Raw genomic sequence first — 57,671 nt, 5'->3', positions numbered from 1 at the left:
ATGAATCGGAATTTGAAATAAGGTCTTGCGCCATTATTTCAACGTATTTTTGCGACCGATGAAATTTGAGTTACATCATACAGATTCCAAATCACGAGCACGAGCAGGTAAGATAACCACCGATCATGGTCAAATTGAGACACCTATATTCATGCCCGTTGGCACTGCTGGCACAGTAAAGGCTGTTCACCAAAGGGAATTGACTGAGGACATTAAAGCTCAAATTATCTTGGGAAATACCTACCACCTTTACATGAGGCCTGGTTTAGATATTATTGAGCAGGCCGGTGGTCTCCATAAATTTAATGGATGGGATAAACCTATTCTTACAGATAGTGGCGGTTACCAGGTGTATTCTTTAGCGGACAATAGAAAAATCGTAGAAGAGGGCGTTCATTTTCAATCTCATAAGGATGGCAGCAGGCACTTCTTCACTCCTGAATCCATTATGGATATTCAGCGAACGATTGGTGCTGATATAATCATGGCTTTTGATGAATGTACGCCTTATCCATGTGAATATGATTATGCTGAGAAATCGATGCAAATGACCCATCGATGGTTGGATCGATGTGTTAATCGTTTTGATGAAACTGACGGAAAATTTGGATATAGCCAAACACTATTTCCTATAGTACAAGGGAGCGTTTATAAAGACCTCAGAACACAATCTGCAGAGTATATCGCCAGCAAAGAGCGAGAAGGAAATGCAATCGGTGGATTATCTGTTGGTGAGCCGGCAGAAGATATGTATGCCATGACTGATCATGTTTGTGGAATTCTTCCATCTGATAAACCTCGATACCTAATGGGGGTGGGTACACCTGCCAATATTTTGGAGTGCATCGCTTTAGGTGTTGATATGTTTGATTGTGTAATGCCCACTAGAAATGCCCGTAATGGGATGCTTTTCACAACGCAGGGGATCATTAACATTAGGAATGAAAAGTGGAAGGATGATTTTAGCGCAATAGATCCTGAGTTAGGTGGATATGCAAGCACTTTTTATACAAAGGGATATTTGAGGCATTTAATCACAAGCAGTGAAATTCTTGGCGCACAAATTGCAAGCATCCAGAACCTGACATTTTACTTGTGGCTAGTAGGAGAAGCACGTAAGCAAATCTTAAATGACAACTTTGCAAGTTGGAAGGATACAATGGTTAAAAAAGTAAGCCAGCGTCTTTAATACATGAAAAAGCTCGATTGGTACATACTAAAGAAGATCTTAGTCACATTCGTGTTTGTAGTGGGCATGTTTGAAGTGATTATTTGCGTGTTAGATTATGCAGATAAGAACGATGACTTCATCAAGAATGAACTGGGATGGGATATGATATGGCAGTATTATATCACTTTTATTCCGTTTATTGCCGGTCTACTCACACCAATTACTGTATTTATTGCAACGGTATTTGTGACAGCTAATATGGCAGCAAAAACCGAAATCGTAGCGATTTTAGCAAGTGGTGTTAGTTTTAGAAGGATGATGTATCCATACCTGATGGCGGCTGTAATGATAGGGGTTGCCAGTTTTTACCTGAACAGCTATGTAATTCCTGATGCCAATAAATTCAGGCTGGAATTTGAATTGCAATACCTAAAAGATCCATTTTACAATACGGATAAGCACATTCATTTAAAAATTGCAGAGAAGGATAGTCTTGAGGATTATATCTACATGTACAGATATGATGTGAGAAGGGATGTAGGTCAATCAGTAACACTTGAGAAGATCAAAGGCACAGAACTAATAGCAAAAATCACCGCGAGACAGATAGAGTGGAATGAAGATGCGAAGAATTGGTCTTTGAAGCGCTGGCAAAAACGTGAAATCCAGGAACAAGGTGAAGTAATAACTGAAGGAGCTTCTTTGGATACGCTGCTGAATTTATCTCCTGAAGATTTTGGCAATAAGGAGCGTATGTGGGAGACCATGACCATGACAGAGCTTAATAATTACATTAGATTACAGCGATCCAGAGGCGCAGATGATGTCCATATTTTCCAGATTGAGGAATACATAAGGTACATGTCACCATTCACTGTGATCATTCTAATGGCCATTGGTGTGATTGTGGCAGCTCGGAAATCTCGTCAGGGAACGGGGTTTCAGATTGCACTAGGTTTTGTAATTTCCTTTGCATTTATCATCACATTTATTTTGGCAAGAGCAATTGCTGAGGCAGGAAGTATGAATGAAGTACTGGCTATCTGGATACCTAATATTATATTCGGTGGTGTAGCAGCATTGCTCTACCGAACAGTTCCAAGATGATCCAGGAAAGAAAAGACTTTTTAACGCTCCATTTCATCGTGCTGATATGGGGATTTACAGCCATTTTAGGTCTGCTAATTGAAATTCCATCTGTTGAGGTGGTTTTCTTTAGAACTCTGATTTCCTCTATTGGATTGTTCATTTTATTGAAATTCTGGAAAAGGTCATTAAGAATCAATTCTCAAAAGCAATTATTGATCATTCTTGGAACTGGCGTTTTAATTGCTGCTCATTGGATTTTGTTTTTTTTATCGGCTCGAATTTCAAATGCTTCGGTATGTCTTGCCGGTATGGCTACATGTTCACTTTGGACCAGTTTGATTGAGCCAATTTCTCAAGGAAGAAGGATAAAGGGTTTTGAGGTGCTACTAAGTATTATCGCATTTATTGGAATAGGTATCATCTTCAATGTGGAATTTGATTACTTGTCCGGATTGCTGACTGCCGTTCTCTCTGCCTTTATTGCTTCCGTTTTTACTGTGATCAATGGAAGGTTGACGAAAACCTATGATCCTTACGTAATAACTTTTTATGAAATGATGGGAGCATGTGTTGCTACTGCTCTCTTTTTTCCAATATACGTGGGCTTTTTTGTTGACGAGCTTTCGCTTAGCCCATCATCATTAGATTGGTTTTATCTTGGGTCATTGGCGATATTTTGTACCGTGTATGCATACTCAGTTTCAGTGGAACTGATGAAGCGACTTTCTGCCTTCTCTATCAATTTGGTAGTTAATCTCGAGCCAGTCTACGGAATTATTCTTGCATTAATTATTTTCGGGGATAGCGAAGAAATGAGTCCGGGATTTTACTTGGGAACACTCCTAATATTAACCTCGGTGTTACTCTATCCGTTATTGAACAAACGTTATAAGAAAAAAGCACTTTCAACAGATATAATTAGATAAAATGCTATTAACTACTACAAATAATATTGAAGGAAAATCAATATCAACTTACTATGGATTAGTAACTGGAGAAGCCATTATTGGAGCCAATATTTTCAAAGATATTTTCGCATCTATTACAGATATCGTTGGAGGAAGATCGGGTGCCTATGAAAAATCCTTAAAAGATGCTAAAAACATTGCTGTACAGGAAATGATGGAAGCAGCCCATGCTCTTGGAGCTAATGCAATTATTGCAATCGATCTGGATTATGAGACTTTGGGCAAAGATTCAGGCATGATGATGGTAAGCGCCAGTGGCACTGCCATAAAGCTTGACTAGAAAAAAGTACATTTTGTAACTTGCCATATGGCAAGAAAAATATCATTCCTTTTGGCGCTGAGTTTTCCAATATTACTCAGCGCTCAATATTATCCGAGTAAAACAGATTGGGAACGAAAAGCTCCAGGAGAGTTAAACATATCAGAAGATGCTGTTAATGATGCCATTCAGTTTGCTCTAGATAATGAATACTCAGGCCCCAAAGATCTCAGATTAGCAATTCTGGAAGGATTTAGCAGGGAGCCTTATCACAAATTACAAGGCCCCACTAAGAAGAGAGGAGGTCCAGCAGGAATGATTCTAAAGAATGGATATGTAATCGCAGAGTGGGGAGATATCAAGCGTGTAGACATGACTTTTAGTGTGACAAAAAGCTATTTGTCTACTACTGCGGGCCTTGCACTAGACGATGGACTCATTGGTTCTGTGAAGGATAAGGTGGATCAATATGTGTGGGATGGCACGTTCGAAGGGAATCATAACTCAAAAATTACCTGGGAGCATCTTCTTCAGCAAACTTCAGATTGGTCAGGCGCACTCTTTGGATTGTATGATTGGGCCGATAGACCATCACGAGAGGGAGACTTTGATAAGTGGAGGTATAGAGAGCTTAAAGAGCCTGGCACTAGTTATAAATACAATGACGTAAGGGTGAATGTGCTTTCGTATTCACTTTTGAATGTATGGAGAAGACCTCTTCCGCAAGTTTTAAAAGAACGTATTATGGATCCAATTGGAGCGAGCACAACATGGAGGTGGTACGGTTATGAAGACACATGGATGAACATAGACGGACAAAAGATGCAGGTTGTAAGTGGAGGAGGACACCATGGAGGAGGCGTATTCATCAGCACAGAAGATCATGCACGTTTTGGGCTTCTCTTTTCCAGGAAAGGGAAATGGAATGAGAGGCAATTGATCTCAGAAAAGTGGACCGATATGATTCAAACACCTGCCTCTGCTTATGAAAGCTATGGCTATATGTGGTGGCTGAATAAAGGCCCTCGATCCTGGGATGAATTACCCGATCATTTATTTTATGCAGCAGGATTTGGTGGCAACTTTATCGTAATAGATCAAGAAAAAGATTTGGTGATTGTGACCAGATGGCTGGAGCCTTCAAAAATTGGAGAACTTGTAAGTAAAGTATACGAAGGTCTTTAAAGGATTAAATTGAGATAACAATCTTACCAGTGTGCTTACCTTCTCCAAAATGCTGAATGGCCCACGGCGTTTTTTCAAGAGGATAGGGACCATCAACCACAGGTTTAATTTTGCCAGATTTATATAAATCGTGGATCTTTTCCAGGTCTTTATTAGCATCAAGACCAACCATGAAAACGGGCTTTTTAAAGAGTTTCCGTGCGGGAAGAATTTGAATAAGTCTGCCTATATTTCCACCAACAGTCACATATCTTCCTTTGGGATTTAGGACTTTTATGTAAGCCTTTGGAGCCCGTGTGGTCTTGGCATCCAGGATTAAATCATATGTTTTATTGCTTTTAGTAAAGTCCTCCTTTTTGTAGTCAATGATATGATCAAACCCCATTTCCAGCATGTTTTTTAACTTTTCACCGGTATCTACACCGGTTACATGGCAGTTATAGGTTTTTGCGATTTGAAGTCCGATTGAACCAACTCCACCTCCGGCACCATTGATCAAGACATCCATGTTATTTTCAATCTTGCCAAGATCTACCAGTCCTTGCCAGGCCAGGTTTCCTGCATGAGAAAGTGCAGCGGCATCTTCAAAAGAAAGAAATTCAGGCTTTTTCACAACTGCTTTTTCGTTAATTGCGATGTATTCTGCAAAGGTCCCAAATCCGTAATAAGAAATATCTCCGTAAACTTCATCTCCGGCTTTCAGTAATGTCACTGCTTCACCACAAGATGTAACCACTCCTGATAGTTCCATTCCTGGAATTGGTCGCTTTGGTTTAAATAAACCAAAAAGAAGACGATAGAGACCAGGAATTCCCGTTACCATACTCCAGTCGTAATCATTGATAGCACTGAAGTGCACCTTGATTAAAACTTCATTCGGTTTTGGGCTAGGCATTTCTACCTCTTTTATCTGCAGTTGAGAAGTTGGGCCGTAAGAATTACAAACGATTGCTTTCAATAAAATAGTAGTTAGATGACCTCAGTAGGACGACACAAACGACTATATAGTTACACTATTTATACCTCTTTATCCATTAAATCTGTCACCACATGATAGCGAGGATCATCGATAGAGGAGACAATCATGTGTTCAAACTCAGGACTGGCTTTGTGAAGCAACGTTTTACACTCCGGGCTTAGGTGAACGAGCTTAACTTGCTTGCCATACTCCTTATATTTCTGCTCTAAGGCATAAATGGCTTCAATACCTGAGTGATCGCTCACTCTGGATTCCATGAAGTCCAATTCTATTTGTTTAGGATCATTAGCCGCATCAAATTTATTGTTGAATGCCTGGACTGAACCAAAAAATAGCGGACCCCAAATCTCATAAACTTTTGTGCCATCTTCTTTGATGAATTTTCTGGCTCTAATTCGAGTCGCATTTTCCCATGCAAAAACCAGAGCTGACATAATCACTCCAACAATCACGGCAATTGCTAAATCCTGCCAAACGGTGATCGCTGATACCGTAATGAGTACAATAGCATCTGCCAATGGAATCTTGTTAATAATGCGAAAACTACTCCATGCGAATGTTCCAATTACTACCATAAACATTACACCCACCAAAGCAGCAATGGGAATTTGCTCAATAAGGGGTGCAGCGAATAAAATGAAGCATAATAATGCAATAGCTGCAGTGATGCCTGACAGTCTCCCTCTTCCTCCTGAGCTTACATTGATGATGGATTGACCTATCATGGCACATCCCCCCATTCCACCAAATAGGCCATTTAGAATGTTGGCACCTCCCTGAGCAACGCACTCTCTGTTACCACTTCCGCGAGTCTCGGTCATGTCATCAATTAGATTCAAGGTCATCAGCGATTCTATTAAACCAACAGCAGCAAGTAGAACAGCGGTAGAAATGATAAGGCCCCAGTTACCATTAAGAGTATCTATAAGACTGAAAATCTGAATTTGGAATGAAGGAAGACTTCCTTCTAATCCGTTACCGCCTCCTTCTCTAATAAATGAACCGACGGTGCTTACATCAAGCCCACCAAATATTGTAATACAGGCTACTACCAGAATGCCAACGAGAGCAGATGGAATTTTTTTAGTGAGCTTAGGAAGAAAATACATGATGGCCATAGTCAACCCCACCAACCCTAGCATTATGAATAAATCCGACCCCTCTTTCCATTGATACGTATCATTCACTTTTTCTTTAAAGAGCCCTAGCTGAGAGAGAAATATGACGATTGCCAAACCATTCACGAATCCCATCATAACGGAATGAGGAATCAGCCGCACAAATTTTCCTAATCTAAAAATCCCTGCCAGAATCTGGATGCCACCAACTAAGAGAAGCGTGATAAAAAGCCATTGTAGTCCTAAGTTTTCAACAGGATTTGATAGCGACATCCCGACTTCATTTCCTTTTTGGATCATGTGCACCATGACAACAGCCATTGCGCCGGTAGCACCAGAGATCATACCCGGTCTACCACCAAACATTGACGTAACGATCCCCATCATGAAGGCTCCATAGAGCCCGACCATGGGATCAATACCAGCGACAAATGCAAAAGCAACAGCCTCCGGTACCAATGCCAATGCAACAGTAAGTCCAGATAGGATGTCATTCTTAGGATTAAAAGTGAAGTTTCGGAATAATCTCTGCATACCAAATTTCAAATAAGCGCGCAAAGATAGAATATTAAGAAGGCGAGGCTAGGGATCGTGTGATTATTTCTCTTTAATTAGACCAATCGACTGAGCATGCTTATAAGCTTCGTCTGTATGCTCTACAAGCTTTAAAGGGATATCCGCTTTCTTCATTTTTTATAGAACGGACTCATCTAAGATCACTTCTTTAAATTCTCATTCTCTTCAAGTTGTTGGAGAAGACATTGGTAAAACGACTAAAGTAGAAGCCAAAGCTCTAAGGTGAGCTTTGGAAATTCTGATTAATTAAAAGATCAATCACTCACTTTAGGTAGATTTCTCCCAATCAGTAAATCTCAAATGGATAAAAAATTAGGAATAATCTTTCTGATTTATATCTCCCTTTCTTTACTTATTTTACATGTATAGCTAATTGGCTGACATTAAATGCCTGAACGAACCAAATTCTTATCAAAAAAGTCATTCCGTTTATTGCTAGGAATATTGCTGATTCTTGGCGGAGCATTTACATCTATATTTTTCTTGGGAAAATACTATGCTGGTGATATACTCAACACGGTCATTAAGCGCGAGACGAATGGGTTTTATCAGCTGAATTTTGAGTCGTTGGATCTGGACTTATTGGAAAGTAGAATAACATTAAAATCATTGAGACTACAAGCTGATTCGACTCAAGATTTCAGTGCCCTTGGACTTAATAATATTTATGAAATTCAGCTGGAAGAATTAATCATAGACCTGGAGTCCGTTTATGCTCTGTATATGGATAAGGAACTTATCATAAAAAATGTTCGGGTTGTGGACCCAAATATTGATATGGTGACTTTGGAGAATTCAAAACAGACCAAGTTCAGCTTTGAGGCAGGTAATATGTACCGTGCAATTTCAGATTATCTGAAGGTTTTAAAAATAGATTACTTCAGAATACAAGACGGTGAGTTACAATATGACGGAGATCAATTTGCACTTGGTAAGATTGATTTTATAGTTAAGAATCTAGTCATGGATTCTGTCTCGAGAAAGAACAAGGTATTTTATTCAGAAGAAATTGAGCTGGAAATACGCAACCAATTATTCCATCTTCCTGATAGTATCCATGAGATAACCTTTGATAAGTTCGTTTTGTCTACCTCGGATTCTATTCTTTCATTTGAAAATCTAAGGGTACAACCAATGGCTTCATCAAATGTCACTTTTGAAGGCCAAAATGAAGTGAATGTCTACGAAATACATGTGCCTAAGCTCAGCTTCAAAGGAGTGGACTATGTTGAGGCTTACCAGAACAATCATTTGGTTATTGAAGAGCTTATTTTTAATGAACCTGTTGTTTTTGTGGATGATGAAACACATGCAGCAAGTACCAAAAAGGAAATAGATAATTCATTGCTCACTTTAATATTTGATGTTTTCGGCTCTCTTGATATTGGTAAGTTGACCATTAATAATGCTCACGTTGATCTTAAACTAGATGGTGTAGATAAATACCAGCGATTTAAAGTTGAGAGATCAAATATTGTGTTTTACAATATTCATTTGGACACCAGTAATTATCGTTTTGACCATAGATTTCGATATTTTGAGGATATTGAATTAGATATTCATAACTATACATACCTCCTACCGGATAGCCTTCACACAGTATTTTTTGAATTATTGAGAATAAATTCTTTTGACTCTGAACTTAGATTTGAAAACATGTCTATTTCGCATGAACGTGCAGGCAATGAAGCCAAAGTTCTACTTAATGTGGACATTCCGGTATTTAATCTTAAAAACGTTGATTTTCAACGCGCAATAGCAGATAAACTACTAATTGTAGGTAAGCTTGAAATTCCCAGCTCATCAATAAGAGTTCGAAATACAGGCAGCAGTAATGGTAAGCAAGCATCAGTGCCTCTCGTTTACCAGGCATTAAAGCCTTTCTTTAGAGAAATTTCGATAGATAGATTATCCATAAATGATATCAACCTAATGCTACCCAAAGGATTGAAAATGGGGAAAATTAATCTCACTGCAAATGATATTCATTTAAGTGGTGCCTCTAAAGGATTTCAACAATTATTTGATAAGTCAGAGTTAAAAATCTCGGAATTCGAATTAGATAGAGATAGTATAGTGGTTAATGGCTCAGAGCTTTTAATTTCTAATATGATGTCTTCATTTCAATTTCGGGATTGGGATTTCGATATAAATAAGAAAAATCAGAAAGTTGTTGGAAGCCTTGATACTTTACAGATAATAGGTGTGGTATTGGATAGCTTAATTGCGGGTGATTTCACAGAATTTAGTCGTGCGAAGCTTTTTAATCCGAATATTGAATTTGACATTCAGACCAGTGAAAATAAGGGTGCGACTAAGCTAGGAAATGAAAAGGAATTTATAGTAAGTGGGGGTAAGCTAAAAGGGAAATTAGATTCCACGGAAATATACCTTGATGGACTGGATGCTGACGTATTTGTTGGAGACTCTACAGCTTTCAGGAGTGTTGGGATTGAGAACATACAAGTAAGATCAGCCAAACACAACCACATAGTCAATCTCGCAAATTGGAAGTATGATACATTGAACGGATTGATGGAATTCACTGATTTACGCATTGACCCCATTAATAAAACTGACACTTCTAAAAGTCAGATTATTGCCAATATTCCGTTCTTAAGGCTTACAAAATTTGAGCAATCGAAATTTTTTGATGAGAATCATTTTTTTGCCGGAAAGCTGCTATTACAATCTCCCAATGTGAAAATCAAAACGACTCGAGAGATTAATCAGAAAGATTCTGTCAGCGAAAATAGTTTTACCCTTTCAATTGAAGAATTGCAAATTGATTCAGCAGATTTTTCCATTGAACCTGGAAATAGTAAAGCACTTGAGAAAATATCAATTAATGAAATTAGTACGACGATCTATGGGATCAATTACCCAAAAGATCAACCGTTTGAAAATGGTTTTATTTTTTCAGATTCGATCATTTTTAATGCCAGATCAATACTTCCTCGATTGCAATCAGGAGACTCTATAAATCTGGAAAATATTGAATATAGTACCAGAAATGGAGATCTTTTGATCGATTCAATACGGTATAACTCCGCCGCTGAAAACATATTTATGAACATTCCTTCCATAGAGATGAGAGCGCTAGATGTAAAAACACTCTATGAAAATGGTGGAATAATTATGGATACACTTTTCATCACAAATCCTAGAGGACATAATTATTTGATCGAAAGCAAGGAAGGAAAACCTTTTGCAACACCTATTTCGATCGGGTACATTGAATTTGATGATTTGGATTGGAAATATTACGATACCATTAGCCACAAGAATTACCATCTTCAACATGCAACTTTAAAGATTGATCAATTTAATTCAAAGGATACTTTAACTCTGAATAACATTACAAGCAAACTTGAAAGTTTAACACTTAATGCAGGGCCTTTGGAACTGCCAGTAGCGGACGATTATTTACTATCTGTTGGAAACTATCAATTTGATTTTCCAGCCAACAGGTTGGAGTTAAACCATGTAAAAGTGAATTCAATCTATTCAGCTCAGGAATTCTCTGAAATTATCTCCGAGCAAGCGGATTGGTTTGATATTGCAGTTCAGGAGATAGGCTTAAATCGGATAGATATTTATGAATTGATTTCTGAGCAAACATTGAAAATAGGAAGAATTGACATTGATGGACTTTATGCATTGATATATAGAGATAAAGGTGTTCCATTTCCTGAAGATCAGGTTCGTCCTCTGCCACAGCAGTCAATCAGAGATATCAAGCAATTATTTCAAATTGACACAATTGATGTTAAGGGCACCATTCGATATCAAGAGAAGCCAGACAATTACTACACTCACGGAGAAATTTCATTTGATGAATTAGACGCTCAATTATTTAATGTCGGGAATATATCCTTAACTGAAAATGAAATGATGCTTCTGAGTGGTACTGGCCAGCTCATGGGTGCAGGGAGATTTGAAGTTAGCGGAGCATTTGATCTTTTGTCGAAAGATGAGCAATTTTCACTGAGTGGAAGTGTTGTTGACTTTCCTCTTGATTCTATGAATAGGATGCTTGGCCCAGTTGCCAACGTTAATATCAAGAGCGGTTATACTAAAGAGTTATTCTTTAATTTCAGCGCTAATGATACACTTGCACGTGGAGAAATGCGGTTTAGATATGAAGATCTTAAAATACAAATATTGAACGTCAAGACACATGATACACATGGTTTAGGACAGGGGATCAAAACGTTTTTCGCCAATACATTTGTTGTGAAGAGTAAAAATCCAAGCTATTTCCTGTTCCCTCGAAAAGGTACCATATTTCAAAGGAGAGATACGTCCAGAGCTATATTTAATTATTGGGGAAAAGCACTTTTAAGTGGCACTGTAAGTAGTATTGGAGTGCATAAATCCGACAAAGCTGAAAAGAAATTTGAGAGAAACTTTGAAGAATAATTAAATCCTATTTTGACTTATTAAAGCAAATCATAGGCTTTATATATTTTTTGAATGGTGTACTCTTGATTGTTGTTTATTAAATCTATTCCAATTTCATAATCAGTATTAGAAGTAAGTACTTTCCCATTGATTCCAAGAACAGGGCTAAAAAATTTATATTCAAAGAATACTTTGCTTAAAAGGATATCTTCATCTGTGGTTAAATCTTCAGATCCTAAAATGCTTCCTACTTTTTTGTATGCCAGATTCTTTATCTCACTTCTTAGCACAGGGTCGGATGGAAGGTTACGAAGGACAGCTATGGTAAATCCATATTTCCCTATGATCTTTTTCCTTAAAAACTCATCACCATATTTGAGTTCAAAGTCAACCAAATTGGCCGACATTTCCATTTTCACTTCTTCCGAAGAAGCAATACTTGGATTGAAAGAAACTTCTTCAGATTGAATGTTGAATTTGCTGAGAATATAATCATCCTCAAAGACTGGAAACTCCTCTACCATCATTCTAAAAGCATCAAATTCATGTGAAAAGTATCCATTCAATAAACCGAAAAAATTACTTTCACTGTAAATCAATGGAATAGGCATAATTTTTTCAGGTTCGAAGAAACCCTCCCAGTCAGAGCTGGTTGTGAATGTGCTATTTAAGATATTGATAGAGGAATTTTCTTTTACGAACCTGTTAGAACGCGCATGATTATCAATTGTACTTATTCCCTCACCCCCATCAGATAGTAGGGATATTTCAGATTCAAATTCAACATCGCCTTGTTTGATTACTTTAATGTTTTTCACATTGTCAATGTAATTGTAAGTCATTTCGACCTGTCCTGCCTCCAGATCACTGACGACAACTTGAATTCTTCCATCAACATATGAACAAATAGTGGACTGATCATTTTTATAAATTTTCTTTTCTTTAATTAGTCCTTCCTCGTAGGTAATTTCTGCCTGTACTGAACCATCAGGATTATAGTAAATAGATTGTGTAGGCAAATTATTTTCATCCCTAAAAACCTCCATATTTAAGTAATGATTGTCAGTTGACAAACCACCGTGTGAGTAGCTTTTACAGTGTTTGATGTAACCATTTTCGTGATACTCAAATTCTGATATTTTTAATCCAGTAAGATCACTGTACATGGTAGCTTCTTTAATCCAGCCATTCTCATGTGATGATTCAATCTGAAAATTATCAGTTGAATTGATGGTGAAATCTGATGTGACCTCTATTGGTGAGTCATCGTTTGAACAAGAAACAAGAAGAAGGAACGCAGACAGGACAAATAATACCTGAATTGGGAGTGAGATTTTCATAAAGAATGGTTCTGTTTTAGATAATCTAAAGATGGTACTTGCTGAGCGGTAAATTTAATTGCCTATTTCCAATTATGGGAGACTTAATATTCTAACGTAAACAAATTTCTATCGTATCTTTCATTGTGCGACTCTTTTCAATCATACTTTTTCTCGTTTTAGGATCATTTGTTATGATTTTCATCCCAAATGAAGATGAAGACATTATTAATGGAGCTAGTCTGGTAAACCCACCACGTCAAATCACATCAGAAAAGTTGGGCGAGGTAAAACGAATTAATGCTGAATGGGTAGCACTTATTCCATATGCTTTTTCAAGAGAAGGTGAACCTTCTGTAAGCTTTGATCATTCCAGGCAATGGTGGGGCGAGCATACAGATGGAAACTGCATGCTCATTCAGTATGCAAAAAACAATGGACTCAAAGTAATGGTGAAGCCACATGTATGGGCACGGGGTGCTGGTTGGGTAGGAGAGTATGATTTAGATTCGGAAGAGAAATGGAAAATATGGGAAACAGACTATACCAAATACATCATGAATCATGCGATCAAGGCAGATTCCTTGAAGGTAGAACTTTTTTGTATTGGAACGGAATATCGTATCCCTGCAAAAGAACGTCCCGAATTTTGGAGATCGCTGATTGCTAAAGTGAGAAAGGTTTATTCAGGTAAGATTACCTATGCTTCTAATTGGGATAATTATGAAAATATAACCTGGTGGGATGCGGTGGACTACATAGGGATAGATGCTTATTTTCCTTTGGTCGATGGAAATCATCCGAGTATTGACGAGATCAAAATGGGATGGAAACCAATCAAAGAAGATCTGGCAACATTCTCTTCTCAATGGAAAAAACCAATATTATTTACTGAGTATGGATTCCAAAGTGCGAATGGCGCAGTAGGTCGCCATTGGGAAATAGATAAATCTGAAACCAACGCTAATACCCAACTTCAAGCAGATGCCTATGAAGCAACTTTTCAGGTTTTTACTAATGAATCGTGGTGGTTGGGTGGTTTTTTCTGGAAGTGGCACCTTACATCAGGACATGGCCGATGGAGGGGAACGGAATGGACACCACAAAGCAAGCCAGCGGAGGAAGTCATTGCAAAATGGTATGGTAAAAAGCACTAAATTTCATTCTCCAATCCTATTAAGATGAGCGAAAAAAGAAAAGTTGAAGATATTCTGGCTGAACTAGGTAAAAAGATTGATCATTTGGTCGAAGAAACTAAGAGTGCCGGCAGTAAAATATCAGATGATATGGAGGAGCAAATAGCCAAACTTAAAGCCCAGAAAGAAAAATTAGAAGCTCAAATTAAAGATCGATCATCTAATTCGAACGAAAAGTGGGTACAAGCTCGGGATCATATGAATGACGCTGCAGCTGCCATCAATAAGGCGATTGGGGTTTTATTCAAATCAAAGGGGGACTAAATCCTTTCTAAAACTTTCATTATAAGGCTATCAATCACTTTATTGGGATCCTTTGCAAATTGTGATTTCACCCTATTGGCCATGATAGCATTTAAGCTTAACATCTCATGACCCAGAAGCTTACCAAAAGCATAATATCCCGCAGTTTCCATTTCTAAATTTGTCAGCCATACATCCTCTTCATGAAAATATTGCATCTTTTCAATGATCTCTTTAAATCTGATAGGTATTCTTAATTCGCGACCCTGAGGCGCATAGAAGCCTGGACATGTGACTGTATTTCCGGCTATTGTGCAGTCCTTAAATTTTTCAAATAATGATGTTGATCCTTTGAAGCAATAAGGCATGTATGGAATTCCAATTTCCTCTTGAAACTTTTCTACTATTCTGCGCTCTTTTCCTTTGTGTTTAAAATCATAAAAATGAATGAGTGGATCCATTCCAATAGCATATTCTGTGGCAAGGTGGCTTCCTACTTTAATCTCATCTCTGATGGTTCCAGATGTACCAATTCGAATAATCTGAAGTTTTTTTCTTCGTGGTTTAGGCTCTCGATGTACCAAATCAATATTGAAAAGGGCATCTAGCTCATTCATGAGTATCTCTACATTGTCAGTTCCCATACCGGAACTTATTACAGTCAGTCGTTTGCCTTTATATTTTCCTGTATGAGTAATGAACTCCCGCTTATTCATTTCAAATTCAACAGAATCGAAATGTTTGGATACTCTGTGTACCCGACCAGGATCTCCAACAACAATGATTTTATCAGAGACATCTTTAGGTCTTAGACTTAAGTGATATACACTTCCATCTGGGTTGAGAATAAGATCAGTCTCAGAAAATGTGTGAGGCATAGCTAGCTCAGATTCTATAGTATTCCTAAAAGTAAACAGGAAACCACTTTATAACCCCCAAATTACTAAAAGTTAATTTTAATTCTGAGCAGCAGACTTACGTTTCAGGCCTTTGTATGGATTATATCCATTCATTTTCTTCTGGTAAAACCCAGTGCCATCATACTCTCTTGTATCAGGATTATTCATGCATTCTTCAGAGCAGCAACCCTTAAAGATTTCAGCACCTTTCTCACTCATTGGGATATGCATATTGCAATGAGGGTTAGCACAATTGACCATCCGATCACAAGGTTCATTGGTCACATAACACCTGGATATGACAGTAGGGTTTACCTGGTTCACATCCTTCACTATCCTATTGTCAAACACATAGCACTTACCTTCAAAATCTTCTCCTTCCGCCTCAAGTCCATATTTAATAATTCCCCCGTGTAATTGGTGGACGTTCTCAAAACCTTGCTCCAGTAAATATGCACTCGCCTTCTCACACTTGATTCCTCCGGTACAATAGGTGACAATCTTCTTGTCTTTAAACTTCTTTAGTTCTTCTATTTTTTCCGGAAAATCTCTGAAGTTGTCTATATCCAGAGTGATAGCATTTTTAAATTTACCGATCATGTGTTCGTAGTTGGAACGAACGTCCAGGATAATCGTGTCTTCAGGCTGTTCTTTTAAGATCTTCCTGAATTCTTCGGGTTCAACATAACCCCCTGTTTTTTTGTTGGGATCAATTTCTTTTAGCGAGCTATGAACGATTTCTGGCTTTACTCGAACATGCATTTTTTCAAATGCAGGTTGATCGTTGGTGTCAACTTTGAATTCAGTATGAGCAAAACGAGGATCGCTGGTCACCGCATCCATATATTTTTCACATGCCTCTTGTGTACCTGAGACAGTGCCATTTAAACCTTCCCAAGCGACTATGACTCGCCCTCTAAGATTAAGCTCTAAACAAAGTTTGTGATGTTCTTCCCTAAACTGTTCAGGATCTTCAATCTTACTGTAGCAGTAATAAAGTAATACGTAATGTTTTTCCATAATAACCAGGCCCTGTTTCAGCAGGGTGTTAATATGATGCAAAATTAAAGCTAATTTGGAAACAGAAAACGAGTTTCTAGTGAATTATTCGTTGGAGTTTTAGTTCTTTAAAAAGCCCTTTGGAATAAGTAGGAAGGTATCTGCTTAACTCATCAGGTCTGAAAATTGTAGATCTGCCAGACCAAACGAGTTTACCAACTTTCAATTCATAAAAGTTTGTTTCTATAAAGTACTTGGTATCTCTTGTAAAGTATCCGGGTCGATAGACAAGATCATAAGTCCTGAAGAAGTAATTCCCAAAGCGGTCATAGTAAACGAGCGGAGCATATGCCAAATCTGCTGGGATGTATCTAGGCTCATTTACATCTACTAACGTAACGGTAATGACACCATCAAATCCATTTTGTCTCATTCGTTCTTTTGCTCGCTCTACATCATCAAAGGGTTTACCTAATTCTGGAGGAAACATGGACATCCCATTCGTGCATCGGAGGTCGAATTTTCTTCCTGTATACACCACATCATTCTCTATTTCATTACGAAGATTTACATTGTTGATAAGGCCCATCACCAATATGCTATTGAATTGCTTGTCGTATTCTTCAGTAGTACTCCAGGTGCGCATTAAACCCTCAGGAACACAGCTGTTTAATGAGAAAATGATAGACAAGAACAATAGTTTTGACTTCATTGCAGGAAGATAGACATTACTTCACTTCTACAGCTGGATTGCCGAAAAGTGTTTGTCCTTTTTTCACATCACCCACCACAACTGATCCAGCTCCAATTCTTGCCCCTTTTTCGATTTTGACGCCTGCAACTATTGTAACGCCTGAGCCAATGAAAACTTCGTTTTCAATTTTAACCTTAGTATTAATAATAGATCCAGCGCCAATTTGAACAAAATCACCAATTTCCACTTCTTGTTCAATGATAGCCTTTGAGTTAATCACATTATGGTTTCCCATTTTAGAATCATTCGATAGAACTGCACCAGCATTAACGAAATTTCCATGTCCAATGCTGAAAGAGTCGGAAATTGATGCTGTTTGATGCACTGCATTCATAGGCATTATCTTTCGAGATTCTGTCAAATAATCTACATATTCTTTACGGAGTGAATTGTCATCAGTAGCAACAAAAGCCTCACATTTTTGACCGATAAGCTTGGTGAATCCATGATCGTCAGTAGCGCCAAGAACGGTTACTGAGTTTATTTCTGTGTTATGTGTCTTTTCGTCATCATCCAAAAACCCATAAACAACAATGTTATTGGAGTTGAATATTTCCAATGCTGCTTTTGCTAATCCTGTTGATCCGAAAATGATTACCGGTTTTTCCATGTCCTTCTTCTTTTGAAGGCGCAAAATTAGCGATTATTCCTCCGTTTGAGAAGTGAAGTATCGATATGGAAGAATACTGCTGATTAGAAATAGATAAGGCATATATGCATTTTTGTATCTGACGAGCGTGCCAAAATTTGGGGTGGAAAGGGGAAGCATTATAGCAAGCAATGAAATGCCACAAATAGATGCAATAAATAATGGCCAATCTATTGGAGGTTTTAGCTTTAGTGCAAGGATGAGAGACATCATTATTAACACCGTCAATACGAGATTTTCGATCCGATGGATCCATCCCCACACAGGTGTTCTATCCAAGATTGATGGTCTAAAGAAACCTGCATGAAGAGCTTTTGGAATATTTTTTAAAACTTCAATCCAAGATTCTTCCCTGATTTCAATATCTATTCGACCTTCAGAGTCTGATTTTTCGAGAATAGCCTGATTGTTTTGCTGGAGTGTCCATGGAATGGTATTATAATTTAAATACGGATGGATATACTGGGTTAAAGTAATCGCAGTAGCAAACACCAGGACGGAAACTATTTTCCATTTGATTCCAAGTTTATTAAAAAGGGTGGTTGCTAAAAGAATTCCAATAAAGATCAAACTGGTGATTAGCAGGTAATGCTTGATATTAAATAAAACGATTGCACTTACGCCGATAAATAATGAATCAAGTGCATGAATTTTTTTGTTGCAATAACTATTAATGGATGATGCGACGAGTATGACAAGTGAAGCACTCGCAATGCTATCTTTAATTACTCCGGAAGACCAAAAAACAATTGAAGGTATCATCAAAAGCGAAATCGCAGTAATCCATTTTAGTGATGGATAATTCTTGGCAATGACATTCGCGCCAAACCAGAATGCACTGAAGCTAAAGAATGAAAAGTAAAGTGATGTAATCCAATAAGATTTTCCGGCTAATTGTGTGACTGGCTTTAATATTTGAATGAAAAACTCTGTTCTAGGTTCATTCCTCTGTTCTATTGAACTCGATGAAATGGCTTCATTAAAGAAGTTTATAGTATCGCCGGATCCATAGTATTTGTAAAAAACTAGCCCCAGAATAATTCCTGCAAGAAGCTTTAAACACAACCCCATCCAATATAGCCAGTTTGGTAGTGTAGATGGGAGGAATCTTTTGACAAGGATTGCCAAGATGCTCAAGATTACAATATGAATGATCCACCCCATCATTTATTCAGTAATTCGACTCCAACATTGCATTGGAGACATTTTCTTTTTTGGCAATAATGTTTAAAGAGATGAATAAAAGCTTGAGATTCAAAGGCATTTTTAATTTCTATGTTTTGGGTTTCCCATTTTCTGGTTACACGGTTACTTTCGGGTGAAAGTGATTCAAGCAAGGCTATCGCTCGATCCATGTATACTTGATTAGCTGTATAAGAGGAATATGCTGCAAGCAACGGAGCAACAGTATTGATCAACAGATTTTCAAAAGAAGTGATGCCAATCATCTCCGTTTTACGCTTATTAATTTTATTAAAATCATAGTGACTTTGCCAATAGTCACCAACCGGGGTTCTAATCTTCTTTTTGAGCGTTTTAATATTATCAGTTTCAATTAATACAGCGAAAAGTTGGGGATGAGTATGCAATAAGCAAGCAAATTGAGCTATTCGAACCGTTGGGAAATTAGCAGGTCTCATTTTACCAAATTTCCATTGTGCTGTTACCATCGGGTCGTTCAATTCATATTTCTTTTGAAGAAATTCAAACTCCGTTCTTAATTCGCTTTGATATTCATCTTGAGGATTTTCAAGGAATCCAGCCATTCCAAAAAGCAGGGCTTCTGTTTGCTTTTGCTGGTGCAATACCTTTCTTAATACTTTATGCGGAAGAATCTGAGATAGCCTTGTAAAGGCTTCTTTGTTTGTGGAAAATCCAAAGTTGGCTGCTATTGACCGATAGGTTATTTCCTCCCAATCATTTTTACATGAGGCCAATAATGATTTTATCCGATTCGCTTTCTCTTCCAGCCTTTCTACAAGTACCCGATCAAGCATACTGTTTAGTGTGATACTACCAATGCTTTGTAATTGATAACCACATAAGATTTCTTCTTTTACTTGTGTATGCTTTTGGTATTTATCAATCAATAATGGATTTACAATTCCATTTAGTTCTAATGTAGGAATGGCTTGATCATGGATGGTTACTTCTTTGTCATGTTTCCAAACTACATGAAGAATGACATTATTGTAGGCTGTGTTTTTTTCGTGCTGATGGTTATACCAATCAGAAGATTTGATATGAATTTCGACTTGACCAGCCCACTCAATATTATCGATTTTTATTCGAGCTTCTTCAAAATCTGGACCCGAATCCTCATTATAATTACCTGGGTAAAATACCCTCAGGGATTGTCCATTTGTAAGGAACAATGGAGAAATATTGAACTTCTGATATTTCCAGATATAGTGCAGAAAATGCTCGTCCATTGCAATCATGTACAACCCTTTATAATCGCTGAAGGATTTCTGCCATTTCAATCTGAATTTTATGAGCCACTTTACCAGCAGATGAGGCAAAGCTTTCTGAAGAGTCTGAATATATAATACCTCTTGATGAATTGATTAGCAAGCCGCATTGCTTATTCATACCATACCTGCATACTGCATTTAAATCGCCACCTTGTGCTCCAACACCTGGAATCAAGAGGAAATGATCGGGAATGATTCTTCGGATTCCAATAAGAGCCTCTGGGCGAGTTGCACCTACTACGTACATCGTATTATTAGCGTTTCCCCATTCTTTACTGGTCCTAATTACTCTTTCATAAAGTTTCTCACCATCATCGCTTACAATCACATCCTGAAAATCTAAACCTCCGGGATTACTTGTAGCAGCCAAAATAATAACCCACTTCCTTTTGAATTCAAGAAACGGTTTAACAGAATCAGATCCCATATATGGAGCCACTGTCACAGAATCAAAATTCATATTTTCGAAAAAAGCTCGTGCATACATGGAAGATGTATTTCCAATGTCCGCACGCTTTGCATCAGCAATGGTGAATATATCTTTTGGAATATATTCTAACGTTTTCTGAAGTGAATCCCAGCCTTTTGATCCTTGAGCTTCGTAGAAGGCCGTATTTGGTTTATAGGCTACCGCGTATTTATGTGTAGCATTGATGATCTGTTTGTTAAACTCAAAAATTGGGTCTGCTGCAGATAGTAGGTGCTTGGGAATTTTTTTGATATCTGAATCAAGACCTACACATAAGAAGGATTCCTTTTGCTTGATTTTCTCAAAAAGCTGTTGACGTGTCATGGTCAAAGGGTGATTTTCCGGCTAATTTAGGAATAAATTCCTTGGACATACTTCTGCTGTCACTGACACATTTCAGTATGAAAGAATTCTAATAAAAATGCTAATTTTTATTTAAGCTCTGGAAGCTTATCGTTTACGACTTTACCTTTTTTCACTTCACCATAGAAGTGAACTTCGTATAATTTTTCGTATTTCTTGATCGACTGGTGTAATTCAGGAATACTATCACTTCTTAGTTTAATTCCTTTTCTTTCACCTTTATGTCGGAGTTCTATGTAGTATCCGTCTTTAAGTTTTACCGGAGTAGTTGCAGGTCTAGCCAAATCAATAAAATTTTAGTGTACGTATCAATTATATAAAACAATGCTCGTGCGGAAAAGTTTCCACACGAGCAATTATATAAAATTCAAAAAAACTTAGAATCTGTTTCAGTGCTTACCCTCTAGGGTTAGCTTTTTTTACAACGATGGTTCTACCATCTAATTCTGTTTCGTTTAGGCTAGAAATAGCCTGGTTACCTTCGTCATCGTTTGGCATTTCAACAAAACCGAAACCTTTCGATCTCTGAGTGTCTCTGTCCATGATAACTTTAGCGGAATCTACTGTTCCGAATTCTTCAAATGCTTGTCTCAATGCGTCTTCTGAAGTTGCATAGTTAAGCTTAGCTACAAAAATGTTCATTAAAAAAAATAAAAATTAAAAAAGCGTCCAGACTTGTTCTGAACGCTACAAAGGTATGATATTTCTTGAGATTCTAAATTATCTAAAATCTATCACCTCAACTCCAGGATATTTTGATGTATCAAATTTGAAATAGCCGTCATTTAAATTTGTAGGAGTGAAGGAATCGATCGAGTAGATATATTTATTTCCTGTGCGCTCAAAAACAGTGAATGACTTTAGTTCATCTTTGGAATCGATAATCATTTTGATTTTAAAGTAACTTTTGTCACGACTTTCCGGGTCTAGCTCGATTACTCGATCACCATTTGGCTTTTTCTCCGCTAGCACATACTTAAAGCCGTTCTTATACAAATCATAAACATTACTAAGTGTGATTTCTGCTTCTTCGGGATCGTACGTACTGATGGTTACTTCATTTATCTCTTCATTGAAAGTATAAATATCAGTGCCATCATTAAAGATTTTCTGACCGGCAACTTCCAATACATACTTATCACCTTTAATGGCTACATCTCCCGAAATGGTCTCATCAAGACCGGCACTTTCATTGGTTAACTGCTGTGAAAATGATGCTTTAAAAGCTTCAACTTTTTTGTATTTGCTACTCATCGCATCCAATACAGCTAAAGCTTCAGGATCATATTGAGCTTGTACCTGTGATAGGATACTCACTGTCAGCAATACGAATAATATCTTTTTCATTATCTAGTTCTTAATATTTGATTTCTATTTCAGACAATAACTGTTCCAAACTGTGTTCATCAGGTATTAGTACTTCTCTTGCCTTACTACCCTCAAAAGACCCAACGATTCCTGCTGCCTCAAGTTGATCAATTAAGCGGCCTGCTCTGTTATACCCTAATTTCATCTTTCGTTGAATAAGAGAGGTAGAACCCTGCTGATGCATGACGATCAAACGAGCAGCATCTGCAAAAAGTGTATCTCTATCTGATAAATCTACTTCTCCAATTCCAGACTCTTCTTCACCTGCATATTCCGGAAGCATATAAGCACTATCGTAACCCCGCTGTTCACCAATAAAATTACAAATACGCTCCACTTCAGGCGTGTCTACAAAAGCACATTGTAAACGTGTCATATCGGACCCCATAGAGAGAAGCATGTCTCCCATACCAATCAACTGATCAGCACCACCAGCATCTAATATGGTTCGTGAGTCAATCTTGGAAGTAACTCTAAAAGAAAGTCTGGCAGGAAAGTTTGCTTTAATAATGCCGGTGATAACATTTACAGAAGGTCTTTGAGTTGCAACTATCAAATGTATTCCGATAGCCCGAGCGAGCTGTGCGAGTCTCGCTATCGGTGTTTCAATCTCTTTACCAGCAGTCATCATCAAGTCGGCTAGCTCATCGATGACCAATACAATGTAGGGCAAGAATCTATGACCTTTATTCGGATTAAGCTTTCGTTCGGTAAATTTCTTATTATACTCCTTCAGGTTTCTACATGCAGCACTCTTTAAAAGATCGTATCGATTATCCATTTCGATACACAATGAATTAAGAGTATTCACTACTTTAGAAGTATCTGTGATAATCGCTTCTTCACTGTCCGGAAGCTTAGCTAGAAAATGGTTTTCTATCTTATTGAAAAGTGTTAATTCCACCTTTTTAGGATCAACCAGGACAAACTTAAGCTGAGATGGATGCTTTTTATAAAGTAAAGATGCCAGCATGATATTCAATCCAACTGATTTACCCTGACCTGTTGCTCCTGCCATTAGGAGATGGGGCATTTTACTTAAATCTGTTACAAAAACTTCATTGGAGATGGTTTTGCCAAGCACTACAGGAAGCTCCATCTTACTTTCCATGAATTTACTTGTGGTAACAACCGATCTTGCATCCACCATCTCACGGTTCTTGTTTGGAACTTCAATTCCAATCGTTCCTTTGCCAGGAATAGGTGCAATAATTCGAATACCAAGGGCTGCAAGACTCAAGGCAATATCATCTTCCAGGTTCTTGATTTTGGAAATTTTCACTCCAGCATCTGGTACAATTTCATATAAAGTCACTGTAGGCCCAATAGTTGCCTTGATACTCGAAATTCCAATTTTAAAGTTGACGAGTGTCTCAATGATTCGATCCTTATTTTGCTCCAATTCATCTTTTGAGACTTTTACATCCTTTTCCGGATATTCAGTCAGCAATGAAGGGGTAGGGAATTTATAGCGGGGAAGATCCAATGTAGGGTCATAGTTCACTGCTTCTTCCGTAACTTCCTCCTGAAATTCCTTTTGTTCAACTTCAAAGGAAAGATCCTCTAATTCTTCTTTCTTTTCTACTGGAGCTTCAGCTTGAGGTGGATCAGGCAGATTTTCCTCTTTTGGAGCAAATACTTTTTCTTCTACCTCTTTAGGTAGCGGAGGTTCTTCCTTAAATTCAGGGAGATCTATGGTGAATTCAGGATCTGGTTTTTCTGATTTGGCTGATTTAGAAGGGATTTTCTTAACTACCCATGTTTCTGACTCATCTTTGCTTGCCTCTTCATCTTCAACCTCTTTCTTAATTTGATCCAAAACAGAAGTGATATCCTGTTTTTTCTCTTTTGGTTTCTTCTCGGGAATGAGTGCTTTGATTTGATTGATCAGATTCTCAAATGAAGGAATCACTCCACTAAAGGCAGATATTCGGGTGATGTCAAAAAAGAACATATTAAACACCACAAATAGGAAAATGATAAAGAGCAATGCTCCCCAACCCATAAGGCTCTGTGAAATCACTGCAAGCTCATACCCAATACCACCACTAAGAAAGCCCCACATGGTGGTTTCCTCCTGAGCAATGAGAAAGTACCCCATGACCAGACTGATCCAAATGAGATAGAAAACGACGAAATTGAAACTCTTGGTAATCGGTAAAAGAGCACGATACCATATGATTCTATAAGCGACAATAAACAGAAAAGGTGGGATAAGTAACGCTGCTACACCAAACCATAGAAAAATAAAATAATGAGAAGCAATAGCTCCAATGAGGCCAAATGCATTCTGGACTTCCGCTCCAGACTCTTTCACATTCGTGCTGGTATATGCTTCTACCACACTTTGGTCGGCTTGACCCGTGCTTAAGTATGAAATAAAGGACACACCAAGAAATATTGAAATTAGCAATAAGGTAAATCCGATAAATAAATGAAATTTTCGGTCGGTGATGAAGTTGAATTTAAGACTCTTCTTCTCTTTTTTCTCGCCCTTCTTTTTATAGGTATTTGTTGCCATAGAATATGCTTCCAAAAATATGGAGTTTTCACCGTGGATCAAACATGCTTGACTAGTTCCTTATTGATCCGTTTAATTAATGTAGGACCTTCATAAACTAAACCTGTATAAATCTGAACAAGGTTAGCTCCGGCTTGAATTTTTTCGACTGCATCATCTGCAGAATGAACTCCTCCAACTGCAATAATGTGAACGAGTGGAAGATGCCTTCTGATATATTTAAGTACCTCATTGGATTTATTAAAAACCGGTTTTCCGCTGAGCCCACCTGCGCCAATTGATTCTACTTCTGCGGTTTTAGTTTTTAATCCTGATCTGTCGATGGTAGTATTTGAAATGATTAAGCCATCCAAATCGAGATTTTTAGTGATTTCAATAATGTCATCAAGCTGTGATTCTGTTAGATCAGGAGCAATTTTTAAAAGGATTGGTTTTGGACTTTCCTTCTTTTTATTTTCATCTTGAAGTGCCTTGAGGAGGTTCATAAGTGGCTCTTTTTCCTGTAGATCACGCAATCCAGGTGTATTTGGTGAACTCACATTAACGACGAAATAATCAACGTGATCATAAAGCTTGCTGTAGCAATTTAAGTAGTCGTCCAGTGCATTTTCATTTGGAGTTACTTTATTCTTCCCAATATTCCCACCGACGAGAATGTTTGATTTTCTAATTTTTAATCTTTCCACTGCTGCATCAACTCCTTCATTATTAAATCCCATTCTATTAATCAAAGCCTCATCCTGAGGGAGTCTAAATAGGCGTGGTTGAGGATTTCCTGGCTGACCCTTTGGTGTCAATGTGCCAATTTCGATGAATCCAAATCCAAGATTGGAGAAATCATCAATAAGCTCCGCATTCTTATCAAATCCTGCAGCTAAGCCTACTGGATTTTTAAACTTTAAACCGAAAACTTCCTTTTCAAGTCGCTGATCTTGAAAATTGAACATGCCACGAATTAACTGTTTTCCAAGTGGAATCCTGAGGATAATGTGAAGAAGACCGGTTGTGATTTTATGTGCTTTCTCAGGGGAAAAAAGAAAAAGAATGGGTTTTAAAAGTTGATACATCAGCTTCTTGGATGGAATTGAGTAATTACCTGTTTTAAATAATCCCGATCGAGGTGTGTGTAGATCTCGGTAGTAGTGATAGATTCATGTCCCAACATCTCCTGAACGGCACGCAAATCTGCGCCTCCCTCAATCAAGTGAGTTGCAAAACTATGACGAAATGTGTGAGGACTAATATTTTTCTTCAATCCAATTTTAGCAGCCAGATCTTTGATTATCATAAACACCATCACACGACTAATTGCCTTTCCACGTTTTGTGACAAAAAGATGATCTTCAAAGCCTTTTTTTACGTCAATGTGAACCCGAACCTCATCTCTAAATATTTTGATGTGTTTAAGAGCTGATCTGCCTATCGGTACAAGACGCTCCTTACTTCCTTTCCCAATAATTCGTAAGAAGCCAATGTCATCATGGATATTGCTGATTTGAAGATTGATTAGTTCTGAAACACGCAGACCAGAGCTATAGAGAGTTTCCAGCATAGCTCTGTTGCGCTGACCCTCAGGTGTTGACATATCGATGGCGCCAAATAGATTTTCAATTTCAGGTAAGTCGAGTGTGTCTGGTAACTTTCTTCCCAATTTAGGAGCTTCCAGAAGTTCAGAAGGGTCTTTTTGGATTACTTCTTCAAAAACCAAAAATCTAAAAAAAGCTTTCAAACCAGAAACCATTCGAGCCTGTGTGTAGGCAGACATTCCCAGCTCATTAATAAACTCAATAAAATCGATTAGATCCTGCTGGACCACCTTAGTAGGTGAAATGTCTTTCTCTTTGATTTCAAAAAACTGCTGAAGTTTGGCAATGTCCGCCAAATAAGCATCTACTGAATTCTGCGCTAAAGAGCGCTCCAGCTTAAGGTAGCTTTTAAATTGTTTCGTATAGGTTGTCCAGGACAAGGGATTGATTTTAAAATCTTAACCACGAGGAAGATTGAGTGATCTTTAAAATGAGATCGCTTCACTGCGTTCGCGATGACGATACTAATTTTAAACGTCTAATTTAGTACTACTAAACAATCTATGCGAATACTCATCTTAAACGGACCAAATCTTAACCTTCTTGGCAAGCGCGAACCAGAAATCTATGGGAGTAAATCTTTTGAAGATTATTTCAAAGACCTTGAAAAGCGGTTTCCTAATCATGAGCTCGAATATTTTCAATCAAACCATGAGGGAGCCCTGATCGATAAGCTACATGAAGTTGGATTTAATTATGATGGAGTGGTTTTTAACCCAGGAGCCTATACACATACCAGCATAGCATTGAGAGATGCTATCTCTGGAATTGAAACACCAGTTTTTGAAGTGCATATTTCAAACCTGTCTGAGAGAGAAGACTTCAGGCAGATTAGCTACGTCAGTGATGTTTGTAAAGGATCTCTTAATGGGATGGGATTAGAAGGTTATGCGATAGCAATAGAAGAGTTTATTGCTTAGGTCATAGAAAAAAACGGTGTACTCTTCGAAAGCTGACTACCAAAATCTCCATAAGTAGTATCTTTCCTTGAAATATCTGCCATGACCGAACTTCAAAAACAGAAACTCACTCATTTTTTTAATGTGCTAGACCATAATGGCAATGGTGTCTTGGAATCCGAGGATTTTGATCAGATAGGGGAGCACATCAGTGACATCATTGGGCATAATGAAAATTCAGTTGAACGACTTGATTTAAAACTTCGCGCACATCGATTATTCGTTCAGATTTTGAAAGACTTGGAAAAAAGTGAAGCTGAATTGTCTTTAGAGGAATGGTTGACCTTCTTTTCAAACATGGTGTTAGTAAAGCCAAACGATTACATCAATCAATCAGCAACCTACCTTTTTTCTTTATTTGATCAGGATATGGATGGTCATATTGATGAGAAAGAATATCTGGATATGTTCAAAGCATATGGATTGTATGTTTCTGTTTCTAAAAAGGCTTTTGACTTGTTAGATTTCAATGGAGATGGTCGTATAAGTGGCGGGGAACTTGTTAAAGCATTTGAAGACTTCTTTTTATCCTCAGAAGTGGATGCACCAGGCAATTGGATCTTTGGTGACTGGAGAATGGGTTGAAAAATTTCAAATAACTAGTTAAGTTTTCTGAATCAAGTCCTCAAAATTTTTTAGAACCTACATTCTGCTTATATTCTACCTGAATGTTTTTTTCATATGACTGGCAAAAAATCAGCTGAAATTGTGCAATTCATTAAGGAAAAACATCCTGAGTGGAAGCCTTTTGAAAATCAACTTAGTTCAACCATTGAACTATTATCATGTTTTTCTTCCTCGGATGATGATTTTTCAAAGTTCCTACGTTGGCAGGATACTTTTCTCAGTATCATTAACTTATCTAAAGATCAATTCAAGGCACTATGTCGTTCATTTTATAATGAACTTGAAGAATCAGATACATCGAAGCGGAAGCTTAAAGTTTTCTTGGATGGAGGGCTTTCAGATTATGCCATTTCCTTGAATAATAATCAAGATATAAGCAAAGCGATAGTTGAATTTCATTCTGAACTTTTCGGTGAAATTGACCAATACCTAATAGCGAAAGATATTGCTACGATTACAAGTGACACAAACCAGCATATTGCATTCCTCAGTCAAGCAATAGATGCAGGTAGTAAAGTGCTTTTTAATGAATATGTGAGCTGGTTCCAATCTACTTTGAATGCACAGGAAATTGGTACCCAATCAGTTATTCGATTTTTAGTCACAATCAGGATGTTTCATGAAGCAAACGAAAATGCCTTACCCTATATTGATAATAGCATTCTAAAACTCATTGATGGAACTGATGATAAACCTGAGGAAAACACAGCGTATCTAAACTCTGAAGTTTCGAAAAAATACCTTGATTTCTTGCTTGATGGAGATAGAAGAGGTGCTACAGAATTCATCATGAAGTTAGCAGATGATGGCTATTCGCTCAAGGAAATTTATATTGACGTTTTTCAAAGCTCACAGTATGAAATTGGACGGCTTTGGGAAAAAAATAAAGTTTCAGTTGCACAAGAGCATTATTGCACGGCCACTACGCAGATGATTATGTCGATGCTTTATCCAAGATTATTTTCATCAAAAAGTATAGGCAAAACAGTCATTGCCACATGTGTGGGTAATGAGCTTCATGAAATAGGGATTAGAATGATTAGCGATTTTATGGAAATGGATGGATGGGATACCTATTATCTTGGAGCCAATACTCCCACAAACGCAATTATTGAATCTATTGAAAAGTACAACGCAGATTTGTTGGCATTATCAGTGACTCTTACTCCACATGTTAGTAACGCTAGTGAAATCATCAGGGAGGTTAAGCGGGTACATCCATCGATCAAAGTTATCGTTGGCGGTTATCCATTTCTACAAGATGAGGCACTTTGGGTGCGAATTGGTGCGGACGGATTGGCTAAATCAGCAAATGAGGTAAATGAAACAGCATTAGCGATTTTAAATGGATAATGAGAACATAAATAAGGGGTTCATTGTAAAATGTGACTCATTTGGTAAGGTTACTGAGGTTAAAAAAAACGATCTGGTAGAACTTGAAGTAGGCGAACCCTTATCCAAAGTGGTTGATATTTCAAGTTTGAGCAAATTACTTTCGTTTCTATCTGATTTAAATAAAGAAGAAAGCGCAATCGGCTGGGAGGTTAATTTTAAAACCGGGAATAAATTCAGTAACCTGTATTTGGCAGGCTTGAAAGAAAAGAATGATCTAATCATTATAGGTGCAACGGACGTAGTAGAGACACGCAAATACTACAATAATCTGATGGTTATGAATAACTATCAGCAAAATCAATTGAGGGAAGCCTTAAAGGAGAATGTAAAAGTCAAAGAGTCATTGAAGCAATTAGAGTCATTCGACGAGATGACCAAAATCAATAACGAGATGGCTAATCTGCAACGTGAGCTTGCTCGGAAAAACAGGACTCTTAATGAATTAAATGAAACCTTAGAAAGTAAAAATCAGGAGCTCGATAGATTCGCAAATATTGTATCTCACGACCTAAAGGCTCCACTTCACAAGATAAGGGGACTATTTCAAATCATTAATGCCAAATACGAGGATGAATTCAATGATGAGATGAAAGAGCTTTTTGGCATGGTGACGGATAGTGCTGTTAAAATGGACACCCTGATCAATGATATACTGGAGTATTCTAAGGCAGGGAAGTCGGATGTAGCTATCACTAACTTTAAGGTAGCAGACCTTCTGAATGAGTCTATTTCCATGATTGATCTAGCTCAAGAGTACAATTTTATCATTCCTGATGACTTGCCTGAAATCTCTGGGAGCTATATTCAACTTAGTCAGGTTATTACCAACTTGCTTAGTAATGCAATCAAGTACCATGATAGACCAACAGGAAACATTGAAGTAAGTGTCGAGAGAATTAACAATACATACTATCAGTTTTCTGTAAAAGATGATGGTCCTGGTATCCCCGAGAAGTATCATGAAAAGGTTTTTGAGCCTTTTGAGACAGTACATGGGCAAAATCGGGATGATAGCACTGGTGTTGGATTGGCAATTGTTAAAAAATTAGTGGAGCAAAACCAGGGCAATATTGGGCTTAATTCAGAGGTTGGAAAAGGAACCACTTTTTGGTTCACCTGGCCTAAAGCCCCTATGCATAAGTGATACCGGGAAGGTAAGTTCCTTCCTCACTGAGGATTATCAGCGAGGAAGGAGCCTTTTAAACTACTCTTTTCTTCCTGGTCGTTCTCTTGGTTTTTTAATTGTCAATGGTGTCTCTACATTGGTGTCACCAAGTGTAATACGCACAGTATATTCTCCTATCACCAAATGGTAGTCACCATTTTCAGCAGCTTTATAACCTTCTTTTTGCTCATCATCAAGAAGGTCTTTGAATGATTCATCCGTTTCAAGAGGAAGTTCAACATAATTAAGTCCTTTATCTGCTGATATTTCCTGTGAAGAAACAACCTGATCCTTATAGATGATTTCTATTTTACCATCACCATTGGAATTTGTATAAAAAGCAATATCAGTTTTAGCTTCTATAAGATCTCCCCAAGCCCAGGTTTTACTTCCCCATCTTGTACTATACGTTACAGCATCGATTGGAAAGGCATGTAAATTTTTAGCTAGTATTTCATCATTTAATTGTTGTACCAGAGAAACATCCCCGATGTAAATGCCTCGGCCATGAGTACCAAGTACCAGATCATTGGCTTTTGGATGAACAATGAGGTCATGTACAGGTGTATTTGGAAGCCCTTTGTTAAAAGCCTCATAAGATTGCCCTCCATTAAGAGAAACATAAACTCCATGATCGGTACCTACATAAACGATGTTTGCATTGACTGGATCTTCTTTTACCACATTTACAGGCTCTAATGGAAGATTTGATGAGATGTTCTTCCAGGTTTTCCCATAGTTTTCACTTACAAAAACCATTGGTTTGAAGTTATCCCACCGATATCCGTTTAGTGAGGCGTAAACTCGTCCTTCTTTGTGAGCAGATGCAACAACAGTGCTCACCCAAAAATTAGAGGGTAATCCATCTGTAACTTTTCTCCATGTTGCACCGACATCCTGTGACAGGTGAATGAGTCCGTCATCACTACCCACATAGATTAATCCAAAACTTAAAGGTGATTCTGAGATGGTTGTTAATGTTCCATAGCTTACGTCCCCTTTAATTCCGCCGTTGGTCAAATCTTCACTCATTGTTTCAAAGTTTTCACCCATGTCCATGGAGCGGTGAAATCTATTGCTGCCAAAGTAAACTATGTCCTGATTGTGGCTTGAGAGCATGATTGGTGCTTCCCAGTTCCAGCGGTATGGTGCATCCCCTAATTGGTGACGCGGTGTGATGTACTTTCGTTCGCCTGTTTCTGTATTAATTCGGAAGTAATTTCCAAACTGATATCCGGTGTAAACTGTGGTGTTATCCCGAGTATCTACAGCCACTTGCATTCCATCACCACCCATCAACCTTTCGTATGGATAGCGACCCTCTTGATACCAACCTCTGGAATATTCATAGGTGCTCGGACCTTTCCAAACGCCATTGTCTTGTAGTCCTCCATATACATTATAAGGTTCAGCCATATCTACAGCAATCGAATAAAACTGACCAACAGACGGAGAATTGCAATTAATCCAGGTAGCTCCGGTATCAAAGCTTACATAAACGCCACCATCATTGCCGAGTATTAGATGTCTTGAGTCGTTTGGATTAATCCATAAAGCATGGTGGTCAACATGCACATTATCTTCATTTATACTTTTAAATGTTTTACCACCATCTTCTGATCGAACAATTGGTACACCCATTGTATAGATCACATCAGGATTATTCGCATCTACACGTACTTGTCCGAAGTAGTAACCATAAGAAAAAATCATGCTCTCAATGTAATCCTCGTGCGTTTTGGTCCAAGTCTTACCAGCATCATTTGATCGGTACATCTCACCCCCTTTTACAGGAGTATCAAACAGTAATGAATTTGCATCTTCCGTATAAATAACCAAGTCAACTGGTTTCACCTTACCCTTTTCAACATCTTTCTTTATATCTACCGCATTATATTCTCTCGGGAAGCCATTATCATCTAAAAACTTATTAATGGCTTTGTTTTCTAATGCAAGAAATTGCTGATTACTCATGACCCTGATTTCATCTTTGGTCAATCCTTCATCCTCGTCTTCTTCTTTTGGTCTGCGGTCTTGATTGTCAAGGATTGCATAAACAATGTTTTGATCGGAAGGAGCGAATGAAAGTCCAATTCGACCCGTACCATTAGTGTCAGGAAATCCCGAATCATCTGAAATTTCATTCCATGTATCACCACCATCTTCAGACCTATAAATCGCAGTACCAGGCCCTGCTTCTTCAAAATTCCAGGCTTTGCGATCCTTTTCCCATGCTGCTGCAATCAGTGTGTTAGGGTTATCTGGATGCATAATCAAATCAACAATTCCAGTTCTATTGTTGACAAAAAGCGTTTTACTCCATGTTTCACCTCCGTCAGTCGATTTGTAAACACCTCGTTCTGCATTTTCTGAATACAGATGTCCAAGAGCTGCTACCCAAAGGGTTTCAGGATCATTTGGATCGATGAGTATTCTACTGATATGGTGTGTTTCTGTTAATCCAACATTTTTCCAGCCTTCGCCATTATCTGAGGATTTAAATATTCCATATCCAGAATAAGAGGATCTGCTAGAGTTGTTTTCTCCTGAACCTACATAAAGGATATTGTTACTCCAATCAACAGCTATATCGCCAATTGTCATTACAATTTGATTATCGAAGATTGGTTCGAAAGAAGTACCGTTATTCTTTGTTTCCCAAAGAGATCCGGAAGCATAAGCCACATAAAAATGAGAAGGATCAGAAGGATGAACAGCCAGATCAACTACACGCCCACTCATAACTGTAGGACCAACATTCTTGAATGGAACGTTTTTGACCAGTGAGTTTTTTTCAAGTTTTAATCGGTTTTGGTAACCTTCCCAACGCTCAGAGGCTGGGGTAGCGGAAGGTACGTCTGTGGATTTTTTCTTTCGCTGAGCTGGTAAAATAATTGTGATGCTCAGCAAGAGAAGTAGGTAAATGATTCTCATGAGGTTAGATTTTTTAATAAGTTAGTAAGTATAAAACTTAAAGGCTGTGAAACCAACCCTAATTCATATGAACAAGCTTATGCCAATTTTAATGGTTATTGCATTTGGATGTACCATGACTGTAGATGCAGATGCTGACCAGAAAGATTCTCCAATTCCTGAAGTAGATTATATCCTTACTTCTGACCAAACGCATAATAAATGGAGTAGAACCAATGAGCCTGTTTTGACAATCAACTCAGGGGATGTAGTTGAAATAAGTACTGAAGAGGCTACCGATGGTCAGTTAACGATAAACTCTGACACGTTCGATTTGATGAATATCAGCTTTGATCCGATTCATCCTCTGACCGGGCCTATTTATATCAATGAGGCTAAACCCGGAGATGTAATAGCTGTGACATTACATAAAATTGAAATTGGAGACTGGGGGTGGACTGCTATTCTTCCTGGGTTTGGATTTCTGGCTGATGAATTCACAGAACCTCATCTAAAAACTTTTGAACTTTCAGGAAAGAATAATGTCCGATTTACTGACGGAATTAATATTCCTTTAAAACCTTTCCCTGGTGTACTAGGTGTTGCTCCGGACACAGATAGTCTCTTATCTACCATTCCTCCACGGGCGAATGGCGGAAACATGGATGACCCTAATATGGTAGAAGGAACCACTGTTTATCTTCCTGTCTTCGTGGATGGAGCTTTATTTTCGATAGGGGATGCACATGCAGCTCAAGGATTGGGTGAAGTATGTGGCACAGCCATTGAAGCGCCGATGAAATTCTTAGTGGAAATAGAGTTGATAAAAGGCTCATCTATCAAAGAACCGCAGTACGAAAATGATGATGTTTATGCGGTTACTGCATTTGCAACAACCATTGATGAAGCTGCGAAAAAGGCCACTCGATATATGATTGACTATCTTGAATCTAATCATGGATTAAGTAGAAATGATGCCTATATGCTGTGCTCCTTAGCTGGAGATTTAAAAATTGCTGAAGTCGTAGATGTACCACATATGTTGGTTACAATGTCAATAAGTAAAGAAGTATTATCCAAATGATGACAATCTATCATAACCCCAGATGTAGCAAAAGTCGTCAGACTCTAGGCTTGTTAGAGGAAAACGGACGAGATTTTGTGGTGAAAGAATACTTAAAGAATCCACCAACAGTAGATGAATTAAAAAAAGTTATCAGGCTATTGGGTATCAAACCCATTGACCTCTTAAGAAAAGGTGAGCCGGAATTTAAAGAAAACTTTAAAGGCAAAGATTTATCTGATGATGAATGGGTAAAGGCCATGGTTGAATATCCGAAGATGATTGAACGACCCATAGTAATTGATGGAGATCATGCTGTAATTGGGCGGCCACCGGAAAACGTTTTGAAGCTACTATGAAAGCTGTTTTAGTTGAGGAGCTCGGTGGTCCAGATAAATTAGTTTACCGGGACCATGAGATTGGAAAGCCGGGTCCTGGAAGAGTAACCATAGATGTAAAGTATGCTGGTGTTAACTTTCCAGATACATTAATTATTCGGGGTAAATATCAATTTCAACCAGATTTACCTTTCAGCCCGGGAGGAGAGGTAGCAGGAGTAATTAAGGAGGTAGGTGCTGATGTTAAAGATTTCAAGCCCGGAGACCGGGTTGTTTCAGGTACAGGCTGGGGCGGTTTTGCTGAAGAAGTTTTCGGATTTGCATTCAACACTCATCATTTGCCAGATGAAGTAAGCTTTAAAGATGCAGCAGCAACTTTAATGACTCATGGTACAGTCTTTCATGCCCTTAAAGATAGGGCTCACTTAATGGAAGGAGAGACGCTTGCAATTCTTGGTGCATCCGGGGGTGTCGGTACAGCAGCTATTCAGCTAGGAAAGCAAATGGGGGCTAATGTGATCGCTTGCGCCTCTTCAGATGAGAAATTGCAATTTTGCAAAGAATTGGGAGCTGATGTATTACATAAGTATACACCTGAAAATATAAAATCAGCTCTTAAGGATTTAACAGGAGGAAAAGGAGCTGATATTATTTTTGACACGGTAGGTGGTGATTATTCTGAGCAGGCATTCAGAGGTATCGCACCAATGGGAAGATATCTGGTTGTTGGTTTTGCATCTGGGAGCGTTCCATCCATTCCATTAAATCTTCCCTTACTAAAAAGTGCGTCGGTTGTTGGGGTCTTTTGGGGTAATTTTTTTAGAAATTTTCAGGATAGCAACAAGTCCAATATCCAACAACTTTTAGAAATGATTGCTAGTGGAAAAATCTCATCCGCAATTGATTCAATTTATGGTCTAAAGGACGCAGCTATTGCCTTGGAAAAGATCGAAAAAAGATCTGTTAAAGGGAAAATTTTGATTGAGTGCTAATCAATCCAAATAGATTTCAGAATACTATTCTGAATACGTGACTTTTTGAAAATGGTTGTTGCTTCAACAATCAGTTTAACCATCGTTTTTTTGGTATTTATCGATTATTTGGTGAGTTTTATCGGAATGTTAAATCAATTTTTAAGTTAAAAACTCTACTATGATGAAAAACTACTTAAAAAGAAATCTTATGGTTATAGCTGTTATGCTGCCCATAAGTTTTTTGATGGCCCAGGATGTAAGGGTCAACGGAACGGTTACGGATGCTTCCAATGGGGAGCCTATACCGGGCGTAACGGTACTAGTTAAAGGGACTACTAATGGTACCATTACTGGAATTAACGGAGAATATGAGTTGTCAGTACCTGACGGTTCAACCCTTGTTTTCTCATCAATTGGTTATTCAAGTCAGGAAATTGCTGCTTCAGAAGCAGGTGATATTGCCCTACGAACCGATGTAACTAATCTGGATGAGGTTGTCGTCACAGGACTTGCAACTTCCGTGAAAAGATCCAATTTGGCAAACTCGGTGGCTTCAATTTCTTCAGATAACCTAACAGGGATAACCAATCAGTCTACATTAGATGGCAGTCTTTCAGGAAAATTTCTTGGAGCTGATATACGGGCAAACTCTGGAGCACCTGGAGGGGGCATCTCAATGCGACTAAGAGGAGTGACTTCCATTTTTGGAGATCAGCAACCTCTCTTTATCGTGGACGGAGTATATGTGGATAATTCTACTACTTCTCTTGGAAACAACATTGTTTCTGAGGCTGCAGGTGGTGGCAATCCTTCAACGAATCAAGATGATGCAACCAACAGAATTGCTGATATAGATCCTGAGGATATTGAGTCGATTGAGATTCTAAAAGGAGCTTCAGCAGCAGCCATTTACGGATCACGAGCAGCAGGCGGTGTGGTTATCATAACTACCAAAAGAGGTAAGAGCGGGAAATCTCAAGTGAATTTTGCTCAGACAATTGGTCTAAGGACACCAACCAATTTACTAGGCTTAAGAAGCTGGACTCCAGATCAAGCTCGAGCTATTGGTGGGGATGCAGCTGCAGCTGCAGTGAGCGCAGGCAATCTTAATGATTATGAAGCTGAGCTATTTGATCACGTAAGAGTTTCTCGTACTTCTAGATTCTCTGTCTCAGGTGGAGACCAAAAAACTGATTTCTTTTTTGGCGTAACTGTGAAAGATGAGCCAGGTCTGGTTGATAATACTGGATATGAAAAAGAGTCAATAAGATTAAATGTTGGTCATAAATTCAATGATTGGTTAGATATATATGTTACTAATAACTATATCAATTCATTGACCGATAAAGGTTTTTTCAATAACGGTAACCAGAACAGAACAGTAGGTTATGCGCTAGCATTTACCTATCCATGGCAGGATTTATTCCCAACCAATGGAGTGTATCCAGCAGCACCTGCAGGGTCCAATGTTTTGGAAACCATTGCGTTAACAACCAATAGAGAAGAAGTAAATAGATACATTGGTGGTATCACCACGAATGTGAAATTAATTACTCAAGACAATAATCAATTGAAATTGGTATTGCAGGGAGGTATTGATCAATATGCCCTTAGAACAAGTAGTATATTTCCTGGAACGATTTCATATTTCCGACCGGCTACATCATTGGGAGGAGCTGCTATTTCAGGTAGTACAATAAATACAAATTATAATATTACTACATCATTGGTTCATTCATTCTTTATGGATAATGGATTGAGCCTTACAACACAAGCAGGTTATTTCCTTCAAAGTTTTGATAAAAATACTGTTATCACAACCGCAACTGGTCTGAATGGATCTCAAACTAATCTTGGTCAATCTGCTAATGTTGGTGTTCAACAAATAATCACACCTCAAGAGGATCAAGGATTTTTTGTTCAAGAAGAGGCCAACTTTCAAGACAAAATAATAGGAACAGTCGGATTAAGAGGTGATAAGTCTACGAACAATGGTGATGCAGACAAGCTGTACTATTATCCTAAAGCTAGTTTGGCTATCAACTTGCATGAGTTTAGCTTTTGGAGTGTTGATGTTGTGAATAACTTCAAACCACGTATAGCGTATGGTGAGGCAGGTAGATTCTCACAATTCAATCAGCGATTCATCCTAACCAATCCACAATTTATTGGAGGAACAGCAGGTGTGACGCCTGGAAATTTATTGGGAGATGTGAACGTTGAGCCGGAAAGACAGACAGAGTTAGAAGTTGGTGCTGACATAGGTTTATTAGATAACAAAATTGGCATTACAGTAAATTTCTATAACAAAAAAATCAAGGATGTTTTATTGGAAGCACAAAACGAACCTTCTTCTGGATTTACAAGAAGAGTTGTAAATGGTGCTGAACTTGAAAACAAAGGAATTGAGTTAGGAATCAACGCAACTGTTGTCCAAAACGACAATTTTACATGGAATACTACAGTGAGATGGTGGAAAAATAAATCAACAGTTACTAAGTTAAGAGTACCATCATTTACAACTGGAGGATTTGCAGCATCTCTAGGAACCTACCTTATTAAAGAAGGTGAAAGTGCTACCCAAATTGTAGGAACGTATATCGCCTCAGAATGTACAGATTGTGATCCAGATGGAGATGGATTTGCAGTTTATGGAAATGCTGAGCCTGATTTCCAAATGTCATGGTTTAATTCATTGAACTATGGAAACTTCGATTTGACGTTCTTGTGGCATTGGAAAAATGGTGGTGACGCTATAAACTTGACAACTTTACTTTATGATTTAGCTGGAACTACTTGGGATTATAACGATACTGGTTTAGATCCATCAGGAACATTAAGTAATGGAGATTACAGAGCAAGTCAAGCCTTTGCAAATCCTGATCCAGTGATTGAAGATGCCGGATACATTAGACTAAGAGAGATTGGTTTATTCTACACAATACCTAAATCATTAGTACCTCAGTTATCTCAAGTTAAAGTGGGTATGTCTGCTCGTAACCTGATCAATATTTTTGATTACAATAGTTATGATCCAGAGTCTTCAAACTTTGGTAATAATGTATTGGCTAATACAGTTGAGGTAACACCTTATCCGGCAAGTAGGTTTATCAATTTCCACTTGAATGTTAAATTTTAAACGTAAGGACTCAATAATTATGAAAACGATATATAACAGATTACTAGTATTGTTTGTCCTCGGCGCTCTTTCGGCGTGTACGTTGGATGACATACAAAATCCGAACGCTCCAACTGTTTCAAGCTTTGAAAACGGCGCGTCACAGCAGGATTTGATATTGCTTACTACTGGTTTAGAAGCAATAATGAGAAATGATATGGGATTCCATTATCAAACAGTAAGTATTCTTGGACGAGAGTATAATGACTTAACACAAGTTGATCCAAGATATACTGGAGAGTTAGTGATTGGAACTGCTTTAGATAACAATGGATTCTTAACCACACGTGCTTATGCAGCTTGGTATAAAATTGTTCAAACTGCAAATGTGTTGATAGAAGCAGTTAATAATTCTGCTACCTCATTAAGTGAGGCGGAACTCGATGGTTACCGTGGTTATGCGCGAACTATCAAGGCCTATGCATTGCTAATGGTAGCAAATCGTCAGTTTTCCAATGGCATCCGTGTGGATGTAGATGATCCTGATAATTTGGGGCCATTTGTTTCTTATGCAGAAGCATTAACAGCAATTAGAGGAATGCTTGAAAGCGCTAATACTGAGCTATCAAATGCAGGCGCAGCGTTTGATTTTCCTTTAAGTAGTGGATTTGCTGGTTTTGATACTCCCGCAACTTTTGCTGAATTTAATAGGGGACTGGCTGCAAGAGTAGCTATCTATCAAGGTGATGATACTGCAGCACTTGGATTCTTAGCTAATTCATTCATGGATGAAGCGGGTAGTATGGACATGGGACCTGCACATACTTTTGGATTGACTGGTAATGATATTTCCAATCCATTATTCTATGTGCCCAATCAGCAAAGGTACATGGCTCACCCTTCGTTTTCTCAAGATGCTGAAGCAGGAGATGGACGAGTTGATGATAACACAAGTCTTTTTGATGACACTGGAGATAGTGTAACAGATACAGTAAGATTTGATGGATTAACTGGTTGGAGGCAGGTAACTCAATTTGCTTCAAATGTGGCGCCTGTTCCAATTATGAAAAATGTCGAACTTTTATTGATTTATGCTGAAGCGAATATTGGAACCAACAATGTTGAAGCATTAAGAGTGCTTAATATCGTTAGAGCATCAGCAGGCCTTGGAGCTTCTACTGCTAATCCAGCTGTAGATGCTGAAGTTGTTGATGAAATGCTTAATCAAAGAAGGTATTCATTGTTTGGTTTGGGACATAGATGGGTAGATCTAAGAAGATATAATAGATTATCTGATTTGCCTCTTGATCGTGCGGGAGATACAGTAGCTGAAGAGTTCCCAACTCCTTTTGCTGAGAATCAATAGGAATAGTTTAAAAGAGTAATAAAAGGCGGTCATTTTGACCGTCTTTTTTATTTATTAGAAAACTCTAAGGTCTTATAAGATCATTTTCATTACTAAATTTTCACGTTTATTGGTGTGAAATGCTAAGCATTAATCAAATCGTTTAAATCTAGTGGCCGAGTATACATATCTAATGACCCATCTTCTCTTTTTGGCCATTGATCCTTTGGCTTGTCCCAATAAAGCTCCACTCCATTTTGATCAGGATCATTTAGGTAGATTGCTTCTGACACACCATGGTCTGAAGCTCCCAGAATAGGATATTTTGCAGCTCTAAGTCTTTTGAGAAGAATAGCCAAGTCATTTCTGGTGGGAAGTAGAATGGCGGTATGAAACAATCCGGTCGTGTTTCTTGGAGGAGGGTTAGCATCCTTACTCATCCAAGTATTTAAACCAATGTGGTGATGATAACCACCGGCAGATATGAATGCAGCATCTTCACCATAGGTTGTCATTAGTTCGAAACCCAAAAGACCACAATAAAAATCGAGCGATTTCCTGATATTGGAAACCTTCAAATGAACGTGACCTATTCTTGTTTCTGAAGGTATTTTGAATTCATCCATCGTTAATTCATTGGAACTTCAATTAACAGCATCTCTGAGTTTTCATTGGCCGAAATATTAAACTCATTTATTTCAGTGATCCCAATCGCATCTCGCTTTCCTAGTTCTTCACCACCGATTGAAACTTTTCCTTCTAGAACAAATAAGTAAACGCCATTTCCCAGTTTATTAGGCTTGTAAGATATTGATCGGTCCTGGTCCAAATTAGATAGTGCAAACCATGAATCTTGATTAATCCACAAGGCACTTTCATCATTAGGTGAAACCACTGTTTGAATTTTGTTTTTTCTTTTAGAAACTTCAAATTCTTTTTGATCATATCGGGGAGTAATATCCTTTTCTTTAGGAATGACCCAGATTTGAAGAAAGTTTACATCATCTTCTTTGCTTGCATTATATTCTGAATGGGTCAATCCGCTACCGGCACTCATGATCTGAACTTCACCAGTGTTGATCACTTTTTCAGTGCCAGTACTATCTCTATGAGCAAGAGCTCCTTTTAAAGGGATGGATACAATTTCCATATTGTCATGAGGATGAGTAGGGAAGCCCGCACCACCAGTTACAATGTCATCATTCAATACTCGCAGCATACCAAAATGAATTCTTTCAGGATTATAGTATTGACCAAAACTGAATGTATGCCTACTGGTGAGCCAACCAAAATTTGCAGTACCTCTGGTTTCTGCTCTATGCACTATTTTTTTCATTTTTTCCTTTCAGTTTAATAATAAAACAAATATATACGTAAATACATTAAATGTAGTTACATATATAATGCAAACCATGGACCCTTTAGATTTTTACTACTTTTGCCTGATAATTATTCTATAAGAAATTTTTTTTTATGAAAGCTAAAGCTAACGACAAGGTAAAAGTACACTACACAGGAAAGCTCACTTCGGGTGAAGTATTCGATTCATCTGAGGGCCGTGACCCATTAGAGTTTACAGTGGGTGGCGGACAAATGATTAAGGGATTTGATGAGGCAGTAAATGGAATGGAAGTTAATGAGAAAAAAACGGTGACCATACCTTCAGCTGAAGCATATGGAGAGCGCAGAGATGAGCTCATTCAGGAAGTACCCAAAAATCAATTGCCAGAAGATATGAGTCCTGAGGTTGGACAAAAACTAGTTGCAACCAATGATCTTGGACACCAGACCTATGTTTCTGTAACTGCTGTTTCTGATGAGGTGATCACAGTTGATGCGAATCATGACCTGGCAGGTAAAGACTTGGTTTTCGACATTCAATTAGTTGAAATCGGTTAAAAACAAGCTTTTTTTTGATACAAAGAGGCTACCGAAAATAGCCTCTTTTTTTATATCATATTTATAGGATCTTAATCCCAACCTTTCCTAAAATTCCTCGTATTTAGCGCCAATATTTATACATGAAAAAGTTAATCATTGTCCTTTCCATTTTAATGTTCTCAGTTGGAGCATTTGGACAAACTTCTGAAAATCAGTCTGATAGTGTTCAACGTAAGTTGAATAGTCTTACGCAGCAATTGGGAACTTATCAGCGGTTGCTAAATCAAAATAAACTTCAACGAAAGCAAGATTCATTGGCTCGAATTGATCTAATGAAACGCATACAGCTTTTGCAAGAAAGTGATAAGTTCAATCAAGTCTCTTTACGTGAACAGATCCGGGAAATCGAGCTTCGTGACTCAGCTAGAAATGCAGCTCAAAAATCAAAAATTTTGAAACTAAGAGAGACGATTAAGGGGTTTGTTGTGGCTCCTGATGAAGACTCTTTGTTCACAATATATACGAAACTGGGACCGATTATGGCAGAGGAGAGGGCTGTCAACGTTTCTGAGAAGATTGACTTACTAATAAGAGATGATTATTTCTTTGTTGATTCACTATATATCGACGAGCATGAGGGGACAGTAGACATCATGTATCGAAACCTCATTGTGACCAGTGTATCAGACTGGGATGCACTTTGGATTGAAGGAGAATCTAAAGAATCACTTGCAAATAAGTATAGAGAAACCATAGGAACCTTCATTGTTGATCAACGCAATCGAAGCACGGTTAGAAATATAGCAGCCAGGTTTGGTTTGGTATTTCTGATTTTAGGAGTGGCCGTCTTGATTATCTATTTTCTAAATAGGCTATTTAAAGGATTGCAAGGTTGGTTTGTGATGAACAAGAAAAAATATTTCACGGGTATTCGTATCGGTAATTATGAATTCCTGCCTCCGGAAAGACAATTGGATGTTGTGGTTAGAGGAGTGGGTATTTTGAAGTGGGGTTTTTTCGCACTTGTTCTCTATTTTTCACTGCCAATCATTTTTGGATTATTTCCATTTACTAAGCACTGGGCGGAAACACTCATGGGGTGGATTTTAAGTCCGGCACAGAATATCCTGCTTTCATTTTGGAATTACCTTCCGAATGCCTTTACAATCGCAGTTATTTATGTCATAACCAGTTATTTGGTTCGTTTTTTAAAGTTTATTTCTCATGAAATAGAAGTAGGCAATTTAAAGATCACAGGCTTTCACGAAGACTGGGCCATGCCTACTTATAACATTGTAAAGTTTCTGATTTATGCCTTCATGTTCGTAGTAATATTTCCATACCTTCCTGGATCTGATTCTGATGTTTTCAAAGGCGTATCAGTGTTCCTTGGTATCTTATTTTCGCTAGGATCATCATCTGCCATAGCCAATGCTGTAGCTGGTTTAGTGATTACTTATATGCGACCTTTTCGTCTCGGAGATCGCGTAAAGATCGGAGAGGTAACCGGGCAAGTAGTTGAAAAAACATTGCTAGTTACCCGGGTTCGAACTACCAAAAATGAAGATATCACCGTGCCTAATGCAGCTATTCTGAATGGACATACGGTTAATTACACTTCGAGCAGTAAAGAATTAGGATTAGTATTACATACATCTGTGACGATTGGATATGATGTGCCATGGAGAAAGGTGCATGAACTTCTAATAGAAGCAGCTGTGGTTACTGACGGTGTAAACATCAGCAAAGAGCCATTTGTGCTACAAACAAGCCTGGATGATTGGTATGTTGCTTATCAGCTGAATGCATTCACAGATTTACCAGAACAGATGCCTAAGATTTACTCTGAACTTCATGCGAACATTCAGGATAAGTTCAACGCGGCTGGTGTGGAAATTATGTCCCCTCATTACAGAGCGGTGAGAGATGGAAATGCGATCACCATACCGAAAGAACCAAATGGAAAAGATTGAGGAACTTCTCTTTAATGATACGATTGGCAAGGTTGTGACTTTCATACTTGGAGCCATCATCATTTGGTCCATTGGAAGGTTAATTCAAAGCAAACTATTCTCCAAGATCAAGGATCGATAGCCGGTATAAAGCCAAAAAGTTTGGGCCCTTCCTGTCGTGGGTTGCAATCATCGTTTACTTCAGTATTGTTTATAGTAGTAAACTTGGCGGTTAGACTGTTGCGCTTGGTATTCAACTATTCTGCTGACTTCCCCTTTCTATGGGACGAAGTGAAGATTCCTGAACGGTTTGGTTCAGACTATAAGTTAGCTGAAGAAATAATTCAAAAAGCTGGTGAAAAAATAACCGGAGATTTTGTCAAAGAAGCAAAGGGTAAATGGCAAGAGATGACTGAGAAGTACCTGATCGAATCAGCTAACATCAATCCTATGGTCTCTTTAGTAGCCAATGATAATTGGGTGGAATTTACACTTCGCTATATTGTGGATTTAAAGAGACGTAGAAATACAAAGAATGAAATTTTTAAAGAAATACTTATCTCGGTAAATTCATCAAACGATAAAATCATCCTCGCATCGGCTACTTTTGAATTAGTAGGAATGCCTGACATTACCCTCAAGAAGTGATCTGCTAAAAAGTAACTTCCAAAGCTGAAAAGGTATTGAGCCACAACTTATCTACAGGAACGATCGGGTTGAAATCGTAAATGGTTTGTAGGTTTACCCCAAAAGCAATGTTTTTCGTAAATGAATAAGAGAACGCAATCGCTCCAGCCCAACGTGGCTCGCTAAAGAGATCATTGAATCCGTCTTGAAAATAGACGGAACCTTCAAAACGTATTTTTTCTGATAATTCCCGTTTAGTACTCAAATAAACATTGAGTTTCCATTCCCTCATACTGATACTTGTTGTGTTAAGTGGGAGTCGATCATCAGGTACGCCTCTGTAATTCCATAGCTCATATTCATAGAAAGGGCCTATACCCGCAAATGCCCCACCTTTCTGCGTTTTTAACAGTTTATATCTCACATTTGACCCAATAGCAATCTTCCTATCGAGTCCTCGTGCTTCAGCCCACTGATGCTGTGCGTAATGTTCCAGTACGAAGGGATTGTCATAGAAGGTCTTAAACTTTCCGTAGATAAAACCACCACTAAGAATGGTTTCGCTACCATCACGCGTCAATTCAAACTTGTTGGCTACCGTAATTCCATGATTCTTAAATCGAAAGGCCATATCTGCCCGATTGGTAATCTCCACATATAGTTGCTTCTGTGTTTTAATCTCCAGCGAGGGTGCAACAGACCCTTTGAAGTGTTTGGTACTGTCAAAGATGACCACAAAGCTTTCAGAAAAAAGTATTTGAGATTGGGCCAGAAATGGCAGCAATAGGAATAAGAATAGAATTTTCTTCATTTCATTATGGTTTAGGTCTGGATTGAAGTATCAAAGCAATCCAATTGGCATGATACATGAACTATGTTTCATCTGACTTGGTCGAAAAGATTTTTGCTAATTGATACAATAAACCTAGCTTTATCATTGCAATGTGGACTAATATGTTCCGTTTAGAACACCTTATAAAGTACTTTTCCATTTTAATGGTGACACTTATTACAGTGTCAGAGATAAGTCTCATGCTTTCTGATGAACAAGCAGAGGAGAGCAAAGAAGAGAGAGAACTAAAAGAGGAAGTCAAAGAAAAAGAGGGCGAACGAAAAATCGTTTTGTTACTTGCCAATCTTGATCTGGCTTCTACAACTCCTTTTGTTTACAGGTTTCTATCCAATTCTCCACACGACTATTTACTAAAGCAGCCTCGCAGACTTTCGAATCATGTTTCCATGGTAGTGCTGTTTTGCTCCCTTAAGATTCCATTCTGTTAATCCATTCAGCTTTTAGCTGAAGTCCGTTCGTTGCTCACACCAGTGGTGTTAGAGTCAACACCTATTTTCTATTCATCACAATTAGAATTAACAGAATCATGAATGATCAATCTAAAAATATATTCGTGCATCTGAAAAGAGATGCACTTGCAGGTACAGTCACTGGGGTAATGGCTGTCCCACTGACAGTTGGTATATGTTTAATGTCAGACTATCCAATTATGACCGGTTTATACACCGTCATTTTTGCAGGAATAATCAGTTTCGTTACGTATTTATTTAAGCCGGGAAACTTTACGGGCATGCCTGGAGTGGCTGCTGGTTTAGCTCCTGCGTTAGCCCTTGGCGTCAGCTCTTTTGGCATGGAAAACATGCCATTTGTAATTGCGCTCACAGCTTTATTTCAAGCTTTAGTATGGAAGTTCAAATGGGAGAAATTCATCCTGAGAGTGGTACCTCATTACTTGGTAGAAGGTTTACTGGCAGGGGTAGGCTTAAAGATAGCCCTTAAATTCGTGCCGTTTCTTTATGACATTGAGCACGAAACAGATACATGGCTCAATTGGGAGCGTGAGATGGTGATAGCGCTAAGCATCGTTTCCTTTGTGCTGTTTGTTCTCTTATACAAATACTACAAAAAACGTATGCCAGCACTGTCCTATTTTGTCATTATGGCAACTAGCTTTTTGTTAAGTTTTGTGCTTCCACTCCCGAAAATCGAGATTGACTCCATTCCATTTCAACTTCAAGCTCCTTTGCCTCACCTCAATGGAATGAATGAGACAGAGTCGTTGTGGATGCTTTTGAAGATGGTTGGATTTGCGCTCATGCTTGGTACGATAGATATCATTGAGCAGGTGATGAGCCATGTGGCCATTGAGAAGATGGACCCTAGAAAACGTAAAGCAGATGCAAATAATGGATTATTGCCTATTTGGATAGCCAATATCGGCGCTACCTTTTTTGGAGGAATGACTAATTTAGATGGACTGGCTAAAAGCACTACGAACACAGTTGCTGGAGCAGTGACGAAGCTGTCAAATCTTTTCACTGCGCTTGTGCTTTTATTAGTGGTAATTTTCCCATCTATCCTTTCCCATTTACCAGAGTATGCACTTGGTATCATCATGGTCTATTCCGGATGGAAGATGATTGCTAACATTGCCAACGTAAGATCAGAGGGGAGATATGCCCTTATCATGGCGGCAGTTTGTGGGTTATTAGTCTTTGAGTTAGGTATTTTTGAAGGCCTTCTATTGCTCCTTGCTGTTCATGGGGGTATTCAGTTTGTATTTATGCGCAGACTAGGTAAGTCAACTGCAGATATTTGGCTTGAGTTTCAGGAGACATTCAAATCGGAGCAGCACATTGGATTAGAAATTGCAGATATGATCCAGGAGCCGCAATTGCCTGTATTAAATAAGTGGGTGAAAGCAGTGAACATGCATGACCTGGATGCACTTATGAATCTTTATGCAGATGATGTGATGATGATCCCTGCATTTTCATCTAAGATTCGAAAGAATAGAAGTGAAGTACAGGACTTATTTCATGATTTATTTGAAAAAGATGATGTCACAGTTTCTCCCGTAAATGTGGTAACACAGCGGGTAAATGGGCTCAAAGTAGACAGTGGCGTATATGAGCTAATCTGGAATTCTGGTGGATTTGAAAAACGGAATAAACTTCGATTTTCGTTTGTAATTAAAGATGAAAAAATCACATCCCACCATTCCAGCATCGAACCAGACGAAAGTCTTAGTATCGAGCATCCGGAGGCTTATAAAGCCACATATACGATATAAAAAAATGCCGGCTCGTTAACTCGAGCCGGCTATCATTTAAACCCATCACAGTTTGTGAAAAGTATGAAACATACGGTAAGTATGATTAGACTGGATTTCGTTCAATCAAAAAAACTATCTCGAAACAGCCCTTACCATACCTTTAGATACTTCATCCAGATTCACAAAATTTACTTTTTCCATTCGGTTCACCTCAAGGCTATAGAAGTCAAATTCTTCCACGACCTTACCTGTTAGTCGGTAGATACCTCTTCCACGAAAAGGATATCTGGCAGCTGTTTGAGGAAAATGTACGGTATCAATAAACTGACCTTCATGATCTATGAACGTTCCAAAGTTCATACGTTTCCCATTTGAAGTGCCTGTGTTTTTAATCGTAACAAGGTATCCGAGCATTTCCACTTGCCTGTTCAGGTATCGGGGGAGCTCTTTGGATAATACTCCATAATGAGAAACATCGATCAGGTCAAAAGGATTGCAAAGAGGAAAACCTAGCAGATCCATTTCATCAAAAGCATCTTCACGCTTGTCGTGATGAAGTGGGGGTAGTGCCCATTTTTTTATAGGCATATTAAAAAGTCCATTTTTTACTTGGCTAACTCCAGCTCCCATGGTGAAATACACTTGCCAAAGGATATCCTTTTTCGGACCGAAAGCTCGTAAAGCACCTACACGCACGAGCAGTTTGATTTGCTCCAATGAAATACCCACACGATTGATGAAATCATCTAAATCAAGAAAAGCACCATTTTTTTCCCGTTCAGCAATAATGGCATCCATGGTAGTATGGTTTAGGTCTTTTACCATGCCAAATCCGAGATAAATGGTTTTCCCAAAGATCACCGTGAGGCCCTCGCTATGATTTACACATGGAGCTTCAATTTGTGCGCCACACATTCGTGCTTCATGTATGTAAAATTCAGTCCGATAAAAACCACCTCCATTATTCACGACAGCCACCATGTATTCCAGTGGGTAGTACGTTTTAAGGTATAATGCCTGGTAACTTTCCACAGCATAAGAAGCAGAATGACCTTTAGCAAATGCATAGCCGGCAAAGCTTTCTATCTGTCGCCAGATATCTGCAGAGAGCTCATAGGTATTGCCCAGGTCTTTGCAATTCTGAAAAAACTTGTCTTTGACCTTTAAAAACTCATCTCGAGAACGATATTTTCCAGACATTCCTCGGCGCAGCATATCTGCCTCACCCAGATCTAATTTCGCAAAGAGGTGAGCGACTTTGATGACATCTTCCTGATAGACCATTACTCCGTAAGTATCTGGCATGATATCCTGAAGTACCGGGTGTGCGTCTTTTCTTCGTTCAGGATGACGATAACGCAGGATGTATTCACGCATCATGCCTGATTTTGCTACTCCCGGTCGAATAATTGAGCTGGCAGCCACTAATCCGAGGTATTCATTCACCTGAAGCTTTTTCATGAGCATACGCATGGCAGGTGATTCAATGTAAAAACATCCGATTGCATCGGCATTTTGCAGGCGGTAGTTGAGTTTAGGATCGTCTTTGAAAGACTTGAAGTTATGAATGTCAACGTCAGGATCATTTGGGCAGTTTCGCTTGATTACATCTAGTGTATCTCTAATTTTTCCCAGCCCACGTTGGCTCAGGATGTCAAATTTGAATAATCCCACATCCTCTGCTACAATCATATCAAAATGAGTGACCGGATAACCTTTTGGAGGGAGTGATGTGGCAGTGAAATAATGGATGGGTTTCTCAGAGATTAGTACACCGCCTGCATGTATGCTGAGATGGCTTGGAAAATCGATCAGACGCTCGCCATATCTACGGATCAGTCTACCTACATGATCCAGATTTTTCTCATCGGTTTGAGATACTTTTTCAATTTCATGGGGTGGAAGCCCAAAAACCTTTCCCAACTCACGAATAATTGCTCTGCTTTGGAAAGTGCTGTAAGTCGCAAGAAGAGACACCTGACCATTCTGACCAAATCGCTCAAAAATATATCGTGTAATGTCGTCTCTATCTTTCCATGAAAAGTCAATATCAAAATCTGGTGGATTCTGTCTGAAAAGATTAATGAATCGTTCAAAATAAAGGTCCAGATCTACCGGATCTACATCGGTGATTCTCAATAGGTAAGCGACAATGCTATTTGCACCACTTCCTCTCCCCACATAGTAATAGCCCATTTTTCGGGCATATTGAAGGATGTCCCAGTTTACCAGGAAGTAAGAAACAAAACCTTTAGTCTTGATTAGATTCAGTTCCATATCCAACCGGTCGATGATTTCTTTTTTTGGATTATCTCCGTACCTATATGGAAGGCCTTCTTGACATAACTCGGTAATTTTTCGAATGTCGTCTTCCTCCGATTCTCCGTATATCTTGAGGTTTTGATGATTTACCGGGTCATTAAACTGAAACTCGATGGAACATTTTTCGAGAAGTTTTTTTGTATTGACGATGATTTCCGGGTAGTCTTTGTAGTATTCAAAAAGCTTACCTACCGGATGCATTACGTCATCTGGATCACCTTCTTCGTTTTTGGAAAGCTTACTAAGTAAAGTATTGTTATCTATACTCCGAAGTAAGCGATGCATATTGAAATGGATCTTGCTATCATCACCCGCTTTGAAGGATACGGTATGAAGGATAACCAGCTTGTCTAGTTGATTGACCCACTTAGTTCGGGGAAACTTGAAAATGTCTTTTGGCCTAATTCCCAGAAATTCATTTTCCCGAAGTTTCATATCAAATGAAGGATCAAACGGATAGATAACAAATGCTTCTTTGAAAGATGGAGCTTGTTTTGGGAATTCCTCTTTATTGTGTAAATGATGTGAGAGGTAAGTGTTTAGTTCTTGAAAGCCGGCATTATTCTTTGCTATTCCAACGAACTGCTGTTTTGCACCATTTCTAAAGTCTATGCCCAAGATTGGTCGGATATCAAATTCTGGAGCCAATCGCACAAAATTGAGACACCCAGAAGTGGAGTTGATATCTGTGAGAACCAGCTCATTGATGCCACATTCCTGAGCCGTAGCTAGGAGGCCCTCTTCGGAAAGCGTGCCGTATTTAAAACTGTAATATGTGTGGGTATTGAGGTACATGGAATTGAAAACTCATCCCGCCTTTCCTTCGTCAGGCACCCTTCTCTAATTTTAGAGAGGGGAAGGGGGAGCGTTAAAAGAGTGTTTGATTTTTTCTAAGCTCTCTGGCAAGTGATTTTATTGTGTTCCAGTAGTTTTTATTCATTGTGATTCATTTTAAAAACTCACTCCCACAAGCGGGGGAGATTACCCACCTACCCCACCTTCGAAACTCTCATATCGCCTTTGAAAGGGTTAAACGTACGCATTGCATTTACTCCGAGCGATTTTGCTCGTACCACTGATCGGTCACCATGTTTTTTTCTAAGCCAATCCATCTCCTGGTACAGATTTATAATCTCACCAGTATCTTCAAACAAGTTGATTTGATAATTTCCATGCACCAAACTGCTGAATCGTACTCCTACAAGTCTGACGAGAAGTCTGCGGTCATACAATTTTTCAAACAGTTCGATCACCTTAGGTATCAGAATGTGATCTCCTGATGTATATGGGATGCGAACCTGTTGTGTGTGGGTATTAAAGTCTGAATACCGAATTTTTACTGCCACACAGGCTGTCAGTTTGTTTTCTTCTCGCAGTTGGAATGCCAGGTGCTCTGTCATCGCTAAAATGATGGTTTTTAGCCGGTTGATGTCTGTGGTATCTTTATCAAAGGTCTTTTCAGTAGAAATGGATTTTCGCTCTGAGTAAGGAATTACAGGTGATCGATCTATCCCATTGGCCTTTTCCCACATGGCAGCCCCATTTTTCCCGAAAATCTGAAAGAGCATGTCTTTTGGCATTTCCTGTAGGGTATGAACCTTTTTTACTCCCAATCCACGCAATGTTTGATAGGTTTTTTCTCCTATCATTGGAATCTTTTGCACAGGGAGGGGGGCTAAGAAGGACTTTTCTTTTCCGGATTTTATCCAAATCTTATTATTTGGCTTTGCTTCACCTGTTGCTACTTTAGAGACAGTTTTGTTGATGGATAAACCAAAGGAGATGGGCAATCCGGTATTGTCAATTACCTTCTCTCTTAGTTCAGATGCCATTTTGTAACATCCAAAAAACCGATCCATACCCGTTAAGTCTGCATAAAATTCATCAATTGATGTTTTTTCAAATACAGGAACATTCTCTCTGATGATCTCTGATACTTCGATGGAAAACTTGGTATAATCTGCATGACTACCTTTAATTATAACAGCTTCCGGACAGAGTTGAGAGGCTAACTTCATGGGCATGGCAGAATGGATCCCAAATTTGCGTGCTTCATAGCTACATGCTGCCACCACTCCTCTATCGCTAGACCCACCAATCAAAATTGGTTTTTCATTCAACCGACTATCACGTAAGCGTTCTACAGACACAAAAAATGTGTCTAAATCCATGTGCAGAATGAAAGCATTTTCCATGAATCAAAATTACTAATATTTTTAGTAAAATGTATCTCTAAGGTAATCCGTTATTTATCTAATCATGGATGAGTCTTATCTAATAGCTAGTATGAACCCATATAAAATCACTATATTTCCTGCTGTCACCAGTCCTATAATGAAGGTTAAACAGGTAATACTATTCTTACTCACAACGCTTTTAGCGTGGCAAATGGCTAATGCTCAGACGGATCGTCAAAAGAAGCTAGTTGCAACCACGTACTCTTTCGTTGAAAATATTGAGTGGCCTCAAAAAAGCACTCCATTTAAAATTCATGTAATTACTACAGATAACGATCTGAAGCAAGCGTTCAGAACCACTAGTCAAACTAAAAAATTGGCTGGACGCACAACCCAGGTGAGTTTTACAAATTATGTAATAATCCCACAGGATGCTGACGTAATTTTTGTAACTAATCGATACAATGCAACCATACCAATCTTATTAGATCGAGTGGGAGGCACCTCTGTTTTGCTTGTTACTGACAGATACGATAAGCAAAGGGATGTGATGATAAATTTTCTGGACAGTGATGCCGGAGGATTAACATTTGAGATCAACCGGGCAAATGTTAGCAATCAAGGTCTGAAGATCAAACCGGGAATGAATGATCTGGGAGGGTCGGAAGTGGATTTGGCTAAGATTTTCAAACAGGTTAGAGATTCCGTAAGAGCGATGGAATCAAGAGCAAAGGAATTACAAGAAGTCTTCGACTCATTGAATTTAGCCTCAACAGTCGCCAGAAGATTATTTCTAGGTCAAGATAAGATCATTAGAGAAAGAGATCAGGAAATTGAATTCAAGCAAAATCAAATTGAGAAACAAAATAGTTTATTAGACAGCCTAAGAGATGAATTCGCTGAATCAGAGCAAAGATTAATTGCCTTAACCTCACAGTTAGATAAAAGAGAACAAGAATTAGCAGTATTAACTGAAGATATTAATCTTCAAAAAGAGCAAGTAGCCGAAGGAAACAAAACGCTAGAGAAACAACAGGAACGAATTGCTAAGCAGAATGAAGAGATTGCACAGCGTGAGGAGAGACTGGATGAAATGTCCACGGTGGTAAACTCACAGCAGAGTGCGCTTGTATTTTTGATATTATTTCTGGTGGTTGTAGTTGTGTTTTTATTTCTCATTTTCACAGCTTACCGCGCTAGAAAGAGGGCAGCTAAAAAACTGGCAGAGCAAAAAGAAGACCTTGCAAATCTGTTGGAAGAACTTCAAGATACTCAATCACAGTTGGTGCAATCTGAAAAAATGGCGTCTTTGGGTACGCTTACTGCAGGAATTGCTCATGAGATCAATAACGCAATCAACTTTGTTTATTCAGGGATCCATGTACTTAGTGATAAGTTCACCGAAATTAGGCCTGTTATTTCTAAGGTGACAGAATTGAAGGAGGATGATGCAGAGCTTAATAAGTCAATTCATGAGCTGTCAAAAGTAAGAAAGGAAGTAGAGTATGACGAAGCTCAGGGGATCATAGATCAAATGATCAATAGCATTAAAGTAGGAGCTGAAAGAACTACTGAAATTGTAAAAGGATTAAGAATCTTTTCAAGATCAGAAACAGAAAAGAAGACCAAAATTGATATTCATAACGATGTTGAAGTAGCATTATTACTCCTAAATAGTAGACACAGGGATGCTGTAAAAATCAATAAAGAATTTGGTAAGGATATACCAGAGATTGATGGATTTAGCGGCCAATTGAGCCAGGCATTTCTAAACATCATCAACAATTCATTGGATGCAGTCTCTGATAAAGGAAAGGGTGGTGAAATCAATATTATTACATCAAAAAATGGAAAACATGTTGAGGTAAAAATTAAGGATAATGGTGTTGGAATGTCAGAATCAGAGAAACAAAAGATTTTCGATCCATTTTATACTACTAAAAAAGTAGGAGCCGGGACCGGGCTTGGATTGGCTATCACTTATGGAATTGTAGAACGTCACGGAGGAACAATTGCTGTGAATTCAGAACCTGATGAAGGCGCTGAGTTCATCATTAGATTACCAATAGCTGAGGTAAAAGATGAATGATAATAAACCCACATTGATTTATTTGGATGATGAGGAAATCAACCTGATCCTCTTTAAAGAGATGTTTAAGAGGGATTTTGATATTGTAACCACTTCATCACCAGATGATGCCATAGAGCATGTAAAAAACAATAAACCTAATTTCATCCTGACTGATCAGTTGATGCCCGTAATGACAGGAGTGGAATATCTAAAAGAATTAAAAGAACTTGGAATCTCAAATGATTCCACCAAAGTGATTATTTCTGGCTATACTCAAGAAGGGGATGTGGATGAGGCGTTGGAAACCAAGCTAATTGATCATTTTGTAAGTAAGCCATGGTCGTATCAGAACCTGAAAGATTTATTACTCAGCCATCAGATTTAATTCGTCGAAATCAAATTAATTGTTCTACAAACTATTTAGCTATTGAATTAGATTTGTAGCTCAACCAGAAATGAAAAGCATAGTATGCAAAAGCCAGTAGTTATCTATTTAGATGATGAGGAAATTAATCTTCTTCTTTTTAAGGAGATGTTCAAAAAAGATTTTGACGTATTTACTACCACATACCCTGAAGAGGCGCTCGATTATTTAAAGAATAATGATGTAGAATATGTTTTTACAGATCAGCGTATGCCATTGATGTCAGGTGTTGAGTTTCTTAAAGAAATGGAGTTAATGAATATCACTACAGCTCCAAAAAAAGTCATGATTTCCGGATATGCTGCCGAAGGAGAAGTTAGCGAAGCAATTGAGAAAAGACTAATTGATCGGTTTATAGATAAGCCCTGGACATACGACGGTCTTAAGACAGTTATCAGCGCAATCTAGTATTCATTTTATTTTCAGACACTTCTTATTTTACCTCCTTTCATCAAAGAAGTAAAGGTGTTAGATTACAACATTAAATCGAACTAACCTATCTTCTAAAGAATGAATAATGGCTTTTTGATTTCTGACATTAATTCAGAAACATTACAAGCATTCAGAGATCAAACTGATCAACTAGCCGATGCGACAGTCTCATCAATTTTAACATCTGGTGATGAGAAAAAGGTAAATGAGCTAATGATGATGCTTTTCAGGAATAATAGTTTCCAAAAAGGCATGTTTTCATCACTTGGTGATGACCTATCATCACAGCTAGACCATTACATAGATCAATCTGAAAAGCTTCCATCATGGGCAGACAGAGATAGAATAAGAAACGGCCAAAAGTTGTTTTCTCTGTATGGCCCTGAAATATTCATGCTTTTGAATGTAAGCTCTCTCCCAATGTGTTACACCTGTGGTAAAGGAGCTCAGGTTCTTTATGAAACTGGACGCTTACTTTCTCATAATGGTAACATTGATCCGCTGGCAAGGAGATTAATGGAGACTGCCCAAATGGTGGTAAATGTATTAACGGAAAACGGACTCAATAAGGGTGGAAGAGGCATTGTTACCTTACAGAAAGTAAGGCTGATCCATGCCTCTATTCGACACTTTCTTAAATCTGGTCAATATCAGGATAAGAAATGGGATGTTGATAAATATGGTCAACCCATTAATCAAGAGGATTTAGCTGGCACACTTATGTCTTTTGGTCCTGTGATTATTGCAGGACTTCATCGCCTGCAAGTCAATCTTTCGCAATCACAAATAGATGATTATATGCATTGTTGGAAGGTAGTGGGGTATTTAATGGGGATAGATGAGAAACTACTACCAGACACCTATCAAGATGGTTTTAAACTCGCAACGAAAATCATTGAGCATCAGGCGGTAGATTCTACAGCTGGTAAAGCTTTGACGGATTCTTGTATTGCATTTATGAACTATCTCATTCCAGGAAATTCTTTTGATGAAGTACCAGCATACTTTATTGAGTATTTTCTCAAAGACTTTACAGAATCAAGTAAAATTAACTTAGCAAAGTGTATCGGTATTGAAAGTTCAGATGACAGAAAGGATCGGATAGCTCTTTCGGTTACTAGATTCATCACTGGAGAACTTAGCAAACTCGAAGAACATCGTTTTATTGGCAAATTATCCACACACTTCAATAGAAGGCTTTTGAAAGGAATTATTCATCATTTCAATGACGGTAAGCAGGTTCAATTTTATATTCCACCCTCCCTTCAAGCTGATTGGGGGCTTGTGGATGAATGGGAAACCGCGCTAGCAACTCCTGCCATATTTGGAACGAGACTGGCAATTCAACGCAAAAACAAAACCTAATTATGACAGATAAATATGAAATTCCTGGGCTAGATAAGCAGACTACATATGTTATTCTGGGCTCATCTGGTGTGCTCATTTTATGGTCATGGGTTTCTTCTACTATTGCTGCGGGTCCAATAGCAGCAATTATCATAACCTATGGGTTGTATATTTTCTATTGGATTTATGGATGGAAAACTAGGAACCCCCTGGTATTGAGACTTGTCATTTTTGGGACGGTAGCTGGTATTTTAGAGCTCGTTACTGATCATTATTTGGTAAGTACCATTGATAGTCTCGTGTACCCTGGAAATGAGCTTATGGTATGGAGTAGCCCAATGTATATGCCATTTGCCTGGTCCAATGTATTACTCCAGCTGAGCTTTGTTGGTGTGCTACTTACACAAAAGAAGGGGCTTGTAATAGCATCCATTATTTTGTGTATTGCGGGTGGAATGTACATTCCACTGTATGAGCACTTAGCTAAAGACGCTGGCTGGTGGTGGTATCAGCAAAATGTATCCATGATATTTAATGCTCCTGTATATGTAATCGTATGCGAAGCACTAATATCATTATCATTACCGATCATTATTTATTTTTCTGAGCATAATAAGCTTCAGCACACCGTATATTTAGGTATAATCGAAGGCTTTTGGATCCTGGCAAGCGCTTACATTGCTTTCACCATTGCTAAATAAGGATTAGATTTATTAGCATTATAATCATGAAATTCGCCTCACTTGTAGATTATTTTATTCATCCTTCATATTATGAAGATGAACTAAGATTGAGGAAGGCTAGATTATTCGTAAGATCCACACTGCTTACCAGTCTGTTTTCAAATTCCTATATCTGGTTTAGTGTTTTGTTTGAGTATCAAT

General features: G+C 38.3%; 51 protein-coding genes (1 of these 51 only partly in view). 29 read left to right on the top strand and 22 right to left on the bottom strand.

The features are described 5' to 3' along the window. The first annotated feature begins 58 nt into the window (after window positions 1-58). The 5 genes from tgt to ACOMC3_RS12410 are packed head-to-tail and all read left to right on the top strand — an operon-like array spanning window position 59 to window position 4,672. On the top strand, window positions 59-1,189 hold the full coding sequence (tgt, locus tag ACOMC3_RS12430; protein ID WP_420316211.1) for a tRNA guanosine(34) transglycosylase Tgt: 1,131 nt from the start codon (window positions 59-61) through the stop codon (window positions 1,187-1,189). A 3-nt stretch (window positions 1,190-1,192) separates the two neighbouring features. Further along, window positions 1,193-2,278, top strand: a complete 1,086-nt coding sequence (locus tag ACOMC3_RS12425) for an LptF/LptG family permease (RefSeq protein WP_420316210.1) — start codon at window positions 1,193-1,195, stop codon at window positions 2,276-2,278. Further along, window positions 2,275-3,186 (top strand): DMT family transporter, encoded by a 912-nt coding sequence (locus tag ACOMC3_RS12420; protein ID WP_420316209.1) that lies wholly within the window; start codon window positions 2,275-2,277, stop codon window positions 3,184-3,186. Before ACOMC3_RS12425 ends, ACOMC3_RS12420 begins: the two co-directional genes overlap by 4 nt. Window position 3,187: 1 nt before the next feature. Further along, a complete protein-coding gene (locus ACOMC3_RS12415) occupies window positions 3,188-3,508 on the top strand; it encodes a heavy metal-binding domain-containing protein (RefSeq protein ID WP_420316208.1) in 321 nt (106 codons plus the stop codon). A gap of 27 nt (window positions 3,509-3,535) precedes the next feature. Further along, complete coding sequence (locus ACOMC3_RS12410; protein ID WP_420316207.1) at window positions 3,536-4,672, top strand: serine hydrolase domain-containing protein; 1,137 nt, start codon at window positions 3,536-3,538, stop codon at window positions 4,670-4,672. 4 nt (window positions 4,673-4,676) lie between these two features. On the opposite strand, the gene ACOMC3_RS12405 is transcribed toward ACOMC3_RS12410, so the two are convergent. Both ACOMC3_RS12405 and ACOMC3_RS12400 read right to left on the bottom strand, forming a co-directional pair. Then, on the bottom strand, window positions 4,677-5,630 hold the full coding sequence (locus ACOMC3_RS12405; protein WP_420316206.1) for an NAD(P)-dependent alcohol dehydrogenase: 954 nt from the start codon (window positions 5,628-5,630) through the stop codon (window positions 4,677-4,679). A gap of 59 nt (window positions 5,631-5,689) precedes the next feature. Next, on the bottom strand, window positions 5,690-7,303 hold the full coding sequence (locus ACOMC3_RS12400) for a SulP family inorganic anion transporter (protein ID WP_420316205.1): 1,614 nt from the start codon (window positions 7,301-7,303) through the stop codon (window positions 5,690-5,692). Between the two features lie 429 nt (window positions 7,304-7,732). On the opposite strand from ACOMC3_RS12400, the gene ACOMC3_RS12395 reads away from it, so the two are divergent. Next, window positions 7,733-11,767 (top strand): hypothetical protein, encoded by a 4,035-nt coding sequence (locus ACOMC3_RS12395; protein WP_420316204.1) that lies wholly within the window; start codon window positions 7,733-7,735, stop codon window positions 11,765-11,767. Between the two features lie 20 nt (window positions 11,768-11,787). On the opposite strand, the gene ACOMC3_RS12390 is transcribed toward ACOMC3_RS12395, so the two are convergent. Next, window positions 11,788-13,089: a hypothetical protein gene (locus ACOMC3_RS12390; RefSeq protein WP_420316203.1), complete on the bottom strand. Its 1,302-nt coding sequence runs from the start codon at window positions 13,087-13,089 to the stop codon at window positions 11,788-11,790. A 173-nt stretch (window positions 13,090-13,262) separates the two neighbouring features. Between ACOMC3_RS12390 and ACOMC3_RS12385 the strand changes: the two genes are divergently transcribed. Further along, on the top strand, window positions 13,263-14,225 hold the full coding sequence (locus ACOMC3_RS12385; protein WP_420316202.1) for a glycoside hydrolase family 113: 963 nt from the start codon (window positions 13,263-13,265) through the stop codon (window positions 14,223-14,225). A 24-nt stretch (window positions 14,226-14,249) separates the two neighbouring features. After that, on the top strand, window positions 14,250-14,528 hold the full coding sequence (locus tag ACOMC3_RS12380; protein ID WP_420316201.1) for a hypothetical protein: 279 nt from the start codon (window positions 14,250-14,252) through the stop codon (window positions 14,526-14,528). Here the strand turns inward: ACOMC3_RS12380 and ACOMC3_RS12375 are convergent. From ACOMC3_RS12375 to xerD, 13 genes are all read right to left on the bottom strand, one after another. Continuing rightward, window positions 14,525-15,385 carry a nucleoside phosphorylase gene (locus ACOMC3_RS12375; RefSeq protein ID WP_420316200.1) on the bottom strand — a complete coding sequence of 287 codons (861 nt, stop codon included), beginning with the start codon at window positions 15,383-15,385 and terminating at the stop codon, window positions 14,525-14,527. The two genes, ACOMC3_RS12380 and ACOMC3_RS12375, sit on opposite strands and share 4 nt — an antisense overlap. Before the next feature lie 78 nt (window positions 15,386-15,463). Then, a complete protein-coding gene (locus tag ACOMC3_RS12370) occupies window positions 15,464-16,426 on the bottom strand; it encodes a rhodanese-related sulfurtransferase (protein WP_420316199.1) in 963 nt (320 codons plus the stop codon). 76 nt (window positions 16,427-16,502) lie between these two features. Continuing rightward, entirely contained in the window at window positions 16,503-17,117 is a 615-nt protein-coding gene (locus ACOMC3_RS12365; protein WP_420316198.1) for a hypothetical protein, read from the bottom strand. A 16-nt stretch (window positions 17,118-17,133) separates the two neighbouring features. Beyond that, the gene (locus ACOMC3_RS12360) at window positions 17,134-17,769 is read right to left on the bottom strand and encodes an acetyltransferase (RefSeq protein ID WP_420316197.1); all 636 of its coding nucleotides are present in this window, start codon (window positions 17,767-17,769) and stop codon (window positions 17,134-17,136) included. Between the two features lie 33 nt (window positions 17,770-17,802). Further along, window positions 17,803-18,936, bottom strand: coding sequence for a hypothetical protein (locus ACOMC3_RS12355; RefSeq protein WP_420316196.1), 1,134 nt, complete (start codon window positions 18,934-18,936; stop codon window positions 17,803-17,805). A gap of 35 nt (window positions 18,937-18,971) precedes the next feature. Then, complete coding sequence (locus tag ACOMC3_RS12350; RefSeq protein ID WP_420316195.1) at window positions 18,972-20,291, bottom strand: DUF2851 family protein; 1,320 nt, start codon at window positions 20,289-20,291, stop codon at window positions 18,972-18,974. After that, window positions 20,260-21,075 (bottom strand): orotidine-5'-phosphate decarboxylase, encoded by an 816-nt coding sequence (gene pyrF / locus ACOMC3_RS12345; protein ID WP_420316194.1) that lies wholly within the window; start codon window positions 21,073-21,075, stop codon window positions 20,260-20,262. Before pyrF ends, ACOMC3_RS12350 begins: the two co-directional genes overlap by 32 nt. A 107-nt stretch (window positions 21,076-21,182) precedes the next feature. Then, a complete protein-coding gene (locus ACOMC3_RS12340; protein WP_420316193.1) occupies window positions 21,183-21,398 on the bottom strand; it encodes a hypothetical protein in 216 nt (71 codons plus the stop codon). Between the two features lie 112 nt (window positions 21,399-21,510). Next, on the bottom strand, window positions 21,511-21,756 hold the full coding sequence (locus ACOMC3_RS12335) for an RNA-binding protein (RefSeq protein WP_348279054.1): 246 nt from the start codon (window positions 21,754-21,756) through the stop codon (window positions 21,511-21,513). Window positions 21,757-21,834: 78 nt separating this feature from the next. After that, entirely contained in the window at window positions 21,835-22,461 is a 627-nt protein-coding gene (locus ACOMC3_RS12330; RefSeq protein ID WP_420316192.1) for a LolA family protein, read from the bottom strand. 10 nt (window positions 22,462-22,471) lie between these two features. Beyond that, on the bottom strand, window positions 22,472-25,003 hold the full coding sequence (locus ACOMC3_RS12325; RefSeq protein ID WP_420319318.1) for a DNA translocase FtsK 4TM domain-containing protein: 2,532 nt from the start codon (window positions 25,001-25,003) through the stop codon (window positions 22,472-22,474). 38 nt (window positions 25,004-25,041) lie between these two features. Next, complete coding sequence (locus ACOMC3_RS12320) at window positions 25,042-26,070, bottom strand: quinone-dependent dihydroorotate dehydrogenase (RefSeq protein ID WP_420316191.1); 1,029 nt, start codon at window positions 26,068-26,070, stop codon at window positions 25,042-25,044. After that, window positions 26,070-26,969, bottom strand: a complete 900-nt coding sequence (gene xerD / locus ACOMC3_RS12315) for a site-specific tyrosine recombinase XerD (protein WP_420316190.1) — start codon at window positions 26,967-26,969, stop codon at window positions 26,070-26,072. The genes ACOMC3_RS12320 and xerD overlap by 1 nt, the downstream gene beginning before the upstream one ends. 123 nt (window positions 26,970-27,092) lie before the next feature. Here xerD and aroQ point away from each other — a divergent pair, with 123 nt between their 5' ends. From aroQ to ACOMC3_RS12295, 4 genes are all read left to right on the top strand, one after another. Continuing rightward, entirely contained in the window at window positions 27,093-27,509 is a 417-nt protein-coding gene (gene aroQ / locus ACOMC3_RS12310; protein WP_420316189.1) for a type II 3-dehydroquinate dehydratase, read from the top strand. Between the two features lie 81 nt (window positions 27,510-27,590). After that, a complete protein-coding gene (locus ACOMC3_RS12305) occupies window positions 27,591-28,133 on the top strand; it encodes an EF-hand domain-containing protein (RefSeq protein WP_420316188.1) in 543 nt (180 codons plus the stop codon). Window positions 28,134-28,229: 96 nt separating this feature from the next. Next, window positions 28,230-29,528, top strand: coding sequence for a cobalamin B12-binding domain-containing protein (locus ACOMC3_RS12300; RefSeq protein ID WP_420316187.1), 1,299 nt, complete (start codon window positions 28,230-28,232; stop codon window positions 29,526-29,528). Next, window positions 29,521-30,714 carry a sensor histidine kinase gene (locus tag ACOMC3_RS12295; protein ID WP_420316186.1) on the top strand — a complete coding sequence of 398 codons (1,194 nt, stop codon included), beginning with the start codon at window positions 29,521-29,523 and terminating at the stop codon, window positions 30,712-30,714. The genes ACOMC3_RS12300 and ACOMC3_RS12295 overlap by 8 nt, the downstream gene beginning before the upstream one ends. 60 nt (window positions 30,715-30,774) lie before the next feature. Here ACOMC3_RS12295 and ACOMC3_RS12290 read toward each other — a convergent pair whose 3' ends face one another. Beyond that, window positions 30,775-33,669: a VPS10 domain-containing protein gene (locus ACOMC3_RS12290; RefSeq protein ID WP_420316185.1), complete on the bottom strand. Its 2,895-nt coding sequence runs from the start codon at window positions 33,667-33,669 to the stop codon at window positions 30,775-30,777. 67 nt (window positions 33,670-33,736) lie between these two features. Here ACOMC3_RS12290 and ACOMC3_RS12285 point away from each other — a divergent pair, with 67 nt between their 5' ends. The 5 genes from ACOMC3_RS12285 (at window position 33,737) to ACOMC3_RS12265 (ending at window position 40,507) form a co-directional block, all read left to right on the top strand. Further along, complete coding sequence (locus tag ACOMC3_RS12285; protein ID WP_420316184.1) at window positions 33,737-34,732, top strand: acetamidase/formamidase family protein; 996 nt, start codon at window positions 33,737-33,739, stop codon at window positions 34,730-34,732. After that, window positions 34,723-35,070, top strand: coding sequence for an arsenate reductase (glutaredoxin) (gene arsC / locus ACOMC3_RS12280; protein ID WP_420319317.1), 348 nt, complete (start codon window positions 34,723-34,725; stop codon window positions 35,068-35,070). Before ACOMC3_RS12285 ends, arsC begins: the two co-directional genes overlap by 10 nt. Beyond that, a complete protein-coding gene (locus ACOMC3_RS12275; protein WP_420316183.1) occupies window positions 35,067-36,041 on the top strand; it encodes an NADPH:quinone oxidoreductase family protein in 975 nt (324 codons plus the stop codon). Before arsC ends, ACOMC3_RS12275 begins: the two co-directional genes overlap by 4 nt. A gap of 160 nt (window positions 36,042-36,201) precedes the next feature. Next, window positions 36,202-39,162 (top strand): SusC/RagA family TonB-linked outer membrane protein, encoded by a 2,961-nt coding sequence (locus ACOMC3_RS12270; RefSeq protein WP_420316182.1) that lies wholly within the window; start codon window positions 36,202-36,204, stop codon window positions 39,160-39,162. 19 nt (window positions 39,163-39,181) lie between these two features. Further along, window positions 39,182-40,507: a RagB/SusD family nutrient uptake outer membrane protein gene (locus ACOMC3_RS12265; RefSeq protein WP_420316181.1), complete on the top strand. Its 1,326-nt coding sequence runs from the start codon at window positions 39,182-39,184 to the stop codon at window positions 40,505-40,507. Window positions 40,508-40,629: 122 nt separating this feature from the next. Here the strand turns inward: ACOMC3_RS12265 and ACOMC3_RS12260 are convergent, their stop codons facing one another. Both ACOMC3_RS12260 and ACOMC3_RS12255 read right to left on the bottom strand, forming a co-directional pair. Beyond that, entirely contained in the window at window positions 40,630-41,112 is a 483-nt protein-coding gene (locus ACOMC3_RS12260) for a VOC family protein (RefSeq protein ID WP_420316180.1), read from the bottom strand. Window positions 41,113-41,114: 2 nt separating this feature from the next. Continuing rightward, the gene (locus tag ACOMC3_RS12255; RefSeq protein ID WP_420316179.1) at window positions 41,115-41,822 is read right to left on the bottom strand and encodes a pirin family protein; all 708 of its coding nucleotides are present in this window, start codon (window positions 41,820-41,822) and stop codon (window positions 41,115-41,117) included. Between the two features lie 137 nt (window positions 41,823-41,959). Here ACOMC3_RS12255 and ACOMC3_RS12250 point away from each other — a divergent pair, with 137 nt between their 5' ends. The 4 genes from ACOMC3_RS12250 (at window position 41,960) to ACOMC3_RS12235 (ending at window position 44,967) form a co-directional block, all read left to right on the top strand. Beyond that, on the top strand, window positions 41,960-42,385 hold the full coding sequence (locus ACOMC3_RS12250; protein WP_420316178.1) for an FKBP-type peptidyl-prolyl cis-trans isomerase: 426 nt from the start codon (window positions 41,960-41,962) through the stop codon (window positions 42,383-42,385). 122 nt (window positions 42,386-42,507) lie between these two features. Further along, entirely contained in the window at window positions 42,508-44,340 is a 1,833-nt protein-coding gene (locus ACOMC3_RS12245; protein ID WP_420316177.1) for a mechanosensitive ion channel domain-containing protein, read from the top strand. Continuing rightward, window positions 44,327-44,461, top strand: coding sequence for a hypothetical protein (locus ACOMC3_RS12240; protein ID WP_420316176.1), 135 nt, complete (start codon window positions 44,327-44,329; stop codon window positions 44,459-44,461). Before ACOMC3_RS12245 ends, ACOMC3_RS12240 begins: the two co-directional genes overlap by 14 nt. An 83-nt stretch (window positions 44,462-44,544) precedes the next feature. After that, the gene (locus ACOMC3_RS12235; RefSeq protein WP_420316175.1) at window positions 44,545-44,967 is read left to right on the top strand and encodes a hypothetical protein; all 423 of its coding nucleotides are present in this window, start codon (window positions 44,545-44,547) and stop codon (window positions 44,965-44,967) included. Window positions 44,968-44,971: 4 nt separating this feature from the next. Here ACOMC3_RS12235 and ACOMC3_RS12230 read toward each other — a convergent pair whose 3' ends face one another. Beyond that, on the bottom strand, window positions 44,972-45,757 hold the full coding sequence (locus tag ACOMC3_RS12230) for a DUF481 domain-containing protein (RefSeq protein WP_420316174.1): 786 nt from the start codon (window positions 45,755-45,757) through the stop codon (window positions 44,972-44,974). 143 nt (window positions 45,758-45,900) lie between these two features. On the opposite strand from ACOMC3_RS12230, the gene ACOMC3_RS12225 reads away from it, so the two are divergent. Continuing rightward, window positions 45,901-46,227 (top strand): hypothetical protein, encoded by a 327-nt coding sequence (locus ACOMC3_RS12225; RefSeq protein ID WP_420316173.1) that lies wholly within the window; start codon window positions 45,901-45,903, stop codon window positions 46,225-46,227. Window positions 46,228-46,325: 98 nt separating this feature from the next. Beyond that, the gene (locus ACOMC3_RS12220; RefSeq protein ID WP_420316172.1) at window positions 46,326-48,032 is read left to right on the top strand and encodes a SulP family inorganic anion transporter; all 1,707 of its coding nucleotides are present in this window, start codon (window positions 46,326-46,328) and stop codon (window positions 48,030-48,032) included. A gap of 114 nt (window positions 48,033-48,146) precedes the next feature. Here ACOMC3_RS12220 and ACOMC3_RS12215 read toward each other — a convergent pair whose 3' ends face one another. After that, window positions 48,147-51,131 (bottom strand): DNA polymerase III subunit alpha, encoded by a 2,985-nt coding sequence (locus ACOMC3_RS12215; protein WP_420316171.1) that lies wholly within the window; start codon window positions 51,129-51,131, stop codon window positions 48,147-48,149. A 194-nt stretch (window positions 51,132-51,325) separates the two neighbouring features. Next, window positions 51,326-52,531 carry a DNA polymerase IV gene (gene dinB / locus ACOMC3_RS12210; protein WP_420316170.1) on the bottom strand — a complete coding sequence of 402 codons (1,206 nt, stop codon included), beginning with the start codon at window positions 52,529-52,531 and terminating at the stop codon, window positions 51,326-51,328. A gap of 139 nt (window positions 52,532-52,670) precedes the next feature. Here dinB and ACOMC3_RS12205 point away from each other — a divergent pair, with 139 nt between their 5' ends. The 6 genes from ACOMC3_RS12205 to ACOMC3_RS12180 all read left to right on the top strand — a co-directional run. After that, entirely contained in the window at window positions 52,671-54,602 is a 1,932-nt protein-coding gene (locus tag ACOMC3_RS12205; protein ID WP_420316169.1) for a YfiR/HmsC family protein, read from the top strand. Next, window positions 54,595-54,969, top strand: a complete 375-nt coding sequence (locus ACOMC3_RS12200) for a response regulator (RefSeq protein WP_420316168.1) — start codon at window positions 54,595-54,597, stop codon at window positions 54,967-54,969. The genes ACOMC3_RS12205 and ACOMC3_RS12200 overlap by 8 nt, the downstream gene beginning before the upstream one ends. Before the next feature lie 84 nt (window positions 54,970-55,053). Continuing rightward, window positions 55,054-55,416, top strand: a complete 363-nt coding sequence (locus ACOMC3_RS12195) for a response regulator (RefSeq protein WP_420316167.1) — start codon at window positions 55,054-55,056, stop codon at window positions 55,414-55,416. 102 nt (window positions 55,417-55,518) lie between these two features. Continuing rightward, the gene (locus tag ACOMC3_RS12190) at window positions 55,519-56,805 is read left to right on the top strand and encodes an oxygenase MpaB family protein (RefSeq protein WP_420316166.1); all 1,287 of its coding nucleotides are present in this window, start codon (window positions 55,519-55,521) and stop codon (window positions 56,803-56,805) included. A 2-nt stretch (window positions 56,806-56,807) separates the two neighbouring features. After that, window positions 56,808-57,488 (top strand): DUF6989 domain-containing protein, encoded by a 681-nt coding sequence (locus ACOMC3_RS12185; protein ID WP_420316165.1) that lies wholly within the window; start codon window positions 56,808-56,810, stop codon window positions 57,486-57,488. A 26-nt stretch (window positions 57,489-57,514) separates the two neighbouring features. Continuing rightward, a protein-coding gene (locus tag ACOMC3_RS12180) for a sensor histidine kinase (RefSeq protein ID WP_420316164.1) crosses the window boundary here: on the top strand, window positions 57,515-57,671 show its beginning. The gene runs 1,166 nt beyond the window's last position; 157 of the gene's 1,323 nt are visible here — the first part of the coding sequence; the start codon lies at window positions 57,515-57,517; its stop codon lies off the right edge, out of view.

Origin of the sequence: Ekhidna sp., assembly GCF_965212185.1 — a bacterium.
GTDB lineage: Bacteria > Bacteroidota > Bacteroidia > Cytophagales > Cyclobacteriaceae > Ekhidna.
Note: the sequence above shows the minus strand (reverse complement) of the source record. Positions and strands in the feature narration are given on the sequence as shown.

Bases quoted from the DNA above. Each gene is read 5' to 3' on its own strand.
- tgt (WP_420316211.1), top strand. From the start codon at position 59: ATGAAATTTGAGTTACATCATACAGATTCCAAATCACGAGCACGAGCA.
- ACOMC3_RS12425 (WP_420316210.1), top strand. From the start codon at position 1,193: ATGAAAAAGCTCGATTGGTACATACTAAAGAAGATCTTAGTCACATTC.
- ACOMC3_RS12420 (WP_420316209.1), top strand. From the start codon at position 2,275: ATGATCCAGGAAAGAAAAGACTTTTTAACGCTCCATTTCATCGTGCTG.
- ACOMC3_RS12415 (WP_420316208.1), top strand. From the start codon at position 3,188: ATGCTATTAACTACTACAAATAATATTGAAGGAAAATCAATATCAACT.
- ACOMC3_RS12410 (WP_420316207.1), top strand. From the start codon at position 3,536: ATGGCAAGAAAAATATCATTCCTTTTGGCGCTGAGTTTTCCAATATTA.
- ACOMC3_RS12400 (WP_420316205.1), bottom strand. From the start codon at position 7,303: ATGCAGAGATTATTCCGAAACTTCACTTTTAATCCTAAGAATGACATC.
- ACOMC3_RS12395 (WP_420316204.1), top strand. From the start codon at position 7,733: ATGCCTGAACGAACCAAATTCTTATCAAAAAAGTCATTCCGTTTATTG.
- ACOMC3_RS12390 (WP_420316203.1), bottom strand. From the start codon at position 13,089: ATGAAAATCTCACTCCCAATTCAGGTATTATTTGTCCTGTCTGCGTTC.
- ACOMC3_RS12385 (WP_420316202.1), top strand. From the start codon at position 13,263: ATGATTTTCATCCCAAATGAAGATGAAGACATTATTAATGGAGCTAGT.
- ACOMC3_RS12380 (WP_420316201.1), top strand. From the start codon at position 14,250: ATGAGCGAAAAAAGAAAAGTTGAAGATATTCTGGCTGAACTAGGTAAA.
- ACOMC3_RS12375 (WP_420316200.1), bottom strand. From the start codon at position 15,385: ATGCCTCACACATTTTCTGAGACTGATCTTATTCTCAACCCAGATGGA.
- ACOMC3_RS12370 (WP_420316199.1), bottom strand. From the start codon at position 16,426: ATGGAAAAACATTACGTATTACTTTATTACTGCTACAGTAAGATTGAA.
- ACOMC3_RS12365 (WP_420316198.1), bottom strand. From the start codon at position 17,117: ATGAAGTCAAAACTATTGTTCTTGTCTATCATTTTCTCATTAAACAGC.
- ACOMC3_RS12360 (WP_420316197.1), bottom strand. From the start codon at position 17,769: ATGGAAAAACCGGTAATCATTTTCGGATCAACAGGATTAGCAAAAGCA.
- pyrF (WP_420316194.1), bottom strand. From the start codon at position 21,075: ATGACACGTCAACAGCTTTTTGAGAAAATCAAGCAAAAGGAATCCTTC.
- ACOMC3_RS12335 (WP_348279054.1), bottom strand. From the start codon at position 21,756: ATGAACATTTTTGTAGCTAAGCTTAACTATGCAACTTCAGAAGACGCA.
- ACOMC3_RS12330 (WP_420316192.1), bottom strand. From the start codon at position 22,461: ATGAAAAAGATATTATTCGTATTGCTGACAGTGAGTATCCTATCACAG.
- ACOMC3_RS12325 (WP_420319318.1), bottom strand. From the start codon at position 25,003: ATGGCAACAAATACCTATAAAAAGAAGGGCGAGAAAAAAGAGAAGAAG.
- ACOMC3_RS12320 (WP_420316191.1), bottom strand. From the start codon at position 26,070: ATGTATCAACTTTTAAAACCCATTCTTTTTCTTTTTTCCCCTGAGAAA.
- aroQ (WP_420316189.1), top strand. From the start codon at position 27,093: ATGCGAATACTCATCTTAAACGGACCAAATCTTAACCTTCTTGGCAAG.
- ACOMC3_RS12305 (WP_420316188.1), top strand. From the start codon at position 27,591: ATGACCGAACTTCAAAAACAGAAACTCACTCATTTTTTTAATGTGCTA.
- ACOMC3_RS12300 (WP_420316187.1), top strand. From the start codon at position 28,230: ATGACTGGCAAAAAATCAGCTGAAATTGTGCAATTCATTAAGGAAAAA.
- ACOMC3_RS12295 (WP_420316186.1), top strand. From the start codon at position 29,521: ATGGATAATGAGAACATAAATAAGGGGTTCATTGTAAAATGTGACTCA.
- ACOMC3_RS12290 (WP_420316185.1), bottom strand. From the start codon at position 33,669: ATGAGAATCATTTACCTACTTCTCTTGCTGAGCATCACAATTATTTTA.
- ACOMC3_RS12285 (WP_420316184.1), top strand. From the start codon at position 33,737: ATGAACAAGCTTATGCCAATTTTAATGGTTATTGCATTTGGATGTACC.
- ACOMC3_RS12275 (WP_420316183.1), top strand. From the start codon at position 35,067: ATGAAAGCTGTTTTAGTTGAGGAGCTCGGTGGTCCAGATAAATTAGTT.
- ACOMC3_RS12270 (WP_420316182.1), top strand. From the start codon at position 36,202: ATGATGAAAAACTACTTAAAAAGAAATCTTATGGTTATAGCTGTTATG.
- ACOMC3_RS12265 (WP_420316181.1), top strand. From the start codon at position 39,182: ATGAAAACGATATATAACAGATTACTAGTATTGTTTGTCCTCGGCGCT.
- ACOMC3_RS12260 (WP_420316180.1), bottom strand. From the start codon at position 41,112: ATGGATGAATTCAAAATACCTTCAGAAACAAGAATAGGTCACGTTCAT.
- ACOMC3_RS12255 (WP_420316179.1), bottom strand. From the start codon at position 41,822: ATGAAAAAAATAGTGCATAGAGCAGAAACCAGAGGTACTGCAAATTTT.
- ACOMC3_RS12250 (WP_420316178.1), top strand. From the start codon at position 41,960: ATGAAAGCTAAAGCTAACGACAAGGTAAAAGTACACTACACAGGAAAG.
- ACOMC3_RS12245 (WP_420316177.1), top strand. From the start codon at position 42,508: ATGAAAAAGTTAATCATTGTCCTTTCCATTTTAATGTTCTCAGTTGGA.
- ACOMC3_RS12240 (WP_420316176.1), top strand. From the start codon at position 44,327: ATGGAAAAGATTGAGGAACTTCTCTTTAATGATACGATTGGCAAGGTT.
- ACOMC3_RS12230 (WP_420316174.1), bottom strand. From the start codon at position 45,757: ATGAAGAAAATTCTATTCTTATTCCTATTGCTGCCATTTCTGGCCCAA.
- ACOMC3_RS12225 (WP_420316173.1), top strand. From the start codon at position 45,901: ATGTTCCGTTTAGAACACCTTATAAAGTACTTTTCCATTTTAATGGTG.
- ACOMC3_RS12220 (WP_420316172.1), top strand. From the start codon at position 46,326: ATGAATGATCAATCTAAAAATATATTCGTGCATCTGAAAAGAGATGCA.
- ACOMC3_RS12215 (WP_420316171.1), bottom strand. From the start codon at position 51,131: ATGTACCTCAATACCCACACATATTACAGTTTTAAATACGGCACGCTT.
- dinB (WP_420316170.1), bottom strand. From the start codon at position 52,531: ATGGAAAATGCTTTCATTCTGCACATGGATTTAGACACATTTTTTGTG.
- ACOMC3_RS12205 (WP_420316169.1), top strand. From the start codon at position 52,671: ATGAAGGTTAAACAGGTAATACTATTCTTACTCACAACGCTTTTAGCG.
- ACOMC3_RS12200 (WP_420316168.1), top strand. From the start codon at position 54,595: ATGAATGATAATAAACCCACATTGATTTATTTGGATGATGAGGAAATC.
- ACOMC3_RS12195 (WP_420316167.1), top strand. From the start codon at position 55,054: ATGCAAAAGCCAGTAGTTATCTATTTAGATGATGAGGAAATTAATCTT.
- ACOMC3_RS12190 (WP_420316166.1), top strand. From the start codon at position 55,519: ATGAATAATGGCTTTTTGATTTCTGACATTAATTCAGAAACATTACAA.
- ACOMC3_RS12185 (WP_420316165.1), top strand. From the start codon at position 56,808: ATGACAGATAAATATGAAATTCCTGGGCTAGATAAGCAGACTACATAT.